The following is a 46,927-nucleotide window of genomic DNA, read 5'->3' as shown; positions in this document are numbered from 1 at the left end:
CCGCAAACGCGCCGCACGACGCGCCACACGCTGAAGTCCCCTCCCACGCGTAGGTTTTCAAACAACACCACGCATGGTGCGAGCGTCAGCGTCGCCACTCAACCCATCAGATAAATAAACACGGTGGTGGCGGCATGAGTCGGCAACGGGTTAGGCATTCGACTATCCGATGCGTTACCCCTTGATGTCACAGCGGGTACCTACCCGCTGTGACATCAAGGGGTGCGTCGTGTGGGGGTGCGTCGTGTGGGGGTGCGTCGTGTGGGGGTGCGTCGTGTGGGGGTGCGTCGCGTGGGGGTGCGTCGCGTGCGCAGCTCATCGACGAATCGTTGGAAACACTTGCGACACGCCGTGAGTTGCATTTGCCGGCGATACGAGTATATTTATCAGCTGTTGCAAGGAACACTTCAACATCTAACCACTGCCCCCGTAGCTCAGTTGGTTAGAGCAGCTGACTCTTAATCAGCGTGTCCAGGGTTCGAATCCCTGCGGGGGCACATCGATTGACCGGAACCGATTGGTTCCGGTTTTTTGTATTCTCACTCAAGTCTTGTGTCACTCTGCTCGCCCGAGCACAGTGACGCAAGGCGACAAACCCAGTATTTCCAATGGATTCCAGGTGTGCGTCACTCAGACAGGGCGAGCAGAGTGACGCAAGCGCACCGAGCGCTTGTGGGCGTGCCCCGCAGCGACGCCTCGTATATGCACATGACCACGCGTACCCGTACGGAACGAGGAAGGCCCTTCGCCGGGCGGATGCTCGGCGAAGGGCCTTCGATGCTTAAGCTCAGCCAGCTATGGAAGCAGGCTTATAGTGCGAGAAAATGCTCGTCTTACCGTGACGGCAAGACTCACTCGGCGACGACCTTCACGAAGAAGGACGCGGTGATCTCCGGGTGCAGAGCGACCTTGGCCGGGAAGTCACCGGTGGTCTTGATCGGCTCGACCTCGATGGCCTTCGGGTTGACCGGGGCCTTGTCGGAGAGGGCGAGGGCGATCTGCTCGGCGGAAACGCTACCGAACAGCTTGCCGGACTCGGACACCTTGGCGGCGATCTCGACGGTGGTGCCTTCGATGACGGCCTTGGCGGCGACGGCCTCTTCGCGGGTGGCGACGGCCTTGGCGAGGCGGGCGCGCTTCATCTGCACGATCTGCGCCTCGGCGCCGCGGGTCCACTGGAACGCGAGGCCCTGCGGGATCAGGTAGTTGCGGGCGTAGCCGGACTTGACGGCGACGACATCACCGGAGTGACCGAGGTTGGACACGGTCTTGGTGAGAATAACCTTGGTTTCAGCCATGTTCCTATCCTCCTATCAGCGACCGGTGGTGGCGTACGGCAGCAGAGCCATCTCGCGGGCGTTCTTGATCGCCTTGGAGAGCTCGCGCTGCTCCTGCACGGTCACGCCGGTGATACGGCGGGAACGAATCTTGCCGCGGTCGGAGATGAACTTGCGCAGCAGCGCAACGTCCTTGTAGTCGATCTCGGAGACCTTGGCGGCCTTCAGCGGGTTCGGCTTCTTCTTGAACGGCTTGACCGGCGGTTGCGGCCTTTTACGTGACATGATGTTCTCCTTGAAAATACGTATGATGTGTTGTTTCTGATATCAGGGTCTAAGTCTGATATGTCGGTTCGCGTGTTACGGCTGGACGCAGGCGCCTGTCAGAACTCCGGCTCTTCGGAATCGCCGCCGAAATCGGACGACCCTCCGAATGTGCCGAACGACGCTCCTGCGCCGTTGTCGGACGAGCTCCACGGATCGGTCGCGGGCGCGGCCTGCTGAATGGCACCGGCGGAAGCTCCGCCCTGGTAGCCGCTGGCACCACCCTGGTAGCCGCCATTGCCGCCACCCTGGTAGTTGCCGCCACCGAAGCCGCCGTTGGAACGGCCGCCCTGATAGCCCTGGTTGCCTCCGGCGTTGCCGCCGAAGCCGCCGTTGTCGGCGTTCTGGCCCCCGTTGAAGCCGCCGTTGCGGCCGGAGAATCCGCCCTGGCCGCCCGACGTGCGGGTGACCTGTGCGGTCGCGTATCGCAGGGACGGGCCGATTTCGTCGACCGTCATCTCCACGACGGTGCGGGTGGAGCCGTCGTTCGCCTGATAAGAGCGCTGCTGAAGCCGGCCCTGTGCGATCACGCGCATGCCCTTGCTCAGGGTCTGGGCGCAGTGATCGGCCAAGTCACGCCATGCGGAGCACCGCATGAACAACGCCTGCCCGTCCTCGAACTGGCCGGACTGGCGGTTGTACGTACGCGGCGTCGAAGCGATGGTGAAGCTTGCGACGCTGGCGCCGGAACCGATGGTGCGCAGCTCGGGATCCGCGGTGAGGTTGCCCACCACGGTGATGATCGTTTCACCTGCCATGACTGTTCCTTCTTACTTCGGCTCGCTCAGGCGAGTCGCGAACTGGAAACGTGCGGATTTACTTGGCGTCCTTGCGAAGAATCTTCGTGCGGACGACGGACTCGTTGAGGTTGAGCACGCGGTCGAGCTCGGCGCTGGTCGCGGGATCGGTCGTGTAGTTGACCACGACGTAGTTGCCCTCGGTCTTGCCGTCGATCTCGTAAGCGAGCTTGCGGCGACCCCAGATATCAGTGTTGTCGACGGTACCACCATTCTTGGTGACGAGCTCCAGATACTGCTCGGTCAGCTTCTTCAGACCTCGCTCATCCAGCTCAGGATCGGCAATGAACATCAGTTCGTACTTGTGCGCAGACATCACCCACCTCCTTCGGACTATTCGGCCATGGACCTTCCATGGCAGGAGTGTGTATACGCGCTGCTGAAAACAGCAACTTCTCTACTTTACGGCTACCGTAAGACAGCCGTCGGCGGTGATTCTCCGCCGGCCGGCGGATCACTGCAGGTCCACGACCAGGCAATCGGCCTCGCCGTAGCCGGCCTTGCGGCACCATGCGTCGCCCGCGTCGACCGACCCGAACGATTCGCCGGAGAGGATCACGTAATAGTCGGACGTCTTGCCGCCCTTGGTGTACGTGGGGTAGTCGCCGGACCATACCAGCAGCGCCTTGCCGTGTTTGGCGCGCCGCTGGAGGAACTGCTCGTAGATGTCCTCGTACCGCCACGTCTTGCCTTCGGCCTGCATCCCGTACTTCTTGCTGGACAGCTGCGTGGTGTACGTGGTGTAGAAGCCGGATGCGGCGTCCTTGTCATGGTCGAGCTGCCAGCTCAGCGCCGTCTGGGCGTAGCGTTCGATGTCACTGTCGGCGATGTTCGCTCCGCCGAGCGCGTCGCCGGCGTCCGCCGAGTCTTCGCCGCTGCCGGTCTGGTCGGTCTGCATCACGACTTCGCTGCTGCCGGTCTCGATCTGGTCGTACGGCCGCCAGTACTGCTTCGTGGTGAACGCGAGTTTCACGTTCGCCGTGTCGCCGTCGAACTCGATCGGCTGTTTCGAGAAGTCGAACACGGCGGCGGCGAAGACGTCGCCGTCGCCGTCCTTGATGCTGACCTTGACACCGGATTCCTTGAATGTCGCGGTTTTCGCGGAGCCGGTTTCGCAGTTCGACGTGAGGTCGAGCGTCGCGATCAGCGACGTTCCGCTGCGGTCGGCGGCCTCGAGCGTGGCGTCCGGCGCGGTGGTGCACGGCTTGGCGGTTTTCGTGGTCTTCTTGCTGCCGGACGTGCCGCCGTCACTCTTGCCACTTTTGGACTTCACCGACGACTGCGACGATGTTGCCGGATTGCCTGCCGCAGTGTCGCCGGAGTCGCGCAGCAGGAACCACCAGACGCTGAATCCCGCCGCCGCAAGCACGACGACCACCGCGATGACGATGCCGATAATCAACGGCGTCTTCGAACTCCGCGGCTTGGCGGCTGCGGCATCCGGCGCAGCCGCGCCGGCGCCGGGCACACCGTTCGTCCCGGCAACGCTAGGCACCCCGGCAACGCCGTTCGCTCCATACGCACCGTTCAGCCCGGATGCGCCCGACGTCCCGGCGACAGGAGCCCCGGCAGGTATCCCGGCGACGCCGGGCATAGCGGCATATCCCGGCGCCGTGACCGTCGCGCCGACCGGGACCCCGTTCGCATCAACCTGTGTCCTGTCGCCCAGCGGACCGTAGGCGCCCGCCGCGTACGCCTGCCCACCGGACGCTCCTGCGTATGCGGCGGGCGCCGCACCGGCCGTTCCCGGCTGCGTCGTCCCATCCGACGTAGGGTAGCCGCCGACTCCATAACCGTAGGGAACCTGCGACGCGCCGGGAGTCGCCCCGGCCGCGATCCCGCTTGCCGCGCCGGCCGGTCCGGCCGTCGCAACACCAGTCGCACCGGGCGCCGCCACCGGGCCTGCCGCCAACGGCGCACCGCAGTTCATGCAGAAGCGCATCGTCCCGTCGACCGGCTGGCCGCACGACGGGCACACCACCTGCGCGGCCGCCGCGCCAGCACCAGCCGCACCCGCGCCCGCATCGGCCGGCGCGCCGCAGTTCATGCAGAACCGGTCCCCGTCGCCGATCTGCGCACCACATCGAGAACACTGCATAACAGGCTCCTTCCCCCGACGTTCTCTTATGCCTCCCAGCATACGCGCCCCGGAAAAAACCGGTACATATCTACCGGTTTTTTCTTCAACGCATTCGGCACCCACCCCAAATCCGCGAAAAGTCCCATCCAGCAGTGCCGGAATGGGACTTTTCATGGAGTTCGACGCGCACGCGCGCGCAGGTCAGGCGTAGATGTTGCGCGGACGCATGTCCTCAGGCAGGCCCTCGAGCAGCGTGGCGACGGAACCTTCCTCGAACACGGATCGGATGCCGGCCGCCAGCAGCGGCGCCACGGACAGCACGGTCATGTTCGGCAGGCGCTTCGACTGCGGCACCGGAACCGTGTCCATGAGGATGATCTCGCGGGCGCCGCACGTCGACAGTCGTTCGACGGCGGGGCCGGAGAGCAGGCCGTGCGTGGCGACGAGCGTGACCGACGCGGCGCCGGCGTTGCGCAGCGTGCGCACGGCCTCGCAGATCGTGCCTGCGGTGTCGATCATGTCGTCGACGACGATGCAGTCGCGGCCTTCGACCTCGCCGATGATGCCATGCGCGACCGCATGGTTCGGGCGGGTGATGTCGCGGGTCTTGTGGATGAACGCAAGCGGCAGGTCGCCCAGCTTGGCGGCCCACTGTTCGGAAACCTTGATACGGCCGGCATCGGGCGAGACCACGGTGGCCTTCTCGAGCGGCATGTGGGAGCGCACGTAGTCGATGAGCACCGGCGAGGCGGTGAGATGGTCGACCGGGCCGTCGAAGAAGCCCTGCTCCTGGGCGGCGTGCAGGTCGACGGTGACGAGACGGTTCGCGCCGGCCGTCTTGAACAGGTCGAACACGAGACGCGCGGTGATGGGCTCGCGGCCCTGATGCTTCTTGTCCTGGCGCGAATAGCCGAGGAACGGCGCGACGACGGTGATGGAACGGGCGGACGCACGCTTGAGCGCGTCGATCATGAGCAGCTGCTCCATGACCCACTTGTTGATCGGGTCGGTGTGGCACTGCAGCACGAACACGTCGGCGCCGCGCACCGGCTCGGCGAACCGCACGTACATCTCGCCGTTGGCGAAGTCGTAGGCGGTGGTGGGCAGCACGTCGATTCCCAGACATTTCGCGACTTCGTTCGCGAGTTCGGGGTACGCACGGCCTGTGACCAGCGCCAGTCGTTTATCGGGTGTGCCCTCCAGAATTGCCGACATGTTCTCCGCTCTTTTCCGTGTGCTTGAATTCGTGACCATTGTAACGGACAAGGCCGAACATCAAATATACAAGAACCCGCCGCCCCAGAAAGGAGCGGCGGGTTGCAGGGTCGGGAGCGGCGTCGGCGTCAGCCGCGGTCGTGCCACGTCGAATGCCGCCGACATGACGCTCCCCCAGTCAGCTTCGCTGACAGCGTCCTGCAATTAAGGACGGCCTACGGCCGGCTCAATACTGGCTCGCTGTCGCTCGCACCTCGCCTACAAACAGCTCCGCTGTTTGCTTCACGGCTCGGCCTCCACCGAGGGACCGAGAACCGCCAAGCCCGCACCCGATCAGGTCAGTAGCTGTCGCCGATCTTGACGGTCACCTTGTCGCCGTCGATCGTGAACTTGCCGGACACGCTGTAGCTGGAGGAGTCGTTCTCCGGCTCCCACGTGTCGTCGTAGTTCTGGTACTCGTACGTGACCTTCACCTCGCCGTCGGAGCCGTAGAAGCTGCCGCCGTCAAGGCTGATGTCGCTGGAGTCGATGCTCGGGTAGTCGACGATGCTCCACGAGACGTTGCGGACGCTGTCGGAGTCGTACATGCTGAACGGGCAGCCTTCCGGCTCGGCGTCGGTGGATTCGGCGCACTTGTCCATCGCGTCCTTCACCTTCGCGTTGATGGCGTCGGTGAGGGCGTCGGTGGGTTCGACGCTGAGGGTTCCGCTGGTCTTGTCGTTGGTGTTGACGGTGACCGCCTTCGCGGAGATGTACTTGGACGCCGCCGCCTTCACCTCGTATTCGCCCGGATACGCCTTGAACGTCATGCTGTAGGTGGAGTCGCTCTCGCTGGCGGAGTTCTTCGGCGAGACCTTGACGCCGTTGATGGTGATGTTCGGCGCGGACTGCGGCGCGCTGACGTAGATCTCCTTGACGAGCGGCGTGGTGACCTTCCAGTTCTTGAACAGCAGGAACTTCGAGCCGCTGGGCACGAGCGTGATCTTGCTGTCGACGGTCTTGCCGTTGAGCGAGTAGGTGATGCCGACCGTGTACGAGCCGTCGGGGTTGGCGGTGCTTGAGGTGACGCGCTGGTTGATGACACTGCCTTTCTTGGCGGCGGCGTTCGTCAGCAGCACGGCCTTGTCACCCGCGACCTGCGGGTCGCCGATGCCGTTCGCCCTCTCGTAGTCGCCCTCGGCGATCGCCGACAGGTACGCCTTCGCGGTGTTGTCGGCGTTGAAGACCGCGGAGTTGAGCACCGCGAACGTGATGCCGAGCGCGGCGAGCACTCCGACGACCACGCCGATGATGATGATCAGCCGCTTCTGCTGCGCGGTCATCGCCTTGGCTGCGGCCGGCGCGACGGGAGCGCCCGCGGGGACGCCCAGCGGCGCTGCGGCAGGCGCGACGGCGTAGACCTGACCGTTGGCACCCGGAACGGCGGGTGCGCCGGGCACGGCCGGAGGCACTGCGCCGGGGACTGCCGGCGCAGCCGGAACGCCAGACGCACCGGACACGCCGGCAGTCGGCACGGCGGCGCCTGCCGGAGCCGCCGACGGCACACCGGCAGCCGGGTTCGCGGCGCCGGCACCAGGCAGCGGAACGCCGGCAGCACCAGCGGCAGGCGCACCGACAGCCTCGGCGCCTGCTCCGGGCGCGACGGCATGCCCCACGTAACCGGCCGCCGCGGCGACAGCCGCCGGGAACCGGCCGAAGTTCGCCCTGCTGGCGGCCGCGTACGCGGTCACGTTTGCCGGCGTCGGCTGCACGGTGCCGCCGACGAAGATCTTCCACAGGCCACCCATCGAGACGACCATGGACCGGCCGAACGTGAGCGCCACGACCTCGATGAGGAACGCCCACACGCCTGCGACGAGGAAGTACCAGACTGCCGGCGCAAGCGACGCCTCCATCGAATACGACGAGGAGATGCCGTATTCGGACAGCAGCGACTGCATGGCACCGGTGACGGCCGCCTTTTCGGAGATGGCCATGCCGAGGAACTCGGTGATCAGCCACAGCACCATGACGGTGACCGGCGACTTCCACGAATGCTGCCAGCCCATGTACGCGGGGTCGTAGATGTTACGAGCCGCGGCACGGAGCGCGACGTAGAGGGTGGCAATCAGGAACACGATGAACACCAGCCACAGCTGCCAGATCGAACCGCCGGTGTATCCGTTATACGAGATGCCGAACAGCGATACGGACACCGAATCGGAGCTGTAGCTGTTGGTGATGTCCATGACGCCGAACGACGACATCTCGAGCAACATCAACGGCAGTGCCGGGAAGATGGTCGGCAGCAGCAGGATCGCCTGGCCGTCGTGCTGCGAAACGGAAAGCCAGACCAGCACGATGACGCCGACGATGAAGAACGCGATCGAGTAGATCCACGCGGCGTCGACCACCGTGCGCACGAAGCCGCGCGTGCGGTGCGCCCACTTCCACGCGGCGGAGAACACGTTGTTCGAGTCGGAGGCGTACTGGGCAAGCAGGTAGCCGGCGAACGAGCCGACCGCCGCCAACAGCAGCGCGAGGAAGTACGTGCGTGCGGAGACGCCGCTCAGCACGATCGTCGCGAGCACGCCGTTGCCGGACGTGGTCACGCCGAGCGCGACCGGGAAGATCGCTGCAAGGATCAGGTAGACGAAGCCCATGACCACGCCGACGATGACGCTGCTGATGATGCCCGTCCACTTGAACTTCACGGCGAGCTTGCGCGCGAACCAGTAGGATCCGAACGCGGCGCCGACCATCAGCGCCACGCCGGACAGGCCGACCGGCAGCCACAGGTGGCTCTGCAGCGCGGCGCTCAGCGACGTGCCTGCGCCGTTCGACTGCAGCGAGAACGAGCCAGAGACGCCCATGACCAGCACCATGACCAGCAGCTGGAAGAAGTTCGGGGAGGTGGGGCTGATACCGAAGTTGGACATCATGCCCGATATGTTCGGCATGCCCGGCATCGAGCCGAGCGAGTCGGAGAACGACGTGCCCGCCGAGATGAACGGGATGGCGCCGAGCAGCGCCACGGCAAGCGCGGCGAGCAGGCCGAAGCCGAGGCTTACGCCCATCGTCTGGAACGAGTGCGCGGAGAACAGTTCCTTGAACAGCGGGTTCGGGGCCGGCATGCCGCCCGGCTGGCCGGGGAAGCCGGCGCCGGGAGTGCCGGGGACTGCGGGGGCGCCGGGAGTGCCGGGGACTGCGGGCGCACCGGGGACCGCAGGGGTGCCGGGCACTGCTGTGGCTGCGGCCGGCGAAACGGCTGGGGTCGGGACGGGTGCGGCGGCGGCCGCCGGAGTTGCGCTGGACGCGGCGGCGTCGGCCTGTGCCGCAAGTGCGGCAGGCTGGACGGCCGACTGCGCGGCCGGCGCAGGTACCGGCGCGGCGGTCGGCACCGGCACCGGAGCGGCCGCGGCAGGCGCGCCCGGCATGGGGAACGCGGCGGGCGCCGGCTGGGATGCAGCAGGAGCGGCGTGCGGCGTGGTGCCGAGTACGGTGGCGTCGTCGCCGACCGACTCGACGGTGATGCTCTGACCGCATTGCGTGCAGAAGCGCGCGTTCGCCGCCAGATTCGCCCCACAGTGAGGACAATTCATGACAAACCCCTTTCTCTGGCTTGCTCTTCGTCACCATTGTACGTTCGCGGTTTTGCGACCGGTAGATATGTACCGGTTTTTCAGATGCTCGCGCCGCCGCCTCGTCACTCTGCTCGGGCGATCACAGTGACGCGCGCTCGAAACCCCAGTATTTCCAAGGGGTGCGGGAGGTGCGTCACTGTGCAAGGGCGAGCAGAGTGACGAGGGTGCACAACACAGTGCGACCAGCACGATACGACACAACGCAATGTGGGGTGCCGGTCGAAACCGACACCCCACATGCTCGTACGGGAAGAGACCCACCGGGCCTCCACATGCCGGCATGGAACCCAACGGGGCAAAAGCTTTCAAGCGGCCGCCCAAAAAGACCCCGAAGTGAACCGATTCCACACCAGCACCATCAAGAGTACAGCATCACGGCGATTTCCGCCCACGGCGCACAAGCCGCCACTCCTGTAGCATGGCTTGCACCGCGCACGCGACGACGACGAATCCTCTGAACCGGGACCGCCGGCCGAGCGCAAGCGGTCGGCCGGGTCAACCGGCCCGGACGTCGTACGGGAAAAGGATTCACGATGAGTTCCTCCACGACACCCGGTCAACCCGGGCATAATCCAGACATCACGATCATCGCGATGATTGTGTTCGCACCATACGCCGACCGGCTATGGGTGAGCACGCTCCTCGCCGCAGTCGTGATCTACGGCATCGCCGTCGACTGGAAGACCCGGAAGTAACCGGGACGGCCCGCCCGCACACCGCGGCGCGACGGAACGCGGGTGGGCCGCTCACCTCCATCTTACGACTATCCACAAACTCGAACTCTCAATGGTCGATGTGAGACCCCGGCGCACTGTCATGATTGGGGCGGCATCGGGACCGGCGGCAACAGATTGGATTCCCCTTTTCGGTTCCAGTCCTCCCGAATCCTCGCCAATGCAAGCCGCATCGTCGGCGCCTCTTTTGTAATGCCGCGAATCGGTATTGGCATCGGAATCACCAGCTCAGGATACTCGTCAGGGGTCGATTGTGTAGTTCTAGCATTCTCAATGACATCTGACAGTTCTTTGACATACTGTCCTAATTCCGCTGCGCCCATAGCTGCCCAGCAAGCAGCTTCCGGTATGCCTGCACGAGCCTGCCCGTTGCAATAATCCCGATAACTATCCACCGAATCGCAGAATTTCCCATAGTTGGTGTCATTCGTCTGATCGATGTTCTCGCAAATCGACTGCCATTGCAACACCTGCGTATCATACATGTGCTTTGCGGCGTTCCACTGTCCCATCTGCCAGTTGTATGTCGTTTCGGCGCTATTCACGCTTGACAATGAGGCACACGCCGCAATCACCGTAGCACCGCCAGCGATAAGCATAGTGAAGCCGACAGGGGGAATCAGCAGCAGTGGCACACCGATGCCAGCAGCTGTCGCACCGCCTTTGCGGATATTCCTCCATCGCGCTCTTTCGGCATCAAAGTCTTTCCAAACAGGCGGTGGCGCAATCTGAGCCGGGCCCTGCGGATATGGAAAATGGTAAGGGCGCTGAGGCTCCTTCGTACGCGAGATGACAGCAATCAAGCGATTATGCAAATCCTCTTCACGGGCTTGTTTCATACGCTGGTTGAAGTCGTTGATGGAGCGCAAGACAGCAAGCGCCTTCTTTTCCCATGCGGCATACTGCACAGAGCGAGGAGAACGTCCGTCAATCCATTTATTGAATTCGCGTATCGCAGTATTGTTTTCCATTCGAGTCAGCTGGCTGTTAATCTGTTTCAGCTCATCGAGCTGTCCGGACAACAGTCGGTTAGCCGCCTCCTGGGCCTCGTTGATTTGCACAAGCGTTGCATTCGTCTCTTCAAGATGCTCATTGACGGCATCAAGCTTTTCCAGTGAGTCACGCTGCAGATCCGACATCACGCCGAGTTTGTTAAGCATGTCTCGACCGATTTGGTTCGCTTCCATTTGAAGTAGGGCGATCTCGTCGAGATGATCGTTCGTTTCAGCCTGTGACTGCAACTGGTCTTCGGCATATTTGTAATCCCCGAATGCCATGGACTCCTCCTTAATAGTGGTCTCATCCGTATAAACCGGACAACTCAACGGACACGCTGCAGCGTGTCATACGAACCGTGAGGAAAAAGCCGTTGACGCAATCAGAGCGACCACGTCAACGGCTTATCTTTCACGACCGGCCAAATCAGGCCCAGCCGTGCATGTGCCGACCTTGACGGCGTTTGACCATGACGACGCCGGCTCCCATGAAGCCCATGATGGCGGTCAGGCCCAGTGCGGTCTCACTGTCCATGCCGGTCTTGGCGAGCGTCTTCGCCTTGCCGTCGGTCTTGCCTGTGGTGGTGTCGGGCGCCTTCCATGTGACCACCGGCTGTGGCTTCGGCTGCGGCCTGCCCGTATCCGGCTTGCCGGTGGTGGGCTTGGACGGCTGGGGCTTCGGCTTCGGCTTCAGGGAGGCTGCGTATGCGGCCTCCAAGGCTTTCACGTCCGCGTCCGCCTTCGCCTTCGCGGTCTTGGCCGCGTCCACGTTCGCCTGCGCGTCCTTGACCGTCTGCGTGGCCTCGTCGGCCTTCGCGTCCGCATCCTTGAGCGTGGCGGCGGTCTCGTCGGCCTTCGCCTGCGCCTTATCCAAATCGCTCTTCGCGTCCGCGTACAGGTCTTCGGCCTCCTTCAACGCTTTGAGGAGGCTGTCGTACTGGGCGACCAGCCGGCTGGCCGCGTCCAGCGCGTCCTGTGCGACGGTCACACCGGTCTTGGCTGTCTCCACCGCCTTGTCCGCGTCCGTCTTCGCCTTGTCCGCCTTGTCCGCGTCCGCCTGCGCGGCGGTCTCGGCCGACTGGGCGGCGTCCGCCTTGTCCTTGGCCGCCTGGTAGGCGGGCTGGAGCGCGTCATAGGCGGCCTGCGCGGCGCGCAACGCTTCGATGGCGCTCTTATAGCCGTTGACCGTGTCCTCGGCGCGCTTGACCCGCGCCTTCGCCTGTTCGACGGTCTGTCCGGCGCGCGCGTACGCGGCCTCGGCGTCCGTCTTCGCCTTGTCCGCCTTGTCGGCCTTCGTCTGCGCGACGTCGGTCTCCGCCTTCGCCTTGTCGTACGCGGCCTGCGCCGTGTCGACCGCCTTGGAGGCGTCTTCGATGCGCTTGGCCAGCACACCCGCCTCCTCGACGCCCTTGTCGTACGCGCTCTTCGCGTTCTCGTACGCCTGGGATTTCGCGGTCAGGTCGTTCTGCGCGGCGGTCAGCTTCGCGGTCAGGGCGTTCAGGTCGTTCGCGGCGGCCGTGGCTTCCGTCTGTGCGGGCGCGATCTTCGCGTTGGCCGTGTTGTACGCGTCCACGTCGGCCTGCATGGCGTCACTGTACTGGTGAATGAGGCTGCGATACTCGTCGGTCGTGTAGGAGGTGCTGCCATCCCAGTTGTAATCCTGCGTGATGACCGGACTCATACCCTGCACCGGGGAGGACGTGTAGCCGACGCCCGTGTACGGGTACTTGCCCATGAAGTTCAGGTAATGGCCGACCTTCTGATACAGGTCGGGATACTGGGCCTGAACCTGCCCGGCGCCAAGCCCGTGAATCTCCGGATGCGCGTCGTAGACCTTCTTCTCCTCCGTGTACCAGCCGTCATACGGGTTCGCGTACCCGTAGGAGGCGTTCTGCGCGTCGGCGGTCATGACTTGATGGCCGGGATAATCCTGCGCAAGGTTCGCGTTCACGTTCATTTCCGAACCGGCCATGGAGTAATCCGTGACCTTCTGGATGTTCAGACCCAACGAGGCGCGAAGCTCATTGCCTTTGTCGATAATGTCCAACGCCTTCAGTGCGTTCTCGATGGTGGCCGCGGAACGCGAGTCGCCAGCCAAATGATACTTGACATTCTGAGTCCATGTGCGCTCGGCCCATTCGTCCGTGCTTTTCCACTGCATGAACCCGTACATGCCGGTCTTCAGCTTCTCCGTCGCCGCATCCGCCTTCGGCTTCAACGCGGCCGCCGCCGCCTGCGCGTCCGCCAACGCCTTGTCCGCCGCGCTCTTACGCGCCCGGGCGGCCGGAATCGGCGCCTCAGCGTCCTTCACCGCCTGTTCGGCCGTCGTCTTCGCCGCCTGAGCCTTGTCCAACGCATCCTTCAACGCGTCCAAGTCGACGCCCGCCTGCGCCTGCAGATCATCCAGCGTCTTCTTCGCCTTGTCCAGAGCGCTCTTCGCGGCCGCCTCGGCCTTCACCTTCGCGTCCAACGCCTCATGCGCCGCATCCGCCTTCGCACCCGTGTCCTTCACCGTCTGCTCGAGCGCGGGGAGCGCATCCTGCGCGGCCTGCAGGGCGGTCTGCGCGTCCTTCAGCTCCTTGTCGGCGGCCGCGACCTTCGCCGGGTCGGACGCGTCCGCCGCGTTCGCCTTCGCATCCGCGAGCGTCTTGGCGGCCGCATCCACCTTCGCCTGCTGGACGGCCAAAGCATCCTGCGCGGCCTTCAGGGCGGTCTGCGCGGCCGTCAGCGTTTCATGCTTCGCCTTCGCGGTCTCAGCGGCTTCAACCGCCTTGGCTTCGGCGTCCTTGACCTTCGCGTTCGCCGCGTCCAACGCCGTCTCGGCGTCCTTCACGTTCCGCTGCGCGGCCGCATACTTGACCGGATCAGCCGCATCCTTCGCGGCCTGCTTCGCCGCCCCCAACTTCACGGAAGCCGCCTGCTCCGCGTTCTTCGCCGCCTCGAGCGCCGTCTGCGCGGCCGCATCCGCCTCGCCCGCATCCTGCGCGTTCTCCTGCGCCTTGGCAAGCGCCTCACGCGCCGCCTGCAACGCGGCCTGCGCGTCCTTCAGCACGCCGGCCGCCTTCGCCGCCTCGACGCGAGCCTGCTCGAGACGCTGCTTCAACGTGTCGACGCTCACCGTCTTCACATCATCCACCACGTCCGGCGCGCCGTTCACGCTCGCCGCCTGCGCGGCCATGGCCGGCGCGAACAGCGCGGCAGCCGCGGCGGTCATCGCGATCGTCTTCTTGCCATTGGTCATTGTTCTACCCCTTTCCACTGATTCCTTCTGAGAAAGACTGCTCTGCAAGCAGGGGAGACATCCGAACGACGTCTCCCCCACGCCGCTGCAACCGGAGCGAAACCGCCGCCGGCCGCAGCTTCACATCTACCGATCGGCCTTCATCCGACGAACATGCATCGCACCCGCGGCCACGACAGCCAGCATCACAGACACCGCGATCATGACACTCACGTCAGCGCCGGTCTTCGACAGTTCCGGCTTGGGCTGCTGAGCGGAAGCGTCACCGGTCTGCTCGTTCGCGTTCGGCCGCTTGCCGTCGTCCGGCTTGTTCGGCGTCGGCTGCCCGCTGTCGCCGGTCGGTTCGGCGGTGAAAGTGACCGATGCCGTGGCGTCGTCGTCGGCGTCCGGATTGTTGTTTCGTCCAAGCGCGGTCACGGCAACATGCTGCTTCGTCGACGTGGTCAGTTCGGAGAAGTCAACGTCATGCTGAATCGTCAGCGAGCCGTTGCCCTTGCCGCTTGCCGAAACCGCGCCGCTCAGCGTTCCCGACGTCACGGCACCCGACATGACTGCGCGAATACGTACCTTGCCGCGCACCGACGCACCGGACAGGCCATGCCACGTGGCACCGCCGTCCGCGGAGTACTCGACAGCATCGATGACGGCCTTGGGCTGGTTCCTGGTCACCGCCGCGTAGGCGTCGACCAGGCCGGCTCCACGGTATTCCTTACCGTCGGTCGGCGCCTGCAGCTTCGACATGTCGGCCTGTGCGAGGAGCTGCTCACGAATCTGATCCGCCGTGTACTCCGGGTGGATGCCCTTGATCAGAGCCGCCACCCCGGCGACATGGGGCGCGGCCATCGACGTGCCAGTAGCGTAGGCGGTTCCGGCCATCGTTCCCGCCTGGCCGAATAGCGGATACGCGGATTCGATATAGGTGCCGGGAGCGGCAATCGTAATCGCCTTCTTGCCGTAGTTCGAACCGTAGTTCGGATTGTCGCAACGAACCAGCGTGCCGTCAGCGTTCTGCTGGACGTTGGAGACCGTGATGACGCCCGGCAGACCGCCCATCAAGGACTTGCCACCCTTCACCGGCCGGTTCGGAATCGGGTTGCCGGTATCGCTAGGGCTATAAGAGTCCTCAGTAACATTGTCAAGGTCAGTATTGTCGTTCATCGCAGACACGATAATCAGCACATTGCGACGCTGGGCATACTCGGCTGCGCGACGCACCACCTCATATCCGGCGGCCTGACTCGGCTCATCCGGCATCCAGTAAGCCCATGGAGTGACGGAGAAGCTGGCGTTAACAATGGGGATGTCATGATCGGCCGACCAGTCCAGACCGCAAACCACGTATTCGGGGTAAATCTCGTTATGATAAACAACCCTGATGTTCGCCAGCTTCGCCTGCGGATCCACACTGCTCTCGTAAGTGAAGCCCAAGCCAGATTTCTTGAGATTCTTGCCGGCGATGATACCAGCGACGTGAGTGGCATGGTACATATAGTCTTTGATGTCGTACTTCAGCTGGTTGCGCTTGTCCGGGTCGCTGTCCGGAATGCCGTTGGTGATGCACGACGTGGACGCGGCCGTATCGATCTGACCGGCGAAATCCTCATGATTCTCGACAATGCCGGAATCGAGCACACCTACGGTCACCGGGCTGAGCTTCACATCCTTGGCGATGGTCTCCTTCGCCTTGTCGGCGCCGATGACTTTCATGCCCCAGGCGCCGTCCCTGCCGGAGATGCCACCGCCGCTACCCGGTGTCTCGTGCGCCTTCGGCGTCGTCGACTTGCCGCCGACCAGATTCTCGTCATCGCGGACGGGCACCTGACGGGTGTCGCCGACCGAATGCAGCTTGATGCCCTGCTGTGCGGCCGTCTGCGCATAATCCTTGGCAAAACTCTTGCTCTCCGCCTGCACGAAGAACGAGCCGAAACTGGCGTATGCCTTCAAAACCTTGGCCGGCTTGCCCTCGTTCTGCGCCACTTGGGCGACCAAGGTCTCCGCTTGCTTCAACGTATCGGCGTCGCTCGGCTGTGCAAGATTGATCGCGTAATTGCGGGAGGCGTCTTCGGACCATGCCTCGGACACAATGGGCGTAGCCACATCCGACTGTTCAGGCGATGCCGCCTGTGCAATGGAGAAACCACCCAAGGATATGCACATCGCGGCAATGGCCGACAATGCCTTTTGCGTCACTCGTGTAAGGTCGCGCATATTCATTCTTCTCTTCCGTGAACCGCCATTCCGAATGACAATCCTCGTCCCTCGGAACGGCACCTTCGGTCTTTAATATCGCGGTTCTATTAGACCCCCCCCCGAGACATATTCCACTACGTGATATGCGCCGTCGCATCGCCGACGGCATCGCCACCATCGCGTCACGCTGCTCGCCCTTGCACAGTGACGCGACGTCGAAACCCCAGTATTTCCAAGGGGTGCGGGAGGTGCGTCACTGCGCAAGGGCGAGCAGAGTGACGAGGGGACGCCCCAACAAACAAGGGGAGGCCCCTCGAGTGTTCTCGAGGGGCCTCCCCTGTTGGCCTACGTACCCGGCCTGCCGCCCTGAACAAGCGACGGCGGGCGGGTTACGTCAGTGGCGTCAGGCGCGCTTGCGGCGGGAGATCATCACACCGCCCGCGACACCGGCCAGCACCATGCCGGCCAGAGCCACGGTAGCGACGCTGGCACCGGTCTTGGACAGGCCGTTGCCCTTGTTCTCGCCAGGCGTCTTCTTCTCCAGCTTGGCGATCGCGGCGTCGAGGGCCTTCTGCGCGGCGTCGACCTCGGCCTGAGTGGCGTCCGGGTCGTTGGCGACGGCCTGCGCCTTGGCGAGGGCGTCACGCACGGCCTTGGCCGAGGCGTCGGTGTAGCCGCCCAGGCTGAGGGCCTGAGCCTTCTTGATCGTCGCGTTCAGACCGGCCTTGTCGACCGTGCCCGGAGTCGGGGTCGGGTTGACTTCGGCCTTCTTCAGGGCAGCAGTGGCGTCCTGCAGCTCCTTGAGAGCGGCGTTGACCTCGTCCTGGGTGGCGTCGGTCTTGGCCAGGATGCCCTTGGCGGAGGCCAGAGCCTTCGCGTAGCGAGCCCAGGAATCCTTCGTGTAGTCGGATTCCTTGAGGCCGGCCTTCTCGGCGGAGGCAACGGCGTCGGCCAGAGCGGTCGTGTCAACCTTCTGCTCAACCTTCAGGCCGGCGATGGCGGTCTTCAGGTTCTCAGTGGCGAGGGCGACCTCATCCTGGGTGGCCTTCTCGTCGGCGAGCACCTTCTTGGCGGCGTCGCGGGCGGCGACCAGCTTTGCCCAGCTGTCCTCGGTGTAACCGGCGGCGTTGAGCGCGGCAGCCTCATCGTAGGCGGACTGCAGGTCGGACTTGTCGACCGGCACCACGGTCGGCGGCACGTCACGATCGGTGGTCACACGCAGCTCGGCGGCGGAGGCGAACTTGTTCTCCTGATTGGCAGTCTGGCCGGCGGAAGAGAGCACGGTCAGGCGGACTGCCGTGACGTTCTCAACCGCGTCGAAGGTGGCCTTCTGCCATTCGGTCGTCGTGGAGAACTCGCCGGTGACCTCCTTGGTGGTGCTGCCAGCATCCCTGGTGGTGCCGTTAGCCAGCGTCAGCGTGATCTTGTACTTCTTGATCTTGCCGTTGGCGTTGGCGCCACCGGAACGCGGCAGGTAGCGCAGACCGGTGATGGTGGTCGGCTCGGTCAGGTTGAACTGATACCAAGCAGTGCCATTACCGACCGCGTTCTCGCCGTAGGCGGTGTGCCACTGCGTGCTCGCGTTGCCGTCCTGCGCAAGATCCGCCGGGCCCTCCGAATCGCCGCCCTGCGTCGCTTCGACGCTGCCGGCTTCGACGGTGTAGTCATCGGTCGCCACATCGTAGGCGTCGCTGGAGTCATCACCAGCGGCGGTCTCCATATAGGCGGCCAAGGCCACGGCGAGGTCGTACGCCTCGGTGTAGTCGGCGGCGGTGGCGCCGTCCTTGTTCAGCTTGGCGCGGATCTGGGCCACGGTACGCACGTACACGGCCCACGCGTCGGCGCTGTAGTCGGCGGACTTGTCGCCGTAGGTGTCGGTGACTTCCTTGAGCTGGGCCTGGGCCTCGGCCTTGGTGTGCGACTTGGACGCCACGTTTTCGACCTTCAGGTCGTCCATGATGAAGTCCTTGTAGCCACCGAAGTCCTGAGCGGAGCCAGTGGAGCCCTGCAGGTCCGGAGCGGTGCTCGTGGAGTAGATGCCGAACCAGGTGTCGCCGGTCACGGAACCGGTGATGGTCGCGGTGAACGTGCCGTCGGCGTCCTTGCCCATCGCCTTGGCGATGTCCGTGGTCTTGACGATGTTGTTCTCACCGTCGCCCACGATGAACGCGTAGGTGTTGTCGGAACCGGCCTGGTACTTGAAGGAGACCTTGTAGGTCTGGCCGGGCTCGAGCTTCACGTTCTGCGGAATCGTCTGGTAGACGATGGCGCTGCGCTGGGTCAGGCCGTTGGTCTTGAGCGACCAGTTGCCGTCGAGCACGTCGTCCATCTTCTTGACATCCCAACCGGCCTGCGTGAACGGGGCATGCAGCTCGGAGAGGTGGGTGCGGTTGTCCTCGACGCCCTCGATCGGTCCGATGACGAACGGCCAGATGCCCTGGGCGTTGTCCTCGAAGTCGTTAGTGAGCGTCTTCAGCGTGCCGTCAGCGTTGAGGGTCAGGCCCTTGTAGCCGTTCTTCAGCACGCGCACGTCGTCGAAGTAGGCCGGCGCGGTGGCGTCGGTTCCGGCGTCGTGGGACAGGGTGACCGTCACGTCGCCGCTCTCGGGAGCGGTGAACCAGACGTACATGTTCTGGAAGTAGCTGCCGGCGACGCCGTCCTCGATCACGGTGTTCGTGTTGTGGGCGTACGCCTTGACGTAGTTCTTGGCGACGGACTTGCCGGTCTTGTTCGTCGCGAGGACCTTGCCGCCGTTGGTGACGGTGATCTTCGCAGCGGAGTTGGAACGGTTGTCGACGCCGAGGTAGATGGCGTACTCCTTGCCTGCCTCGAGGTCGGTGAGCTTCTGGGAGACCTTGACGGCGCCCGTCAGCTTGAGCACGGCGTTGCTGGTGCCCACGACGGCGGCCTTGCCGGAGCCGGTGGCGGTCCAGTTCTCATCGAGCGTCTTGGCATCGTTGAAGCCGGCATCCACCACGTGCATGCCCTCGCTCCACTTGACCTGGATCTGCTTCTCGTCGCCCTTGGTGACCACGTACGGGGTCTTGGCCTCGGCGGTCAGGGAGATCTTGCCATCGGTGACCTTGACGGTCTTCTCGTTGGTCTTGCCCTGGTCGGTCAGCTGGTAGACCTTGACATTGGAGAGGCTCTGCCAATCCTTCGGCAGTGTCCACTCGGTGGTGCCGCCCTTGGTGTTCCAGTGGTAGAGCTTCTCGTTCTTGGACTCCACGAACTTGCCGGTGTTCACATCCCACAGCCACGGCAGCAGGTAGGTCTCGTTGGCGTTCGCGTCGGCGGTGCCGTTGCCCGGCGCCACCCTACCGGTGGAGACGACGATGCCGTTGAGGGTGATCGTACGGTCGCGGTAGCCGGCCTCGGCGGTGTTGTTGGAGCCGCGCTTGAGGACCACCGTGTTTCCGGAGTCGTCCTTGAGCGTGATCTGCTCGTTGCCGTTGTTGATGGAGGCGTCCTGCACGGAGGTGGAGTCAAGCGGGGAGTTGACCCACTGCGTCACCTTGAAGTGCTGGATGAACTTGGTGGACACGTCATGCGTGTACAGGTTCTCGATGTAGGCGGCGTAGTCGTTGCGGCCCTGCCAGCCCTCGAAGTCCTTCATGCTGTAGCCACCGAGCAGCGGGGCGTTCGCGGCCTGGCCGTAAGACGGGTAGTCGCCGACCCAGCTGTCCTTCTGGTGGTTGCGCAGGAATCGCATGACCTGGGAGTTCTCGCCCTTCATGCCGGAGCCGCCGTAGGTGAGGTCGGCAGCCCAGTGCTGGAAGGTGGAGTCGTACTCGTTGCCGGTACCCCACTCGGTGGTCATACGCCAGCCCTTGTCGTTGATCATCTGGCTCATCTTGCGGGTTTCCCACGAGTCCTCGGCACCGGAGGTGTTGTTGCCCCACACGTCGAGGTAGATGAAGTCCATGCGCTTGCCGACTTCCTTGGAGAACGCCGCGAAGCGCGAGTTACGCGAGCCGGAGGCGAGATCGTAGATGCCGTCGATGCCGACGCCCTGATCGAGCCAGTTCCAGCCGTAGCTCAGGCCGTCGGAGGAGTTACGACGGACCATGTCCTCGCTGAACGCCTTGGCCTCCGGGTACATCTCGGACGCGTTCACGTGGACGCCGAAGCGTGCGCCGTACTCGGCGCCCTTCTCCATCAGCGTGTTCATGTCCGTGACGCCGCCGGCGCGCTTGTTGACGTCGGCGTAGTCCGGGTGGCCGGAGTCGTGGCCCTCGTTGCCGTAGCCCTTGAGCAGCACGGACTGGCCGAGGCCATCGGTGTTCAGGGCCACCTTCTTGACGTTGTCAAGCGTGGTGAGGAACGGGTTCTGCGCCTGGGAGCCGAAGTTCATGGAGATACGCCAGGAGACGAGCTCCGGCACCTCCTCGGACTTGTACGGGTTGTTCATGATGTCGCGGTACGCAATCGCGCCATCCTCCCAGTTGATCTTGCCGTCCTCGTTCTCGTCACCGGCGATGGCGACGGCCATCTTCGGGTAGTCGGTCTGGTCGACCGTGTACTGACGCTTCTTGGAGTCGGTGACCGTGCGGTGCCAGTAGTACGGCGCGGTGCCAAGGCCGAGGGACGTGTCGGCACCGACCTTCTGGGTGTTGGCGAGCACGCGGGTGTTCTTCGCACCGCCGTTGACGGCGGCGATGTACTTGCCGTCATGCTCGGAGTTGGACCACAGGCCGGCGCTCAGGCCGCCGCCGGAGATGAAGCCGTAGGTGTAGTCCTCTTCGTTGGAGACGGTGGTCGCGGTCAGGTTGTAGTTGGTGTCGCCCACGCGAGCGGTGTCGGACGACATGCGGGCGCCGGTGAACTGCGCGCCCTCCTGGCTGGAGCGCACGGAGATGAGGCTCTGGTTCGGGAAGGCGATCGTCTGGATCGCGTTCTTCTCGACGTTGCCGTCCTTCTCAGCGATGTTGTTCTTGACGTCGGTCACGTTGAACTTCAGCGTGTTGTCGACCACGGAGATCTCGACGGTGAGCACGCCGTCAATCTTCTTGGCCTCGTCCTTGACCTTAAGGGTGTAGACGGCCTTGGTCTTGCCTTCGGTCTTGAAGGTCACGTCGCTGTCCTTCAGCGTCAGCTTGGTGCCGTTGATGGTGACGTCGCGCACGTCCTTCGGCTGACCGTACATGACCTTGCCGTCGAGCTTCTTCATCGTGTACTGGAGCACGGACGGGAAGTTCTTCTTGACCTGGACGTCCATGTCGGCGGTGGAGAGTGTCTCGGTCTCGACCGGGGCGGTCTCGTTCATCGACACGTTGATGTCGGCGACGTTCGCGTCGGAAACGGTGACGTCCTTGGTGACGTCGTCGTAACCGTCGGCGGAGAACGTCAGCGTGTACTTGCCGGCCGCGAGGTCCTTGAGCGTGTAGGTGCCGTCGTCGCCGGTGGTGGCGGTGGCGCCGCTCGTGGAGACGGACACGCCCTTGAGCGCGGTGCCGTCGGCCTTGGTGACCTTGCCGGAGACCGTGTACTTGACGACCGGGGCGGTGTTTTCGTCCTTGACGTAGACGTCGGTGAGCTCGGTGCCGTTGGTGCCGTTGAACGTGCCTGCCTTCATGGCCAGCTTGTTGGTCAGGTTGGTCATCGCGCTGTAGTCGACATCGTCGAAGGCCTTCTCGCCGTTGACCTTGACGGACAGCTTGCTGCCGGTCCACGCGAGCTCAATCTTGACTTCGGCGCCGGCGGCCGGGGCGGCCAGACGATCACCGTTGTACCAATCGCCGCTGCCGCCGCCGGTGTAGGTCTGCCAGAACCAGCCACCCGCATCATAGCCGACGAACAGGCCGCTGCCCGGATCGGTGTAGCCCAGGTAGAAGCCGAAACGGTTCAGCTTGCCGTCCTGCGCCGACTTGACGGTCGCGGTGTAGGAGCCGGCCTTGGTCATGTCAACGGTAGTGTTGCTGACGGCGACCGCCGGGTAGGCGGAAGCGGTGCCAGCCTGGTTGCCGTTGCCGGTGCCGGACTTGAAGTGCGTCCAGCCGGCGTACTCGCCGGAGCCGGCCTCCAGCGTGGTGCCGGTCTTGTTGGTCGCAGCATCGATCGTCCAACCGTTGACGGCAGCGTCGTCGGCAGCGGTTGCGGCGGTGTTGGCGCTCTTCGCGCTGGACTTTGCCAGGGACTTGAGCGCGAGAGTCTGCAATTGGCTTGCAGTAAGCGGCGCTGCGGTAGCCACGCTGCCCACCCCCATGGGGGCGACGGCCAGCGCGACCGCAAGGGCCACTGAAACCACTCGTTTTCTCATATACTTCCTTATCCTCGTCACTGAGGGTCTGAGACCCCTTCGTTGAGCAGGCGCACGGCACAGAAGCCCCGCGACGCGCGTCTCAGTCATTTATGATAACACTCTTAACAAAAAAGCAGAAGCGAGTGTTGTTTGTTATGGAAATCTGTGAAAAACCAAGAGGAAACATCTATGTAACGAAAGTTTACAAAATCGCACGAAAAGGCAAGTGCGGGCGTTAGCGCTCACAGTTGGCGTTGGGCACGCAAGTGTGCGGCGAGCATCCGAATCCCCACATTGTCGTGCGGCGCACACCCGAACCCCAAGCTGCCGTGCGGCGCACACCCGAACCCCAAGCTGCCGTGCGGCGCACACCCGAACCCCAAGCTGCCGTGCGGCGCACACCCGAACCCCCAAGTTACTGCGGCAGCGCATACCCGAACCCCAAGCTGCACAATGTGCATCTTGCGCCAAGAATTCGCCAGATTGTGCACCTCAAGGTACACAATCCGCCCCTTTCGTTCACACTTCCCACACAAAAAATCCCCAAGATGCACAATGTGCAACTTGGGGATAGGGCGGGACGGGGCAGGCAAGCCCGACAGCTTCGTCAGGGGCAGGCGGGCCCGACAGCTTCGTCAGGGGCAGGCAAGCCCGACAGCCTCGTCAGGGGCAGGCGGGCCCGACTCCGCCCCGCCAAGAGCAGACGGGCTAAGCCGCGCCCCGGCTCACACCTCGTCGGGAACGAACGCCTCGAAGATGTGGTAGTCGAAGAAGTCGCGGCACTCGTCAAGCTCATCACGCGAACGCACGGTCCACGAAACCGGCACCGCACCCATCCAACGGGTCGCACGCATCTGCGGCAGCGGACCGCCATGCCAGTCGTACGCCACGAAATCCGGACGCGACATCCAGTTGAACACCAGCAGTCCGGCCAGCCACTCCTTCATGCCGGCGCCGGCCTTGCCGGGCGTCGCCGACTCCGCAAGCTGGCCACGGCACACCTCCGGACGATGCTCCTTGTACCAGTTCACCGCGCCCGGATGGAACGACTCGATCACGTACGGGCCGGAGTAGGCCTGCAGCAGCTGGTCGCCCTTCTCCATCAACTCGGTGTCGCGGTCGGTCCACGAAACATTGTCGGCGAACTTGTACTCGACGATCAGCGGCGCACGGCCGGCGACCACACGCAGCACGTCCGAAAACAGCGGCACATGCTGATAGTATCCGGTCGGCGTCTTCGCAGACGCGGCGACCGGATCGGCAAGAGGCGCGGCCTCAGCGTCGCCCGGCTTGGCGGGAGCCGGGAACAGCGGGATGCGCGTGAGCTCGTCGTACGTCAGATCGGCGACCTTGCGCGGATCACCGGCCACGCGCAGCAGATCCTCGTCATGCACGACCACCACATGGCCGTCCTTTGTCAGCTGCAGGTCCAGCTCGATGCCATAGCCGGCCTCGCAAGCGGCGGCAAACGCGGCGAGCGAGTTCTCCGGGGCGATCGAACCGGCGAAATCGGCCGTGCCATAGCCGGCCTTCAGCGCGCTGCGGCGGGCGAGCGCCACATACTCGCCGCTGCCGGCCGCGTATTCGGGGGTGAGGCCGGAGCCGGCGTCATGCAGACCGCGATGCGCGTACCACACGTCGGGGATGGACGGCACGAAGTTGCGCTGGCGGTCGCTGAACGAGCGCGGCTTGATCGCCCACACGGCGGCCGCGGCGGCGGTCAGGCCGGCGAGCGCGAGCTTGCCGCCGAGATGGCTGCGACGCGCGCGGCCGGGGTTGTTGTTGCGATGATTGACCATGATGATCCTTTCCTATCGCCGAGGTTGTTGGTGCGGGGATGCGCAGGGCGGCCACCCTGCGTCACTCTGCGCCACTCTGCTCGCCCTCGCACAGTGACGCAGGGTTGAAAACCGTTGTTTTTCAAGGGTTTTCGCGGAGTCGTCACTCTGCTAGGGCGAGCAGAGTAACGGAAATGCGGCATCGGCGACGGCAACCGGACGCCGGCGGCGCCCCGGCCGGCCGGCGCGGCAGACCACGCCACTGCCACCGCAGGACGCCCGATTAGCGCAGAACGCCTTCGATGAGCGTGGTGATGAGATCCGTGTAGCCCACGCCGGTCGCCTCCCAGGCCTTGGGATACATGGAGATCGGGGTGAAGCCGGGCATCGTGTTGATCTCGTTGACCATCACCGTGCCGTCCGGCTGGACGAACGTGTCCACGCGGCTCAGGCCGGCGCCGTCCACCGCCTTGAACGCCTTGACCGCGGTCTCACGCACGCGCTGCAGCGTCTCCTCGGGCAGGTTCGCGGGGACCTCCACGTGGCTGGCGGACGCATCCATGTACTTGCTGTCGAAATCGTAGAACTGGTCGTCGCCCTCGTTGCGCTTGTCGAGCACGATCTCGCCCGGCCAGCTCGGACGCGGCTCATCGCCGGGCTTCGGGCACAGCACCGCGCACTCGATCTCGCGCGCGTCGATGCCCTGCTCCACGAGGATGCGCCAATCATGATGGCTCGCCTCGAACACGGCGGCGGCCAGTTCGGCGGCGTCGCCCGCGTGCTCGACCTTGGTCACGCCGAAGCTGGAGCCGGCGCGCGACGGCTTGACGAACAGCGGATACTGCAGTCCGGCCGCCTCGACCTGCGCGAGGATGTCGGCCGCATTGGCCGCAAACTCGCCGGCCGCATCGTAGCTGCGCGCGTCCAGCGTGATGCCGGGGGCCACGGGGATGCCGGCCGCGGCGAGCAGCACCTTCGTGTAATGCTTGTCCATGCAGGCGGCCGACGCGAGCACGCCGCAGCCGACGTACGGCACGTTCATCATCTCGAGGAGACCCTGGATCGTGCCATCCTCGCCGAACGGGCCGTGCAGCACGGGCAGCACCGCGTCGATGTGGCCGAGCGAGCTGAGCGTGCCGTCCGCGTTGCGGGCGAGGAAGCCGTCCTGGCCGAGCGCCATGTCGAGTACGACGTCACGCGAGCCGGGGGTCTTGACCACGGTCGGCAGGCCTTTGGCGAGATCCCAGCCGAGCGGGTCCTCGCCGTCGACGATCCACTGGCCGGCCTTCGTGATGCCGACGGGGATCGCCTCGAACTTGTCGGTGTCGAGCGCGCGCAGCACGCCGGCAGTCGAGATGCAGGAGATCGAATGCTCGTCGGCCTTGCCGCCGTACATCACCACAATGCGTTGTTTGGCCATGTTGTTCCTCTTCTTATATGTTTTCCCGGAACGGCTCGGCACCGCTTGCGCGGGGCGCCGGACTCCCGGACCATTCATTCGTCCGTGCCGTTGCCGGCACATGCTGGGTCATAAGAGTAATACGGGATTGATACGAGCGAACGCGGCGGTTTGCGGGGGTTTGGGAAGGGTTTGGGGTGCGGCCGGGTGCGGGTGTGGCGTGCGGCCGACTCCGGCGGAGGTTTTGGGGTGACGTGACGGGGTGCGGGTCAGTTTAGAGTCGGTTTTTGGGTCAGTTTGACGGCCGCGTGCGAGATGTGGGTGTTTTGTTTTCCAGTTTTAATGGGGACTGCTGTGTGACCAAATCGGCAAAACGGCTTTATAGAGCCGTTTTGCGAGTGTGGGGCGATGACCGTACCCGCTGTTTTCCCGAAATGAAACACCCACATCTCGACGGAGTGGGTGAAATCGAGGCGTTGCCGCGGCGACAGCACTGCGGAAATGAGCCAAAATTGGTCAGAACCGACCGGAAACGACCGAAACCGACCAAATCGACACTGCCCGCGGCGGTTGTCGCCGGTTTGGCGGCCCCCAGTATGGCAAAGGCCGGTGCCGCCGCACGCATAACGCTCGCGGCAGCACCGGCCCGTCGACGGGAATCGGCCGTCCGATTGGCGGCCTCCGCACCCGCTACTCCTCGGTAATCTCGCTGCCGAACAGGAGCGAGAGCATCTCCTGGCATGAGATGCCATCAGCCAGCACGCGGCTCATCGCGCAGGCGAGCGGCGTGGGCACGCCGAGCTCCTTACCGAGCGCCACCACGGCGTCGGTGGTCGGCACGCCCTCGGCGACGCCGTTGCTCACGCGCGTCGCCTCTTCGACGCTCAGCCCCTTGCCGAGGTTCGCGCCGAACGTGTAGTTGCGGCTGAGCGGCGAGCCGCAGGTGGCGATGAGGTCGCCCACTCCGGCCAGACCGGAGAACGTCTTCGGGTCGGCGCCGGCGGCCTGGCCGAGCGCGGTCAGCTCGGCGAGGCCGCGCGTCTCGATCATCGCGGCCGTGTTCTCGCCGTAGCCGGCGCCGCGGGCCATGCCGACGGCGAGCGCCACCACGTTCTTCAGCGAGCCGCACATCTCCAGGCCGATCACGTCGGTGGTGACGAACGGGCGGAAGTAGTTGGTGGTGCAGGCGGCGGCCACCTTGTGCGCGTTGTCGATGTTCGCACAGCCGACCACGGTGGCGGCGGGCTCGCGGGCGGCGATCTCCTTGCTCAGGTTCGGGCCGGAGATGGCGGCGAACCGGTCGGCGGGCAGGTCGAGCGCTTCACGGACCACCTCGTCCATACGCTTGCTGGTCGTGCGTTCGATGCCCTTCATGAGGCTGACGACGATGGCGTCGTCGGAGATGAGGCCCTTAAATTCGGCGAGCGCCACGCGGGCGAACTGTGCGGCGATGGCCACGACGATGATCTCCGCGTCGCGCACCGCTTCGGCGCGGTCGCCGGTGGCGGTCATGTTGGCGGGCAGCTCGGCCACACTGGGCAGGCGCACCTCGTTGCGGTGATGGTCGCGGATGCCTTCGACGATCTCAGGCTCGATGGCCCACATGGTCACGTCGTTGCCCGCGTCGGCCAGCACCTGGCCGAAGGTGGTGCCCCATGCGCCTGCGCCTAGCACTGTACACTTCATTTACTCGCCACTCCTTATCATTGCGTTCACTTACGTTCGCTTGCGTGTTACGTTCCGGTGCTCCGCGTCCGCCGCACGGCACCGCTGCACGTTCCGGCTTGCGGCCGCCGGCTCGACCGTGCGGCGCCGCTACGTCACGTCGACGTTGCGTATATCACGGTACTGTACACGTCGGCCCGTCCGGCGCGTATCCGTTTGCCGGGGTTTGCCGGGGCGCGGACCGGTTGCGGACGCTGCAGCTCCGCGGTTGCTTGGCCGACGGACCGCGACGCCGGTCGGCTACTTGTCGACGCGGCTCATCGTGCGGTAGTCCCAGTAGCCGGCGGGGGCCTGCTCGCCGCGGATCTCGGTCATGATCTGGGTCATGCGCACGCGCACGCGGCGGGTCAGCTCGTCGGCGAGCGCGGTCGGCGGCTGCTCGCCCCACGAATCCTGGTCGATGAGCAGGTCGCCGTAGTCGAGCTGCGTGTCGTAGCACATGACCACGTTCTTGCGCGGCCACGGCCACCAGTGGTTGATGGACGCCGCGCCCCAAGTGACCGCGCAGAACAGCGGCACCTGATGGCCGAGGCGGCGGGAGGCTTCGAGCGCGATCACGCCGACGCCGTTCTTCATGCTCATCGGCCACTTCTTCGGGTCGCGCGTGACCGTGCCCTCCGGCCAGATGGTGAGCGGGCGTCCGCTGGTCAGGATCTCGACCGACGTCTCCTCGATGGCCTTCGCCTTGCCGGAGCGACGCTGCACGGGCTGCATGCCGACCAGCTGGAACCACTTGCCGATGAGCGGCCAGTGGGCCATTTCGGCCTTCGCCATGTAGCGCGGACGGCGGCCCATGTGGAACAGGCTGGCCATCGGCACGAACACGTCGAACATGGTCACGTGCGTGGCGGCGGTGATGAACGGCCCGGTTTCGGGGATGTTGTCGAGGCCCCACGCGTACGTGCGGCAGCTCGCGTGGAAGACGACGTCGACGCCTTTGAGCAGTCGCGCGGTGCCTTTGGGGTGCTGCGCGTTGATTTCGGCCGTGTTGATCGTGCGGTTCGGACCGGTCGGCAGGTCGCGCATCGGGTCGACGAGCTTGTGCGCCTTCGCAAGCCGCGCCACCTGCGCGTTGCTGAGGGGTTTGACCGCGGAGCGCGGGGACGGTTTTCCTTTGGATGCCATGTGCTCCATTGTGCCGCCAGCCTTGTACGGGGGTTGGGTCGGGTGGGGCGGGGGTGAGGGCGGGGTTGCGGGACGGGATGGCTGACGAATGGAGGCGTGAGTCCGGCATTAGGCCCATTTCAACGGCCCGGAATGGGTCTGACCTCGGAGTGGGACTGGTCAACTCCCGAAATTCTCCCATCTCGAAGATCCCGGATGGGAGAAAAACGGGAGTAGGGCAACACGTCTCCTGGATTTCTCCCATTCCGAGCAAGTCGGATGGGAGGATTTACGGAGTCGGCACGTCAAACCGGGTATTTCGCCCCATCCCTCCCTGTCTCCCGCCTCACAACACGCCGATTTATCATACCGACCGTCGGTATGTATACTTGGGGCCCAGTACACAGGAAGGAGCGACGATGGCACGCAACGCGCACCCGGAAATCACGGAACGGCGCATCCTCAAGGCCGCACGCGACCTGTTCATGGAAAAGGGGTACGAGAAGACCTCGATCCAGGACATCATCGACCGTCTCGGCGACCTGTCGAAAGGCGCGATCTACCACCATTTCAAGTCGAAAGAGGCGATCCTCGACCGACTCACCAGCGACGACTGGGACTACGCACAGGGCGAATCCACGCGCATCGCCGACCGCGACGACCTCAACGGGCTCGAGAAACTGCGCGCGCTGTTCAAACTCGCCATGGGCGACCGTGAGCACAACCAGCTGACCCGCGCAGCCACGCCGTTCCTGGACGACCCGAAGACGCTCGACGCCAACCTGCGGTTCTGGGCGAACGAGCTGCCGAAGCACTGGCTGCCGTTCATCGAGGAAGGCATGGCCGACGGGTCGATCCCGACCACGTACCCGCGCGAGGCGGCGCAACTGGTCTCGCTTCTGGGCAACTACTGGCTGCTCCCCCACTTCTACCCGGCCGACCGGGCGGAACTGCGGCATCGCGTCGAATGCCTGGCCGCGATGCTCGACGCAATCAGCGTACCCGTGTTCGACCGCGAGCTCATCGACATGTGCGTCGACTTCTACATGCCGTTCGGCGGAGACGAGATCACCCCCGGCACCACCGCCGCAGCCAGCAACATCCCCACGCAAGACGCATCCCAGCCAACATCGGAAAGAAGCAACTGACATGTCCACGATCAGCGACAACGACGACATCATCGAAACCACCGTCCAGCACCACCGCAGCCAGCCCGCACCTCGTCCAGTCACACCCAGCGCAAGAAATTACGGAAAACTACCGCCATCGCCGTAAATCCTTGCACTGAGTTACGGCGAGCGCAAGAAATTACGGACAACGGCACCGACTCCCGTAAATCCTTGCGCCGACCGTCAGTCCGCGACAGCCATCCGCCCACAGTGACCGCCGCAATCGCACATATCAGAAAGAGACAATCATCATGACCGCGAACGACGCCACGGACGCAACCACCAGCGCAACCGAAACCACCCACACAATCGAAATCGAAACCCCCACCCCCACCCGCTCGCCGCTGCTGGCGCGCGACTTCATCCTGCTCATCGCCGGGCAGGGCATCTCACTGTTCGGCAACCTCATGCTGCGGTTCGCGATGTCGATGTGGGTGCTGGACGAGACCGGCTCGGCAACCATCTTCGGCACGATCCTGGCGGTGTCGATCGTGCCGACGATCCTGCTGTCGCCGTTCGGCGGCGTACTCGCGGACCGAATCAACCGACGCACGATCATGGTCGCGCTCGACGCGATATCCGGCCTGCTGGTGCTCGCGTGCACGGTCCTGTTCGCCGCGATCGGCTTCAACATGGTCGCCATCGCCGCGATGCAAGTGCTGCTCGCCGTGCTCGGCGCGTTCGAAACGCCGACCGTGCAAGCGGCGCTCCCGCAGATGTACCGGCGTTATGGTCAGGGCGTGATGCGGCAGGCGATGGCCGTGGTCAACCAGGTGCAGCAGGTCGGCTCGCTGCTGCCGAGCTTCCTGGGCGGCGTGCTGTATGCGCTGTTCGGCATCCGGCTGATGATGGTGGTCACAGTGGTGAGTTTCGCCGCGGCGGCCGGGCTGGAATGCTTCATTCGGCTGGGCGCGCCCGACCGTGGTGATGGCGAGCTGCCGTCGCCGGTCGAGGATCTGAAGGCGGGGATGAGGTTTCTGCTGCGCGAGCGGCCGCACGTGTTTCAGCTGGCATGCTTTGCGGGTGCGCTGAACTTTCTGGTAATCGGATATTCAGCGGTCGGCTACCCGTATATGATCCGCACGGTGTTGGGTTTTGATTCGACCGTGTACGGCGTGGCGGACGGCTTGGTTGGCGTGGCCGGCGTGGTCGGCGCGTTCATCGTGGGCGCGTTCGCGGCGCGGCTGTCGATGCGCAACATGCCGGCGGCGCTGCTGGCGTTGGCGTTGACGCTGGTGCCGCAGGGCGTGGTGTTCCTGCTGCCGGTGGGCGCGTGGACGAAGCTGGTGGTGCTGGTGGCGTTCACGTGCGGCTCGATGATCGCGACGTCGTTCACGAACCTGATTGCGGTGCCGGCGATCCAGCTGAGCACGCCGGAGGCGATGACCGGCAAGGTGATGTCGATCTTCAGTGCGCTGTGCATGTGCGCGCAGCCGCTCGGCCAGCTGGCGTACGGCTGGGCGTACGACCGTGTGCCCGTGGCGGCGGTGATGCTGGCGAGCGCCGTCGCGATGGGACTGCTGGTGCTGCCGACCCTGCCGCTGGTGAAGCGCTTCGATTGAGCGGGGGCGCGGGCGGCCTGTTCGGGTACGGTCGGTTGGGGATTGGTGACGGACCGTACTCGGGCGGGACGTTTCGAGTACGGTCGGTTAGGAATTTACAACGGAACGTACCCGGAGCGTCCGTACGAGTACGGTCGGTCAAGATTTCCTGACAAAACGTACTCGTGGCAGACGTACGGGTACGGTCGGTCAAGATTTCCTGACAAAACGTACTCGGGCGAGGTGTTTCGAGTACGGTCGGTTGGGAAATTCTGACGGACCGTACCCGTAGCGGCCGTACGAGTACGGTCGGTCGTTTTTTCCTGACGAAACGTACTCGAGCGAACCGTTACGGTACGTTCGGTCGAGAAAATATGACGGAACGTACTCGGAGAGCATGTCTCGAGTACGGTCGGTTGGGAAATCATAACGGACCGTACCCGTGGCAGATGTACGAGTACGGTCGGTTAGATATTTGTGACGGAACGTACTCGGACGGACTGTTACGGTACGGTCCGTCGAAAATAATGACGGACCGTACTCGTAGCGGACGTACGAGTACGGTCGGTTGGGAATCGGCAACGGAACGTACTTGAATTTGCCTTGTCGGGTACGGTCGGACGACGGGGTGCGTGCGTAACGAAGCAGTTCCTTCTGGCTGTGCCACAACTTGCACAAACCGCCCGCCTGTGCAAGTTGTGATACAGACTGTTGCTGCCGGACCCCGAAAACCGGCGGATTCTGTGCCACAAGTGGTCGCAATAGGCCCGTTTGGACGAGTTGTGATACACCGGGTGCGCACAACTCGACGAATCGGGTCTTTCGTGCAAGTTGTGTGCAACGCAACCCGGCGGAAGGATCCGGCCGGCCGCACACCATAGGTCAGCTGCACCATCAGTCCGAAACAACGTGAGGGGCTGGAACCCACAGGATTCCAGCCCCTCAGTATCACGTGTCGTCAGCCGTTCGCACCGACGGTCTCAGCCGATCAGCGCGACGGCGTACCGAACTCACGCACGCAGCGCACGCTTGGTGGCGCGGGAGCGCATGTACACGATCGCGGCGACCGCGGCGAGCAGCACGCCGATGATGGTGAACAGCGCGATGCCGGCGGCACCGGTCTTCGGCAGCTCGGACACGGAGGTCACGTTGGTGACCTGGACGTTGCCTTCGACGAGGCCGTCGGCGACGAGCTTCCAGATGTCCTGCTTGTCGACGGTGACGGTCGTCTTGGCGTTGGCCTTGTTGACGAACTTGCTCGGGTCGGTCGGCGCGGTCGGATCGGCTTCGGAGCTCATGTACCACTTGTTGTCGATCAAGGTGTTGGACTTGATCGGCGTGGTGCGGACGGTCACCTGGAACTCAGGCAGGAACAGGCTGGAGTAGCCTTCCGGAGCCTGGGTCTCCTTGATGGTGTAGGTGCCCTCAAGACCGGCGAGGTGCAGCAGGCCGTCCTCGCCGACCTCGACCTCGGTGACGGTCGGGTTGGCGTCGGCGGTCGCGGCCTTGTAGCTGCCGGCAACACCGGTGAAGGCGAGGGTCTTGCCGTTCTTGGTGACGGTGAACTTGGCGCCGGCGAGGGTCTTGCCCTGCTTGTTGACCTTCTTGAGGCTGAACTTGCCGGTGAACACCTGGGTGTCGGGCGGGGTCACGGTGCCGTGGCTCTCGGAGCCGGGGTTGTTGGAGTAGTCGAGGCGCACGCCGTTGTCGTTGCTGCCGTCGGGGTAGACGATGGCGTCGTCGTTGAGGGTCGCGGTGTAGGTGACGTAGATCTTCTTGCCGATGAGGTCGGGGTTGAGGCCCGCGGCGGAGCCTTCGACAATCGCGTTGCCGTTGACCTTGCCGCCGACGTACTGGGAGAGGTCCACGGCGATGGTGGTGTTCTCGTCGTCGGAGTCGGGGCCGGAGATGGTCAGGCCGTAATCGGCGGCGTCGAGCTTCTCGCCGTCGGTGAGCTCGCCGTCGGCGTTCTTGTCGACGTACACCTGGGCGTCGTTGTTGTAGGTCTGGCCCTTGTGCAGGGTATCGGTGATCTTGAAGAGGTACGGGAACTTGGCCGTGTCGTAACCGACGGTGGAGGGGATTTCGACGTTGCCGATCTGGTAGTTGATCACGTCGCCGACCGCGGCGCTGGCGGCCTTGCCGTCAGCGGTCACGTTGGCCTTCTGATCCTCGGCGTCGGTGGTGTGGTCGTTCACGCCGGTGATGGTCTTGTCGATGGTCGGGCGGTCGTTCTTCACGTCGACCACGCCGAGGCCGCCCTTGGCGAGGTCGAACTCGCCGGAGTAGGTCAGGGTCTGCGTGTTATCGGCGTTCGGGAAGGACACGGTGCCGACGATCTTGGTGCCGACGACCATGGGGATGGAGGCACGGTAGTTGCCTTCGGTGCCGTTGACGCTGTCACCGGCGTTGGCGGTGACGTCGACCAGCACGTAGAGGCCCTGCGGGACCTTCTCGGTGAAGGTGGCGACGCCGGCAGCATCCTCGGTGATGGTCTTCGGCACGGTGAAGGAGGTGCCGTTGGCCGTGACGTCCTTGAACTGCTGGTTGTTGCTCAGGGCGGTCACGAAGTTGCGCAGGGTGCCGGACCACTGCGGCTTGGTGGTGGCGCCGGAGTCGTTCATGTTCTCGGCGATGTAGCCGGCCGGGTTGCCGTCAAAATACTTAGGAGCGCCGGTTCCGGTGTAGTTCTTGTCGACTTCGCCGAGCACGGCGTTCAGGTAGTCCTTGGCGGCGGCATCGGTCTCGACGGAGACGCCGGCGATCTGCAGGGTCTTCACGCCGTCGACCTCGACGACGGCCGGTGCGGTCTTCGCGTACGTGTAGGTGCCGAGGCGCACGTACTTGAACGTGTGGCCGGCCAGCTTGGCCTTGGAGCCCTTGATGGTGATGTCGGTGCTGCCCGGGTTGGCGAGCTCCACCTTCTGGTTGCCGGCCGCAGTGGTCAGCTCGGACGGGTCGACGTCCGCCGCGTTGGCGGCGCCGGCTCCGAGGGCAAGGCCGCTCAGCAGCGTCGCCGCGGCGGCGATGCCTGCGAACAGTTTCCTCATCTTCATGGGAGAACCCTTCTTTCCTGTTTCTTGTTGGTTACTGGTTTCTGCAACCGCGGAGGACGGAGCGAGCGGCTGTGCCGACCCTCCGCGATCCGCAAATCCTGATGTCAAACGGGAGGCGATGCGTGCGATGACTGTCATGCTGCGAGCCCCTTCCGCTTGCGATATTCGTTGACCAACGCCCACGCGATGGCCGCCACGACGCCGACGGCGCCGCCGACGATCAGCCACATGCGTCCCGTTCCGCCGGTCATCGGCAGCGAGGCGACGGCCGGGACGTTCGGGATGAGGTTCTTGCCGTCGTCATGCCGCACGGCGAGCGCCGCGGTGGCGCTCTTCGGCGCGTCGATCTGCACCTTGGTGGGCACGCTGGTGGGGATGGTGAACGAGTAGGTGACGTCGCTGAGCACGTACCCGTCGGGCGCGGCGGTCTCGGTCAGCTCGTACCGGTATTGTGTGCCGGCCGGCGGCACGGCGAGGCCGAGGACCGTGAACTGGCCGGCGGTCTTGTCGACGTCGGCGTACGCGGTGATCTTGCCGTCCGCGCCGACCGTGTTCGTGTGGCTGGCGCACGGATCGGTCGCGCCTGCCTCGTTACGGCAGTCGGTGACGGCGGCGGTCACCGTCTTGCCGGCGATCTCCTTGCCGTCGACCGTGAGCGGACCACGCAGCTGCCATGCGGAGCCCTCGAGCAGCTTGTCGTTGTTGCCGGCTGCGATCTTGGACCACGAAGCCTGCGGCTGCGTGTTCGTGATGGTCTTGTTCTCGACCTTGACCGGCTTGCTGGTAGTGGAGTCGTGACGGTAGAGGTCGACCGTGTCGTTGCCGGTCGATCCGGCCGCAATGGTGAACGTGTAGTACATTCCGCTGGACGGGCGCCAGTAGCCGTTCGGGACCGTGGTCTCGACCAGCTTGTAGGCGCCGGCCGCGAGGCCTTCGACTCGAATCTGGCCAGCCGTGCCGTCGAGATCGGCATAGGTCTTGGCCGTCTCGTCGTTCGTTCCCTTTGCGCAGGTGACGGTATCGGTGTCGGCGCAGTCGGTGACAGTGCGCGCGGTGTCGGCAATCTCGTTGCCTTTCACGTCGAGCTTGGTGATGGTCCAGCCGGAGCCGGCGACGGGTTTGCCGGTGTCGGCGTCCTGCTTGTTCCAGGAGACGCCGGCGAGCGGCGTGTTCCCGATGTGCTTGTCGACTTCGGAGCCGTTGTCCCACGTGGCCTGATGATCGTTCACGGTGAACGTGTACGTCTTGCCGGCTATGGCCTCGTAGCCGGTCGGCGCCTTGATTTCGGTCAACGTGTAGGTGCCGTTGGCGAGGTTGTTGATGTCGAACTCGCCGCCATTCGGATTGTTGTCGAAGCCGACGTACGCGCCGCTGCCGGTGTTGTCCTTGATGATGGCGGACACGCTGGTCACGTTGCCGTTGACCGTCTTCTTCCAGCAGGTGCCGGCGTTCCAGTCCTCACCGGCCGTGCAGTAGGTCGGGTAGAACTCCGGGCTGTAGGGGCCGCCGCTCGTCGTGGTGAGCTCCCATTCGGAGCCGGAGAGCAGCTTGTTCGGGTCGTTCGCATCCACCTTGCTCCACGACGCGGTGTACGGGGTGGAGAACTTCACGTTGCCGTTGGTGCCGAACGCGCCGCCGGAAAGGCGGGCCTTGTTACCGGTCATGACGAGCACGGCGCTATCCATCGCGTCAGCCTTCGCCTTCGCCTGCTCGGCCTCGGTACCACGGACCACGGAAGTCAGGGCTACGCCGGTCGTGTAGATGGGGGAAGAGGCCGCATCTTTGGAAAGCTCAAGAGTGCGCGAGTGCGCATCATGGTCGGTCTCATCATCCACGCCGAGGTCCACATGGATCTTGGTGGTGATGGCACCGTTCGTGGCTTTCGTAACGTAGCGGCCGTTCGTCTTGGTGACGGCAAGATTGGAGCCGTCAATGACCCAGTCATTCTTCACCGACTGATACCAATCGGCGAAACCGCTGGCTTCACGCACCGGAGTACCGTCCTCGTACCAGTCGACGGCGGATTGAGTGCGGTCGGTGAACCATGTGTCCATGAGGACGAACGTGCGGTTCTTATCAAGGTTCTTCCAAGCCGGGTTCATCATCGCCAAATCGGCGCCGGCCTCGACACCATCCACTTGATCCGCGGCATAGGTGACAGTGCCGCCCTTTCCGTCAGTCTGGTTTTCGGTCGTTCCGACAAACGGCGTGTAGTTCAGCGTGTTCACATCGATGTCCTTATTGACCGAATTGTCGAACAACGCGATGTTGCCGCCCTTTGACGCGTCACCGAAGCCTGATGGGCACAGCCACAGACCGCCACCGAAATGACCGGCCGTGTTGTCAGTGGCAACTGCCTTGCTTACCCATGACGTGGTGTTGTCTTCGGTGTAGATACCACCGCCGAGATAACCGGAGCTATTGTCAGTGAACTTGCCACCCATGAAATAGCCGGTGCTACCGCCTTGCAGGAAGATGGCACCGACTGCACCGCCGACCGGCACCTTGCCGTCAACGAACTGCTGGTCAGTGATACCCGACCAGTTGCCGATGAACTGCGGCTTGTTGCCCTTGGCATCATTCTGCACGCGCAACTCGCCCTTGGCGAAGATGGCGCCACCGCCATCACCCCAACCATATGCCTTGGAATAGTTACCCTTAAACAGCACATTGCCTTGGATAATCAGGCTACCGCCCTCGGTGTGGATGGCACCGCCGCCGCTGTTCTGTCTACGGCAAGGGTTCGAGGTCGGATGACCGTCAGCATCTTTTCTGCCATCCGGGGTGGGCACTCCGGACGCATCAGCGCACTGTGCCGTGAATGTCTGCGCATTGTTGGTGAACGTACCACCGGTGATGGTGGTCGAACCTGACTGTTGGTACAGGACAGCGCCGCCGGAAGCATCGCCAGCATCAAGAGACTTGTTATCGGTGAAAGTGCCTCCGGTGATGGTCAGCGTGCCATCGTTGAAAACGATTGTGCCACGTGCGGAAGTGCTGTCCTTGAAGGTGCCGCCGTTGATGGTCAGCGTGCCGTAATTGTGGAACAGCGGGTTGGTGGAGGCACCTTTGTTGGTGAAAGTGAGCTTGTTGGCGGCATCGTCACCTACGCGGCCGATGGTGAAGGTCTTGCCGTTCTGCGGCTGGAGGACCGAGCCTTTGCCGCCCCATATAATCGTGTGATCCTTGCCGTCGGAGACGAGGGTGATGTTGCACTTCGGTTTGATGCCGGTGGTCGTCACCGTGATGTCGGTGGTGACGGTGATGACACGTTCGGTCGTGCCAGCGTCGCAGTCGGACTGCAGCGCGTTCACGAATGCCGTCGCCACGTCATCCGCTTCGGCGGCGGGCTGCTGGGCGGCGTCGCCGGTGGAGCCGGTCGTGGCCTTGTCGGAAGCCGCGCCGTTCTGCGTGCCCGCGGCGCCACTGTCCGCATTGCCGGAAGTCGAGGTATCAGAGTTCGCACCGTTGTCAACTACGTTGCCATCCGATGTGGTCGTTTCGCTGCTGGAACCACCGTTAGAAGCGGTTACAGACGCGCTGTTGCCGCCGGCCGCCGACGGACTGACGACACCAGTGGCCGCGGATTGTACACCCGCACCGCCCTGAATCGTTTCAGCATTGTTTCCGGCCGTGATTTCGGCACCCGTTTCGGCGCCCGCAACGCCGGTGATCGTCCCTACCATAGCGATCGCCGCCAATGAGGATATGACTGCGTAAACGCCTCTGCGTACAGTGCTGCGCATCTCTGTTCTCCATCCGGAACCCCGCAAATCCCACACACGGGTTTCCTCAACAACTTATGGCACAGCAATATACCGAAAAACGCTGACATTGCAACGATACAGGAACCATCCTCCCCTCGCTGGCCCACCGGCCAAAACCGCTTAGAATGACATGTTTCGCAACAATGTGCGAAATTTTGGAAACATGCCGCGTTTCGGCGTGTCGCGACGGCCGCAACACCCCCGAACAGCCCCGGGCGCGCCCCGGCGAGACGCGCGCACGACAGCGACGGCGCACCCGCCGCCACCGCGCGCGCAGCGCCTCGACCAGAGCATCCCCGAAGCCGAATCATGCCGTCAGCCCCTTCCTGCGACGCAGCACATACGTAGCCATCACGCCGACCGCAGCGAGCGCCGCGAGCACGCCGCCCGCGACCAGCCAGTCGCCGGCCGGCCGTCCACCGGTCATCGGTATGGCGGCGACCGTATCGGCCTTCTGGTTCTCGACGAAGACATCCACCACGGCATCGCGGTCTACATTTCCTTCGATTTCGACCAACGACTCCCCGTTCTCATCCTTCGCGGTGTTGTCATCGATCGTGAAATTGCCGTTGGCGTTCGGCGTGATGTCGATGGTGCCCGTGAGCTTGGCATACCCGCCGGGCGCCTTCACCTCGGTTATCTGGTACGTCTTGCCGACGACCAGCAGTCCCGTGAGACCTGCGTACCCGTCCTCGTCGGTGACGAGGGTCTTCGGGCTATCGCTGCCGTCGGCGAACATGTTGCGTTCCTCGTCGGGCGTGCCTTCCGGCGTCGGCTTCGGCTGGATGGTGAACTCCGCGCCGGCAAGCCGGTCGCCGGTCTCGACGTCCTCCTTGAGGATCTGCAACATGGTGGCCTTGTTGAAGATCGTCGGGGACCTCAGACCGCCGTTCCCGTCAGACGTCGCCACGCCCGGCTCGGTGTCTCTACCGTTGCTTCCGTACAACGTCACGAAGCCGTTCTTGCCGGACGTTTCGACGATGCGGTACTCGTAGGTCGCGCCGCCCGCGGATTTCGCCGGAAGATCGCCATACGACAGCTTCCACTGGGACATATATTTGGCCATCTCTTCGTTCAGCACAATCTCGGTGACGGTCGGCAGCAGCGCACTGCCGTCCGCTTTGGTGACGTTCTGCCACGCCGCGGGGACGCATCCCTTCGGCTCGCACTTCTCGCGACGCTGAAGCACGAACGCGACTACGGACGGATCGAGCTGCAGACCGGGTTCGTTCGGATCGGCGTCGACCAGATCGCCGAACTTCGGCGCGATGCCGACGCCGTGATGCATCCATTCCTTGACCGCCCACACGTCGACCGTGCTCAGCTTGTTCGTGAACGCCTGCGGCTTGGCCTGATCCATGGCGTCGCCGGCGACGGTGACCAGCTGGCGGCCGGCATGGTCGCCGGTCCCGGTCTCGACGAGCGTGCCGTCGGTCACCACATACCGGCTCGGCACTTCCTCGACGAGACGGTACGTATATGCCTTGCCGGCCGTGTCGGTCTTCGGCAGATGGTCGAACGTCTTCGCCGCGGAATCCTTGGTGCCGGTGATGGTCGCGACGGCCACGGAAGCGTCGAAGCCGCTGGCCGCGGCGGGGTTGCCCGGCTTGACGACCCACTGCCAGTCGCCGTCGCCGATCCTGCGCTGCAGGCGGAACGTGGCGGTCCAAGTGTCGGACGCGTCGGATGTGCCGGGTCGCGTCTTGCCTTGGTTGTCGTTGTCCTCCCACGTCTTGCTGCCGTAGATCGTCACCGGAACCAGCGTGTTGGTGATGGTCTCGGTGGTCTGGCTGTAGGATCCGCTGGCCTCGGACTTGATTTCGTAGCTCGGCGTGTACGGCAGGACGCCGCTGTGGGCGTTCGCCAGGTCATCGCCGGTGACCTCCGGCAGCGTCTGATAGTCTTCCTTGCTGTTCTCGCCGATGCCGACCTCGACGACCCGGTACGAGACGGTCTTCGTCGTCGCGCCGTCCTTCGAGCGGATGAACAGCGGCAGATCCCACCAGACCTGCGTCCAGGAGTTGCCCACATTCAGGTTGCTGTACGCGCCGCCCGTGCCTGACAGATGTTCCATGTGCTTCATCACGTCTTCGGTGACTTCGCTGCTGCTGTAGCCATTGGACTCCAGCCATGCACGAATCGCCGTATGCGCGTTGTTCCACGCCGTCTGCCCGTCGACCTTCGCCTGCAGCATCACGCGCACGGCCGTCGGCCGCAGCCCATACTGGTCGTCGCCGTCCGCCCACACCTTGTGCACGCTGACCTTGCCCTTGAACGTGTTGCGCCAGCCGCTGAACTCGACGGTCGGCACGGTCGCGATGTCGTCCGGCACCGGCACGGTGACGGTCTCGTCGCCCCTGCTGTTGCCGTAGCCGTCCGGCATGGTCTCGGTGAGCACGTACTGCCATGCGCTGCCGTCCGGCGCCCAGCGTTCCACATTATGGATATGGATGACCCACGCCTGCTCGGTATCCGTTTTCTCTACAGCACCGTCGTCGGTCACCGTCGCATAGTTCGCCGCGGTCGCGTCGCCGGTCTGCAGCGTGACCTTCTCCGTCTGCGCACTGCCCGTCGTGGACCGGCGTTCCACCGTCAGCCCCTTCAGGAACTTGGCGGCGGTCGGCCGCGTGTCGAATCCGTTGAAGCTGTCCACCCACGTCTTGGTGACGGCCAGATTCAGCTGATCCGGCCCATACGTGTTGCCCACGGACAGGTCGGCCGCACCGGTCTGCAGTACGGCGGCCGGGCGGAACCGGCGAGCCGCCGCGCTACCGTTTGCACCGTCCGAGCCGAGCCCGGCCGCCGCGGTCACCTGCGTCGCCGCGGACGTCAGCTCCACGGCCGCCTGCTCGTCGCCGCACAGCGCCGTCGTGCCCGTGCCGTCCGCACGCACCGAGGCGCCTGCCGCGCCGCCGCCGACCGTCACCTGGCAGGCGTAGCCGTGCTCGGGGGCGACCTCGCGCACGTAGTAGAGCCACTTGCGGCCGTTCGGCGCGTAGATCGGCAGGTCGGCGAACGTCACGCCCGCACTGCCGGCGACATCGTCGCCGCCTGCCGCGAACGTCTTGCCGTCGACCGTCTTCGTGGTGACGAGCGCGGCGTCTCGTTTGAGCGTGAACGCGCCGGTCGCCGGATCCTTGCCGTAGTAGTACCGCCACAGCTCGAACGTGACGTCCGGATACTTGTCGCCGTCGGCGCGGTTGACGCCGTCGAACGACTTGCGCACGGTCAGCTCGCCCTTGTCGGGGTTGTAGACGTTCTCCAGCGCGAACGAGCCGGTCTCGCCGTGGTTGACCTTGTACACCTTGCGAACAGCGTCCTCAGGCGAGACGGCGGACGCGCCGCCGGACAGGATGTCGCTCACGTCGAAGCCGCCGGGGAGCGACGTATCCGCCGTGCCGCTGCCAGGCCTGATGAGCCCGTCCATGACCTCGCGCGTGCGGTACTCGTAACGTCTGCCGTACTCGTCGTAGCGCGGCAGGTCGTTGGCGGAAGCAGCCGGCGCGGACTCCTGATACGCGTTGTCGCCGTAAGTGTACAGCGTGTAGACGTACGCATTGTCGGAGACCTTGTGGATGTCACGAGTCCAGGCCACGGCCGTCGTGCCGTCGGCGACCGACTTGCCGGCCGCCTCGCCGCCGCTCACGTCAACGTAGCTGCGAACGTGGTATCCGGCACCACCCGCGGCGCCGTTCGCTCCGCCGTCGCCGTCGGCCGCGGTGATGGTCAGCCCGTTCCACGCGGTCTTCGCGTCGGCCGTCCACTGGTCGTTCACGTACGTGACCGGGGCGAGCCGGCGCTGCGCGTAGACCGAGATGGCCGGAAGGTCGGCCTGGTCCACGTTGCCGGGCACGTTCGTCCACAGCTTCGTGCCGCGGCCGGTGATGCCGCTGGAGATGTGGAAGTTGAACGTGCCGTCCTCGCGGATCGCGAAACCGCGGTCGCCGCCGGTGCCGGTCTGCGCGTCCGTACCGACCCACTGCTTGGCCTGGTCGCCGGTGATCTGCTTGACTTCGGCGCTGCTGGCGGACTTGTCGAAGTACTCTTCGGTGATGTTGTGCGGCAGGTAGTCGAGGTTGTTCACCGCATCGCCGGAAACGGACGTGCGCGCGGAGGCGAAGTAGACAATCTCCTTGCCGTGCTCGTCGTACTTCGGCAGGTTGCGGATCGTCGCCTGACGCTCGTAGTTCGGATCGGTGGAGTCACCGCCCAGCGTCTCCGGGGTCCAGCGGTAGTCCTCGTACTCGCCGACCGGCTCAAGATGGTCGATGACCGGCTGGCCGGTGGCGGGGTCGGTCTTCAGCTCGCCGGTGATCCGGTCGTACGCGTACACGGCACGGTAGAGCGTGAGATACACATCGATGCGCTGGTTGAGCTCCTCCTTGACATAGGCGTCGAACCAGTGCGTGTGGAAGGTGACGTCCTTGACGCCGGTGCGCGTGTTGGCGAACGAGATGTTGAGACGGTCGTCGAAATGCCAGTCGGAGAGGTACTGCTCGTCGTACGCGGTCTGGGAGCGCGTGTACTCGCCGCAGACCACCGGGTTCGCGTCGCCGGCCGAGCCTGCGGAGCTTGAGCCGTCCGTCTTGCAGTCGCCGTCCCACGCTTCGGACACGCTGTACGGCACGACCATGCCGGTCTCGTCGTATTTGGTGAGCCCGAAGACGTCATACCAGGACTCGTCCTGGCTCACGTCGACCGTGAACTCGAGCGTCTGCGTGTCGACGACCCGCACCGAGCCGTCGTTCACGTTGAGCTTGACATAATCCGACCCTTCGGCGTCCGCGTCCTTGTACAGGTTCAGCGTGTACGGCACGTCGCCGCCGGTCACGGTCTGCGTGACGTTGCCTGCCGCGTCCGTGCCGAACGTGACCGCCTTGTTGCCGGCCTTCACGATGAAGTTCGCGGCCGGGCGTTTCGCCTTATCGGCGTCGGGGATGCCAGCGTCGTTCCACGTCTTGTCGATCTCGATGGACACCTGGCCGATACGCCGGTTCGTCACCTGCAGCGCGCTCTTCGCCTTGTTGATGCCGTATGTCACCTCATAGGCGAAGTCGTCGCTCACGTCCGCGCCGATATGCTTGGCCACGAGCCGCGGATTGTCGTCGTTCCAGTTGAGCCTGAGCACGCTGTACGGCGATTCGGCGAGACGCGGGTCGTCCTTGGCGATCATCTCGTAATCGTCGGTGCCGACCTCCTCAAGCCGCAGGTCGGTCCTCCAGTCGAGCTTGCGGACCGTGCCGTCCGCCTCACGCACGTGGCCGACGTCAAGCCGACGCTTCGTGAACCACGAGTTGCCCTGGTTAAGCTCGATGTCGCCACCGATCTGCGTGCCGGCCGGATACCTGACCGTGCCGTTCGCGTCGCTGACGTCCACGTTCGCCAGCAGCTTCACCTTCACCGGCTTGCGGGAGGCGGCGTCGCCGTCGTCGATCCACTCCTTGGTAATGGGGACGTCGTTGATCTCGCCGCCGGTAATCGGCGTGTTGTAGATCTTCGTCGTGTTGGCCTTCTCGTCGACCACGCGGCTCACCGTGAACCCGTCGACCGGCTTCTCCAGCACCAGATACGTGTAACGGCGGCCGTCCGCATCATACTCAGGCAGGTTCGAGAACTCCATGTGCCACGGGCTCGTCTCACGGGCTGTCGAATCATGGTCGGCGCCCTTGATGCGGAACGTCGTGTCCTTGCCGTCGGCCACGCCGTCGAGTGTGAACTCGCCGACGCTCGTGTCGCCCTGCAGCAGCTCCACGGTGATCGAGGTCGCCTTGCCGTACGGCTGCGCGTCCTGCGTCCAGCCGGAGCCGCCGTCCGCCGGGTCGCCGCAGTCGCCGTCTCCGGCCGCGGTCACGCACCAGAACTTGTCGATCTGCGCTCGCGTCACGCCCGTGTACTCGTTGACGATGCGCCTGTCCTTCGCATCCCAACTGCCGGTGAAGTCCAGCACGGTCGGCTGGCCGGAGGAGTTCTTGAGCGTCAGCTGGAACGTGCCGCCCAGCGACTCGGCATTCGGCTGGAAGTCGACCGTCTGGCCGGGCTTGCTCACGCCGCTCTCGACCCACTGGTACACGTACTCGTCGCCGTGCGCGTCATACTTGGGGAACGTGCCCTCAAGGCTCTGCGTCAGCCGTTCCGCCGACCAGTCGGTGATGCGGCGCACGCCGGAATCAGCGTCGTATATGGTTTCGGACTTGCCCTCGGCATCCGGCTCGCCCTGATGCGAGCTTTCCGGCACATCCTGCCACGACGCGCCGTCGTTCGCCACCCAGCGTTGCGTCTTCTCGTCGAATGTCGCGTTCTTCTTAAGAATCCGCTTCGCCTGGAACGTGACCGTCACATCGTCCAGCTGGTCCTGGAACGAGGCCGCCTTCCACGTCTTCGTGATACCGGCCGTGACCGTGCCGACGCGGCGGTTCGTCACCGTGCCGCCATTGTAGACCGAAACGTCGTTGTAGTTGTACTCGCCGTCCGTGGCGGTCGGGCGTGAGCCGTTCGCGCCGCTCCACGTGGTCGTGCCGTCGGCGCGCTTGGGACGGTAGTAGTTCGGCGCAGTGTCGCTGACCGAGCCATCCGCCTGCACCTCGCCGAACACGCGCTCGTAGCCGTCCGGGACGTCCTCGCGCAGCAGGTAGATGTACGGGTAGCCGTCCTGGTCGTACTTGGGCAGGTCGTTGAGCCGCTCGCCGTACTTGTCGCGCAGGCGCGAACCGAGGTCGATGCCCTCGCCAGACGCCACCTCGCGGTTCTCGGCGGCGGACATGTCGAGCGTGACGTAACTGTCGTTGTCGTTCTTGTCCTTGACGGTGACCTGCGCGGCCGTGGTGCTCTTCGCGCCCGGCTTCGCACTGTAGCGCCACAGGGAGTACGTGGTGGCCGGACGCTTCGAAGCGTCGTCGTCCAGCCAGACCTTCGTGCCGTCGTAGCTGGTCGTGCCGGCGTGCGTGACCGTCACCGTGCCGCCGTTGAACAGCACGGACGTGTCGGAGCCGTGGTTCGAGGATGCGGTGTTGTCGTACCAGACCTGACGGTAGTCGTAGTAGGTGATGCCGGTCTTCGGGTCCTTCTCGCCGGTCTTCGCCTCGTCCTGGCTGAGCATGTAGGTCAGCGGCGTGCCGTCGGGATGGTACTGCGGCCAGCGCATCGTGCCGTAGGTGGCCTTGTCGTAGGCGCAGGTGGCGGTAGCTTTGTTGGTGGTGGACTTGTTGGCGGCCGCCGGGCTGGTGATGGGCGCGCAGCCGGCGTCGCTGCCGTCCTTCGGATGCAGCGTGATCGGCAGCGAGCCGGCCTCGCGCAGATCGTCCGCATCCATCGAGATCGTATTGTCGCCGGTGGTGCCGAAGTCAGGGTCGGCTGCACCGTTCTTCTTCACGGTGATCGTCTGGTTGCTGGTCCACGTCGCCGGATCGTCCAGCTTCTCGTCGCCGAACTTGGCGACCACGTTGAAGCTCACGTCCTGCAACAGCTGCAGGCACTCCTTCTCGTACGCCTTCACGTACTTCGGATACGTGGCGCCGTCGGCCGCTCGGTATGTCGGATTGGCGTCCTGACCGTCGCCCTGCGGGTACAGGTCGGCGTGCGACGTGGCGGTCGCGTGGCCGATGTACCAGCGGACGGCGACCTGCTTTGCCGGGGACGTGGCGCCCGGATTGTCCGGATTGTATTCGGGGAAGACCGGGTTGCCATGCTCGTCGGTCTTCGGCGTGCCGTCGTCGTTGGTGGACTGGTTCCACGTCCAGACGCCGCTGGGCAGCGTAGAGGTCTTGACGGACGCCTCGTACTCGCCCACGCCGGTGCGCTCCACCTCGACCGGGCCCCGCTTGGCCTCCTTGCCGTCGGCGGTCTGATAGGTGACGGCGATGTACTTGTCGAAATACGCCTGGTCGATGCCCAGCAGCTTCTTCGCCTGCTCGGAGACGGTCACACCGTCCTTTTCGGTGAGCGGGTATTTGACCGCCTTCTGCTCGTCGGTCCCTTCGTCGACGGTGAAGTAGAGCTGGTATTCGCTGGCGTTCGTCAGGGTCTCCGGGCTCGGACGGGACGCGGCGTTGTTGTCGGCCCACAGGGTGGTGAAGGCGTAGCCCTTGCCGTCCTTGCCGGTGTTGATGTCGCGGTTGCCCGGGTGGACGACGGTCGCGAGGTCGGGGGTGTCGGGATCGGTCGGGTTTGTCGGACTTGTTGTGTCGTGGTCAGCTGAGTCGCCGGTCGCGGCGGCAGGCGACGAGGTCGGCTTTGCGGCCGCCGCATGACGTTTCGTCTGGGTCTCGGCGGCGATTGGCACCATCGATGCCGGAACCGCGGCGACCGCGGGCGCCGCCAGACATGACAACGCGACGATGGCCGCCGCAACGGTACGCCACAGATGATTTCCCTTCGCGCGGTATACCGCTTTGTGTGCATAACGGGACATAGCTACCTCGTGTTACCCCATCGTCAACTACGTCGTCAGGCACAACCACCGTGCATCGGACGCGTCAACAACCGTGTTGCTTATGTGTGTTGTTATGTGGCCGGATGCTCAGGAGGTATTCCTCTACGAACCTTCTTCAGTCTCCGTTCCTGAGCCATAGGATACCCCCGATAATGCGACAAATACGACACGCTGCTCAGTACGTGGAACGGCGTCATTGCAACGGTTTTTCGTGTGAGCGGTCACACATAGGGGGTGCGGGAG

At 64.4% G+C, this 46,927-nt stretch carries 21 protein-coding genes and 1 tRNA gene; 4 read left to right on the top strand and 18 right to left on the bottom strand.

The window, feature by feature from the left end; all coding sequences use genetic code 11:
- Positions 1-423 precede the first annotated feature (423 nt).
- A tRNA-Lys gene (locus tag F7D09_RS08200) sits at positions 424-497 on the top strand.
- A 354-nt stretch (positions 498-851) separates the two neighbouring features.
- On the opposite strand, the gene rplI is transcribed toward F7D09_RS08200, so the two are convergent.
- The 7 genes from rplI to F7D09_RS08165 form a co-directional block, all read right to left on the bottom strand.
- Complete coding sequence (rplI, locus tag F7D09_RS08195) at positions 852-1,298, bottom strand: 50S ribosomal protein L9 (protein WP_152234910.1); 447 nt, start codon at positions 1,296-1,298, stop codon at positions 852-854.
- Positions 1,299-1,313: 15 nt separating this feature from the next.
- Positions 1,314-1,562: a 30S ribosomal protein S18 gene (gene rpsR, locus F7D09_RS08190; RefSeq protein ID WP_152234909.1), complete on the bottom strand. Its 249-nt coding sequence runs from the start codon at positions 1,560-1,562 to the stop codon at positions 1,314-1,316.
- A 98-nt stretch (positions 1,563-1,660) separates the two neighbouring features.
- Complete coding sequence (locus F7D09_RS08185) at positions 1,661-2,359, bottom strand: single-stranded DNA-binding protein (RefSeq protein ID WP_152234908.1); 699 nt, start codon at positions 2,357-2,359, stop codon at positions 1,661-1,663.
- Between the two features lie 58 nt (positions 2,360-2,417).
- Positions 2,418-2,714 carry a 30S ribosomal protein S6 gene (gene rpsF / locus F7D09_RS08180; protein WP_152234907.1) on the bottom strand — a complete coding sequence of 99 codons (297 nt, stop codon included), beginning with the start codon at positions 2,712-2,714 and terminating at the stop codon, positions 2,418-2,420.
- Between the two features lie 138 nt (positions 2,715-2,852).
- Positions 2,853-4,496, bottom strand: a complete 1,644-nt coding sequence (locus F7D09_RS08175) for a zinc ribbon domain-containing protein (RefSeq protein WP_152234906.1) — start codon at positions 4,494-4,496, stop codon at positions 2,853-2,855.
- Positions 4,497-4,679: 183 nt separating this feature from the next.
- Positions 4,680-5,693, bottom strand: coding sequence for a ribose-phosphate diphosphokinase (locus F7D09_RS08170; RefSeq protein ID WP_152234905.1), 1,014 nt, complete (start codon positions 5,691-5,693; stop codon positions 4,680-4,682).
- 338 nt (positions 5,694-6,031) lie between these two features.
- On the bottom strand, positions 6,032-9,274 hold the full coding sequence (locus tag F7D09_RS08165; RefSeq protein WP_152234904.1) for a zinc-ribbon domain-containing protein: 3,243 nt from the start codon (positions 9,272-9,274) through the stop codon (positions 6,032-6,034).
- Positions 9,275-9,849: 575 nt separating this feature from the next.
- On the opposite strand from F7D09_RS08165, the gene F7D09_RS11195 reads away from it, so the two are divergent.
- Positions 9,850-10,011: a hypothetical protein gene (locus F7D09_RS11195; protein WP_193312396.1), complete on the top strand. Its 162-nt coding sequence runs from the start codon at positions 9,850-9,852 to the stop codon at positions 10,009-10,011.
- Positions 10,012-10,130: 119 nt separating this feature from the next.
- Here F7D09_RS11195 and F7D09_RS08160 read toward each other — a convergent pair whose 3' ends face one another.
- From F7D09_RS08160 to F7D09_RS08120, 8 genes are all read right to left on the bottom strand, one after another.
- Positions 10,131-11,327, bottom strand: a complete 1,197-nt coding sequence (locus tag F7D09_RS08160) for a hypothetical protein (protein WP_152234903.1) — start codon at positions 11,325-11,327, stop codon at positions 10,131-10,133.
- Between the two features lie 145 nt (positions 11,328-11,472).
- Entirely contained in the window at positions 11,473-14,286 is a 2,814-nt protein-coding gene (locus F7D09_RS08155) for a coiled-coil domain-containing protein (RefSeq protein ID WP_152234902.1), read from the bottom strand.
- A gap of 126 nt (positions 14,287-14,412) precedes the next feature.
- Positions 14,413-16,383, bottom strand: a complete 1,971-nt coding sequence (locus tag F7D09_RS08150; protein ID WP_193312395.1) for a S8 family peptidase — start codon at positions 16,381-16,383, stop codon at positions 14,413-14,415.
- A gap of 496 nt (positions 16,384-16,879) precedes the next feature.
- Entirely contained in the window at positions 16,880-22,735 is a 5,856-nt protein-coding gene (locus F7D09_RS08145) for an endo-alpha-N-acetylgalactosaminidase family protein (protein ID WP_152234900.1), read from the bottom strand.
- Between the two features lie 707 nt (positions 22,736-23,442).
- Complete coding sequence (locus tag F7D09_RS08135) at positions 23,443-24,516, bottom strand: glycerophosphodiester phosphodiesterase family protein (RefSeq protein WP_152234898.1); 1,074 nt, start codon at positions 24,514-24,516, stop codon at positions 23,443-23,445.
- A gap of 262 nt (positions 24,517-24,778) precedes the next feature.
- Positions 24,779-25,915, bottom strand: coding sequence for a D-alanine--D-alanine ligase family protein (locus tag F7D09_RS08130; RefSeq protein ID WP_152234897.1), 1,137 nt, complete (start codon positions 25,913-25,915; stop codon positions 24,779-24,781).
- Positions 25,916-26,584: 669 nt separating this feature from the next.
- Positions 26,585-27,580 (bottom strand): NAD(P)H-dependent glycerol-3-phosphate dehydrogenase, encoded by a 996-nt coding sequence (locus tag F7D09_RS08125; RefSeq protein WP_152234896.1) that lies wholly within the window; start codon positions 27,578-27,580, stop codon positions 26,585-26,587.
- Between the two features lie 279 nt (positions 27,581-27,859).
- A complete protein-coding gene (locus F7D09_RS08120) occupies positions 27,860-28,744 on the bottom strand; it encodes a lysophospholipid acyltransferase family protein (protein WP_152234895.1) in 885 nt (294 codons plus the stop codon).
- Positions 28,745-29,142: 398 nt separating this feature from the next.
- Here F7D09_RS08120 and F7D09_RS08115 point away from each other — a divergent pair, with 398 nt between their 5' ends.
- Together F7D09_RS08115 and F7D09_RS08110 are read left to right on the top strand one after the other, a co-directional pair.
- Positions 29,143-29,871, top strand: a complete 729-nt coding sequence (locus F7D09_RS08115) for a TetR/AcrR family transcriptional regulator (protein ID WP_152234894.1) — start codon at positions 29,143-29,145, stop codon at positions 29,869-29,871.
- 272 nt (positions 29,872-30,143) lie between these two features.
- Positions 30,144-31,454, top strand: coding sequence for an MFS transporter (locus F7D09_RS08110; protein ID WP_152234893.1), 1,311 nt, complete (start codon positions 30,144-30,146; stop codon positions 31,452-31,454).
- A 989-nt stretch (positions 31,455-32,443) separates the two neighbouring features.
- On the opposite strand, the gene F7D09_RS08105 is transcribed toward F7D09_RS08110, so the two are convergent.
- From F7D09_RS08105 to F7D09_RS08095, 3 genes are all read right to left on the bottom strand, one after another.
- Positions 32,444-34,489, bottom strand: coding sequence for a SpaA isopeptide-forming pilin-related protein (locus F7D09_RS08105; protein ID WP_193312394.1), 2,046 nt, complete (start codon positions 34,487-34,489; stop codon positions 32,444-32,446).
- A gap of 134 nt (positions 34,490-34,623) precedes the next feature.
- Positions 34,624-38,175: a SpaA isopeptide-forming pilin-related protein gene (locus tag F7D09_RS08100; protein WP_152234891.1), complete on the bottom strand. Its 3,552-nt coding sequence runs from the start codon at positions 38,173-38,175 to the stop codon at positions 34,624-34,626.
- A 388-nt stretch (positions 38,176-38,563) separates the two neighbouring features.
- A complete protein-coding gene (locus tag F7D09_RS08095) occupies positions 38,564-46,663 on the bottom strand; it encodes a Cna B-type domain-containing protein (protein WP_152234890.1) in 8,100 nt (2,699 codons plus the stop codon).
- Positions 46,664-46,927 lie beyond the last annotated feature (264 nt).

This window comes from Bifidobacterium leontopitheci, assembly GCF_009193355.1.
Lineage (GTDB): Bacteria > Actinomycetota > Actinomycetes > Actinomycetales > Bifidobacteriaceae > Bifidobacterium > Bifidobacterium leontopitheci.
Note: the sequence above shows the minus strand (reverse complement) of the source record. Positions and strands in the feature narration are given on the sequence as shown.

What these genes read in the sequence shown, in the direction of transcription:
- rplI (WP_152234910.1), bottom strand. Translation starts at nt 1,298, where the DNA reads ATGGCTGAAACCAAGGTTATTCTCACCAAGACCGTGTCCAACCTCGGT.
- rpsR (WP_152234909.1), bottom strand. Translation starts at nt 1,562, where the DNA reads ATGTCACGTAAAAGGCCGCAACCGCCGGTCAAGCCGTTCAAGAAGAAG.
- F7D09_RS08185 (WP_152234908.1), bottom strand. Translation starts at nt 2,359, where the DNA reads ATGGCAGGTGAAACGATCATCACCGTGGTGGGCAACCTCACCGCGGAT.
- rpsF (WP_152234907.1), bottom strand. Translation starts at nt 2,714, where the DNA reads ATGTCTGCGCACAAGTACGAACTGATGTTCATTGCCGATCCTGAGCTG.
- F7D09_RS08175 (WP_152234906.1), bottom strand. Translation starts at nt 4,496, where the DNA reads ATGCAGTGTTCTCGATGTGGTGCGCAGATCGGCGACGGGGACCGGTTC.
- F7D09_RS08170 (WP_152234905.1), bottom strand. Translation starts at nt 5,693, where the DNA reads ATGTCGGCAATTCTGGAGGGCACACCCGATAAACGACTGGCGCTGGTC.
- F7D09_RS08165 (WP_152234904.1), bottom strand. Translation starts at nt 9,274, where the DNA reads ATGAATTGTCCTCACTGTGGGGCGAATCTGGCGGCGAACGCGCGCTTC.
- F7D09_RS11195 (WP_193312396.1), top strand. Translation starts at nt 9,850, where the DNA reads ATGAGTTCCTCCACGACACCCGGTCAACCCGGGCATAATCCAGACATC.
- F7D09_RS08160 (WP_152234903.1), bottom strand. Translation starts at nt 11,327, where the DNA reads ATGGCATTCGGGGATTACAAATATGCCGAAGACCAGTTGCAGTCACAG.
- F7D09_RS08155 (WP_152234902.1), bottom strand. Translation starts at nt 14,286, where the DNA reads ATGACCAATGGCAAGAAGACGATCGCGATGACCGCCGCGGCTGCCGCG.
- F7D09_RS08145 (WP_152234900.1), bottom strand. Translation starts at nt 22,735, where the DNA reads ATGAGAAAACGAGTGGTTTCAGTGGCCCTTGCGGTCGCGCTGGCCGTC.
- F7D09_RS08135 (WP_152234898.1), bottom strand. Translation starts at nt 24,516, where the DNA reads ATGGTCAATCATCGCAACAACAACCCCGGCCGCGCGCGTCGCAGCCAT.
- F7D09_RS08130 (WP_152234897.1), bottom strand. Translation starts at nt 25,915, where the DNA reads ATGGCCAAACAACGCATTGTGGTGATGTACGGCGGCAAGGCCGACGAG.
- F7D09_RS08125 (WP_152234896.1), bottom strand. Translation starts at nt 27,580, where the DNA reads ATGAAGTGTACAGTGCTAGGCGCAGGCGCATGGGGCACCACCTTCGGC.
- F7D09_RS08120 (WP_152234895.1), bottom strand. Translation starts at nt 28,744, where the DNA reads ATGGCATCCAAAGGAAAACCGTCCCCGCGCTCCGCGGTCAAACCCCTC.
- F7D09_RS08115 (WP_152234894.1), top strand. Translation starts at nt 29,143, where the DNA reads ATGGCACGCAACGCGCACCCGGAAATCACGGAACGGCGCATCCTCAAG.
- F7D09_RS08110 (WP_152234893.1), top strand. Translation starts at nt 30,144, where the DNA reads ATGACCGCGAACGACGCCACGGACGCAACCACCAGCGCAACCGAAACC.
- F7D09_RS08105 (WP_193312394.1), bottom strand. Translation starts at nt 34,489, where the DNA reads ATGAAGATGAGGAAACTGTTCGCAGGCATCGCCGCCGCGGCGACGCTG.
- F7D09_RS08100 (WP_152234891.1), bottom strand. Translation starts at nt 38,175, where the DNA reads ATGGTAGGGACGATCACCGGCGTTGCGGGCGCCGAAACGGGTGCCGAA.
- F7D09_RS08095 (WP_152234890.1), bottom strand. Translation starts at nt 46,663, where the DNA reads ATGTCCCGTTATGCACACAAAGCGGTATACCGCGCGAAGGGAAATCAT.